Source organism: Anaerosalibacter massiliensis (genome assembly GCF_024623155.1).
Classification (GTDB): Bacteria; Bacillota; Clostridia; order Tissierellales; family Sporanaerobacteraceae; genus Anaerosalibacter; species Anaerosalibacter massiliensis.
This window is the reverse complement of sequence record NZ_JANJZL010000002.1, coordinates 401,579-447,204: the sequence shown is the minus strand read 5'-3', so window position 1 is coordinate 447,204 and position 45,626 is coordinate 401,579. Positions and strand designations below refer to the sequence as shown.

Here is a 45,626-nt window from a genome sequence, read left to right as displayed (position 1 = left end):
TTCAAAGAGAAGAGATTGAAAGAGGTCAAGTATTAGCAGCTCCAGGAAGTATAACACCACATACAAAATTTGAATCTGAAGTATATGTATTGACAAAAGAAGAAGGTGGAAGACATACACCATTCTTTAATGGATATAGACCACAATTTTATTTCAGAACAACAGATGTAACAGGGAATATAGAATTAGAAGAAGGAACAGAAATGGTAATGCCTGGAGACAACGCTAAATTCACAATTGAACTAATAACACCAATAGCTATAGAAGAAGGATTAAGATTTTCAATTCGTGAAGGTGGAAGAACAGTAGGTTCTGGAGTTGTTACTAATATTATTGCATAAGATGAAAATATTAAAGGAAGGGCAAGTACCCTTCCTTTAATGTCTAATAGATAAAAAAATTAAAAAATGCAAAAAAATACTTGAGTTTTTTGTTAATATACTATAAAATATAGGAGTGTGTAATTTTTGACATTGCGATGAGGTGAAAGGTTGCTGTTATCAGGAAATTTTCACTGAGAATGTCCGGTTGCAAACTGGGCGACTTGAATTGTCAGACTTAACCTTATAAAAAAATCACAACACACCTGGTTAAGTGGATAGGCAATTCTGGTCGCATGTAAATAACATGCGATAGAAGGAGGGAATTACATGTCAAACAAAGGAAATGGAAAGCAAAAAATAAGAATTAGATTAAAAGCTTATGATCATGAACTTTTAGACGTTTCAGCTCAGAAAATTGTAGAAACTGCAAAGAGAACAGGAGCTACTGTTTCAGGTCCAGTGCCATTACCAACTGAAAAGGAAGTTGTTACAATACTTAGGGCAGTTCATAAATATAAGGATTCAAGGGAACAATTTGAACAAAGAACACATAAACGTCTAATTGATATATTGAATCCAAATCAAAAAACTGTTGACTCTTTAATGAAACTTAATTTACCAGCAGGCGTAGATATTGAAATAAAGCTATAATATCTTAGTACGATTACAATATGTAATCCGCTGTAAGACTTAGGAGGTGCAAAAAGGATGAAAAGAATTTTAGGTAGAAAAATAGGGATGACTCAAATATTCGATGAACATGGTGTGGTTATTCCGGTTACAGTAGTTGAAGCGGGACCAGTAGAAGTTGTTCAAAAGAAGACTTTAGAAACAGATGGATATAATTCTATTCAAGTAGGTTATGGCTCTGTTAAAGAAAATAGAATGAACAAACCTTCAAAAGGTCATTTTGATAAAGCGCAAGTAGAATATAAAAAATATTTAAGAGAATTTAAAGTTGAAAACTCAGATGAATATGAAATAGGTCAAGAACTTAAAGCAGATATGTTTGAATCAGGAGATAGAGTAGATATTAGTGGAGTGTCAAAGGGGAAAGGAACCCAAGGACCAATAAAGAGACATGGTTATGGTAGAGGACCAGAAACTCACGGTTCTAAATATCACAGAGCACCTGGTGCTATGGCAGCAGCTGCCGATCCAGGAAGGGTGCTTAAAGGTAAGAAGTTAGCTGGTCATATGGGAAATGTAAAAGTAACAATTCAAAACTTAGAAGTAGTAAAAGTAGATGCTGAAAAGAATTTGTTATTAATAAAAGGAGCAATACCAGGCCCTAAAGGTGGACTACTTACAATAAAGGAAAGTGTCAAAGTATCTAAATAAGTTTTGCTAGAAAGGAGGAAACCCTATGCCAAAAGTTAAAGTGTACAATATATTGGGAGAACAGGTTGAAGAGATAGATTTAAAAGATGATATATTTAATGTAGAGATAAATGAAACTGCTGTACATGAAATGGTTAAAAATCATCTTGCAAACAAAAGACAAGGAACTCAATCAGTTAAAACTAGAACAGAAGTAAGAGGTGGAGGAAGGAAGCCTTGGAGACAAAAAGGTACTGGTAGAGCTAGACAAGGTAGTATAAGGGCCCCTCATTGGAAAGGTGGCGGTGTTACATTTGCACCAAAGCCAAGAGATTATAGCTATAGAGTACCTAAGAAAGTGAGAAAACTTGCTATGAAAAGTGCTCTTACTTCAAAAGTATTGAATGATGAGATTATAGTATTAGATGAATTGAATATAGAAGAACCTAAAACTAAAGAAATTGTTAATTTATTAAATAATATTAAAGCCAGCAAAAAAGCTTTAATTGTTATGAGTGAATCAAATGAAAATATAATCAAATCAGCTAGAAATATTCCTAATGTTGAAACTACAATAGCGAATACTTTAAATGTATATGATATTTTAAAATATGATTCCTTCATCATAACAAAAGATGCTGTAAGAAAAGTGGAGGAGGTGTATGCATAGTGCGTATTCCACACGATATAATTGTTAAGCCTATAATAACAGAGGAAAGTATGGACGCTATGGCGGATGGAAAATATACTTTTGTAGTGGATAAAAAGGCAAATAAAAATCAAATTAAGAGTGCTATAGAAGAAATATTTGATGTAAAGGTAGATAAGGTAAATACTATAAATATGATGGGCAAAGAAAAGAGAATGGGAGTCCATGTAGGTAGAAGACCTAGCTGGAAAAAGGCAATTATTACACTTACTGAAGATAGCAAAGGAATTGAATTCTTTGAAGGAATGGAATAGAAAATAATAGTAGAAGGAGGGAATAATAATGAGTATTAAAAAATACAAACCTACTTCACCAGCTATTAGACATATGGCAGTTACAAGTTTTAAAGATATAAACAAGAAGAAACCTGAAAAGTCATTAGTTGCTAAGTCAAATAGAAAAGCTGGAAGAAATACTCATGGGAAAATAACTGTTCGCCATAGAGGCGGCGGCGCTAAAAGAAAATACAGAATCATAGATTTTAAAAGAAATAAAGATGGTATACCAGGAAAAGTTGCTGCAATTGAATATGATCCAAATAGAACTGCAAATATAGCACTTATTTACTATGCTGACGGAGAAAAGAGATATATTATTGCTCCTAATGGATTAAAAGTAGGAGATGAAATAGAATCAGGTCAAGATGCAGATATTAAGACTGGTAATGCATTGCAATTAAGATATATACCTGTAGGAACTACTATCCATAATATAGAGTTAAAGCCTGGTAAAGGCGCACAACTTGTCAGAACTGCAGGAGCAGAAGCACAACTTATGGGTAAAGAAGGTTCATATGGAATGGTAAAGCTTCCTTCAGGAGAAACTAGGCTTATTAGATTGGATTGTAAAGCAACTATTGGTCAAGTAGGAAATGTTGAACATGAAAATATAACTATAGGAAAAGCAGGAAAGAGTAGACATTTAGGAATTAGGCCAACAGTTAGAGGTAGTGCTATGAATCCAAATGATCACCCTCACGGAGGTGGAGAAGGTAGAACACCTATTGGTATGCCTAGTCCAGTAACACCATGGGGTAAACCAACTCTTGGTTATAAAACTAGAAAGAAGAATAAAAAGTCTAATGAACATATTATTAGAAGAAGGTCTAGATAGTTTGAATATAGCATAAGGAGAGGAGGAATATTCATGGGTAGATCTTTAAAAAAAGGGCCATTTTGCGATGACCATTTATTGAAGAAAATTGAAGTGTTAAATGATAAAAATGAAAAGAAAGTAATAAAAACTTGGTCACGTCGTTCAACAATTTTTCCTCAAATGGTAGGTCATACTATAGCAGTTCATGATGGTAGAAAACATGTGCCTATATATATAACTGAAGATATGGTCGGCCACAAATTAGGAGAATTTGTTCCAACTAGAGTATTTAAAGGGCATGGAGAGAGGACTGAACAATCAACTACATTAAAATAAAGTTAAAGGAGGGAGTTTAGGGTGGAAGCTAGAGCTATAGCAAAATATATACGAATATCACCTTTAAAGGTAAACTACATTGCTAAAGAAATAAGAGGCAAAGATGTAGAAGATGCTCTTGCAATATTAGAGTTCACACCTAAAAAAGGTGCGAAAGAACTTCAAAAAGTTTTAAATTCTGCTATTGCAAATGCGGAAAATAATTTTGGTTTAGATAGAGATGATCTATATGTAGCGGAAGCTTATGCCAACGATGGACCAACTATGAAAAGATGGAGACCTAGAGCTCAAGGAAGAGCTTATCCTATACTCAAAAGATCGAGTCATATAGGCATCGTAGTTAAGGAAAGAGAATAGAAAAGGAGGGATAGTCAATGGGTCAAAAAGTAAATCCACATGGGCAAAGAGTTGGTATCATTAAGGACTGGGATTCTAAATGGTACGCAGATAAAAATAATTTTAGCGATTTGCTAATAGAAGATTATGAAATTCGTAAATATATAAAAGATAAAATGTTCATTGCAGGAATTTCAAATATTGAAATAGAAAGGGCTGCAAATAGAATTAAAATTTCTGTCTATACAGCTAAACCAGGAATGGTTATAGGTAAAGGCGGTAAAGGTGTAGAATCTTTAAGAAAAGAATTAGAAAAAATGACAGGAAAAAATATAATAGTAAATGTCGAAGAAGTTAAAATACCAGAATTAGATGCTCAACTTGTAGCGGAAAATATTGCTTCTCAACTTGAAAGAAGAATTGCTTTTAGAAGGGCTATGAAACAAGCTATTCAAAGATCAAGAAGAGCAGGAGCAAAGGGTATTAAAACATTAGTATCTGGAAGACTTGGTGGAGCAGATATGGCAAGAACTGAAGGATATAATGAAGGAACTATACCTCTACAAACATTAAGGGCAGATATTGATTATGGATTTGCAGAAGCTGATACAACCTATGGTAAAATAGGGGTTAAAGTATGGTTATATAAAGGAGAGGTTCTTCCTACTAAGAAGGGCGATAAAGAAGAGAAAGAATCTAATGTAGATAATAAAAGGAATATAAGAAATAACCAAAGAAATAAATAGTTTAAATAGATTTGTAGGAAGGAGGAAGGTAAAATGTTAATGCCTAAAAGGGTTAAGTACCGTAGAGTTCATAGAGGAAGAATGAAAGGTAAAGCTAATCGTGGTAATAAAATAACTTATGGAGAATATGGTTTACAAGCACTTGAACCAGCATGGATTACTTCAAATCAAATAGAAGCTGCCAGAAGAGCTATGACTAGATATGTAAAAAGAGGCGGAAATGTTTGGATAAAAATATTTCCAGATAAACCAGTAACTCAGAAACCAGCTGAAACTCGTATGGGTTCAGGTAAAGGAGCACCAGAATATTGGGTTGCAGTTGTAAAACCAGGAAGAATACTATTTGAAATGGGTGGAGTTTCTGAAGATGTAGCAAGAGAGGCTATGAGACTGGCATCATATAAATTACCTATAAAGACGAAGTTTGTCACTCGTGAAGATGGAGAGGAAAAGGGTGGTGAAGCTAATGAAGGCTAATGAAATTCGCGAACTAACAGATAAAGAATTAGATAGTAGATTATTAGAATTGAAAAGCGAATTATTCAATTTGAGATTTCAATTAGCTACAGGCCAGCTTGATAATCCAAAGAGAATAAAAGCTGTAAGAAAAGATATTGCTCGTGTAAAAACTATAGCAAGAGAAAGAGAACTAGGGATAGGAAAGGAGGTTTAGTTCCAAATGGAGAGAGGAAATAGAAAACAAAGAGTAGGTCGTGTTGTAAGTGATAAAATGGATAAGACAGTAGTGGTAGCAGTAGAAACATTTGTTACACATCCTATATACAAGAAACAAATTAAAAGAACTACAAGATTTAAAGCTCATGACGAAAACAACGAATGCAAAGTTGGAGATGTAGTTAAGATTATGGAAACTAGACCATTGAGCAAAGATAAAAACTGGAGACTTGTAAGTATAATTGAAAAGGCAAAATAGTCCCTAGGTGTGAAAGGAGGTAATCTCATGATTCAAACAGAAAGTCATCTTAAGGTGGCTGATAACTCAGGAGCAAGAGAACTTCTAGTTATTAAAGTACTAGGAGGATCTAATAGAAGGTATGCCAATATTGGAGATACGGTAGTTTGTTCTGTTAAAAGTGCAACACCTGGAGGTGTTGTTAAAAAAGGTGAGATAGTAAAAGCGGTTATAGTTAGAACCAGAAAAGGTGTTAGAAGAAATGATGGAAGCTATATTAAATTCGATGAAAATGCAGCTGTTATAATAAAAGATGATAAGCAACCAGTAGGGACTCGTATATTTGGTCCTGTAACTAGAGAGTTAAGAAGTGGAAACTATATGAAGATTATATCATTAGCACCTGAAGTATTATAAGAGGAGGTGTATGCTATGAAAATTAAAAGTGGAGATACAGTAATAGTTATATCTGGAAAAGACATAGGGAAAAAAGGAAAGGTTTTAACTGTTCTTCCTAAGAAAAATAGAGTAATAGTTGAAGGTGTAAATATGCTTACAAAGCATCAAAAATCTACAGGTCCAATGCAAGAAGGCGGTATAATTAACCAAGAGGGACCTTTAGATGTTTCAAATGTTATGTACTATTGTGATAGAGATAAAAAAGGCGTAAGAATTGGATATAAATTTTTAGAAAATGGAAAAAAGGTTAGAGTTTGTAAAGAATGTGGAGAAGAATTAGACTAATAATGGACAATTGAAAGGAGGTAGCAGATATGACTTCCAGATTAAAAGAAAAATACTTAAATGAAGTTGTTCCAGCTTTAATGGAAAAGTTCCAATATAGTAGTGTGATGGAAGTACCTAAAGTGGATAAAATAGTAATAAATATGGGAGTTGGAGAAGCAAAAGAAAATCCTAAACTATTGGAGAGTGCAGTAGAAGAATTAGGTTTAATTTCTGGACAAAAACCTGTTGTTACAAAAGCTAAAAAATCAATAGCAAACTTTAAAGTTCGTCAAGGAATGCCTGTTGGTACTAAGGTCACTTTAAGAGGAGAAAGAGCTTATGACTTTTTAGATAAATTAATGAATATATCACTACCAAGAGTTAGAGACTTTAGAGGAGTTAGCCCTATAGCATTTGATGGTAGAGGTAACTATGCTCTTGGAATAAAGGAACAATTGATCTTCCCTGAAATCGAATATGACAATGTAGAAGCTATAAGAGGCCTTGATATAGTGATTGTAACTACTGCTGAAACTGATGAAGAGGCAAAAGCGTTTTTAGAAGCTATGGGTATGCCTTTTAAAAAGTAAAGTAAGGAGGGAGATATTTTGGCTAAGAAATCAAAAGTAGCTAAGCAAAAGAGAAAACAAAAGTTTAGTACTAGAGAATATAATAGGTGTAAAATTTGTGGAAGACCTCATGCGTATTTAAGAAAATATGGTATTTGCCGTATTTGTTTTAGAGAATTAGCATATAAGGGACAAATTCCTGGTGTTAAAAAAGCTAGCTGGTAGTAAGTAATGTGTTGAAAGGAGGTAGCTTATTATGATGACTGACCCAATTGCAGATATGCTTACAAGAATTAGAAATGGCAACAATGCAAGACATGAAACTGTAGATATTCCAGCATCAAATATTAAAAAGGATATAGCTCAAATACTATTGAATGAAGGTTTTATAAAGAATTTTGATGTAATAGATGATGAAAAGCAAGGGCTTATAAGAGTTCAGTTAAAATATGGAAACAATAGTGAGAAGGTTATTAGCGGAATAAAGAGAATATCTAAACCTGGTTTGAGAGTATATGTTAAAAACAATGAAATTCCTAGAGTTCTAGGAGGGCTTGGTATAGCGATACTTTCAACTTCAAAAGGTATTATGGCAGACAAAGAAGCTAGAAAAGAAAAAGTAGGCGGAGAGGTTCTTTGTTACGTTTGGTAATATATCATATGTAATTTGAAAGGACAGGAGGTGCACTTATGTCAAGAATAGGATTTAACCCAATAGCTATTCCAAATGGAGTAGAAGTTAAAATAGATGATAATAACTTTATTGAAGTAAAAGGGCCTAAGGGCAAAATTGAACAACAATTGAACAAAGAAATGGACATAAAAATAGAAGAAGATAAAATAATAGTAAGTCGTCCAAGTGAAAACAAAAAACATAAATCTTTACATGGATTAACTAGAAGTCTTATATCAAATATGATTGACGGAGCTGTAGGAGAGTTTTCCAAGACATTGGAAATTCAAGGAACTGGATATCGTGCACAAAAGCAAGGTAAAAAACTTGTACTAAATTTAGGATATTCCCATCCTATAGAAATGGAAGATCCAGAAGGGATTACGGTAGAAGTACCAGAACAAAGTAAGATAATAGTTAAAGGAATAGACAAACAAAAAGTAGGAAACTATGCAGCTGTAATTAGATCATTAAGAGAACCTGAGCCATATAAAGGTAAAGGTATAAGATATGAAGGCGAAATGGTTAGACGTAAAGTTGGTAAAACTGGTAAATAGAAGGGAGTGATATAGTTGCTTAAGCAAAGAAATAAGAACGAAGAAAGAAAAAAGAGGCATATGAGAACTAGACAAAAATTAACTGGTACTCCTGAAAGACCAAGATTAAATGTCTATAGAAGTTTAGAGCATATTTATGCTCAAGTCATAGATGATACTGTAGGCAATACAATTGTTTCAGCTTCAACATTAGACAAAGAAATAAAGGAAAAAGTAGACAATACAAGCAATAAGGAAGCAGCAAAACTTGTAGGTGAACTAGTAGCTAAGAGAGCCCAAGAAAAAGGGATTAGCCAGGTAATATTTGATAGAGGCGGCCATATTTATCATGGAAGAATAAAAGAACTTGCAGATAGTGCAAGAGAAGCTGGATTGAAATTTTAGAAAGGAGGGGAATAAATGCAACGTTCATATATTGAACCAAGTGAATTAGATTTAAAAGAGAGAGTCGTAAGTATAAATCGTGTAGCTAAGGTAGTTAAGGGTGGTAGAAACTTTAGATTTAGTGCATTAGTAGTTGTTGGAGACGAAAACGGTCATGTAGGAGTCGGAATGGCAAAAGCTCTAGAAGTACCAGAAGCTATAAGAAAAGCTATACAAGATGCACGTAAACATATAATAAGAGTTCCTCTCGTAGGAACTACAATACCACATGAAATATTAGGTGAATTTGGTGCAGGGAAAGTACTTCTTAAGCCATCAAGAGAAGGTACTGGAGTTATTGCTGGTGGTGCTGTACGTGCTGTGTGTGAGTTGGCAGGTATTAGAGACATAAGAACTAAATCACTAGGTACTAGTAACCCTAGAAACATAGTAAATGCAACTATGGAAGGGCTAAAAGAACTTAAAGAAGCGGAAGATGTAGCGAAATTAAGAGGAAAATCAATAGATGAAATAACAGGTTAGGGGGTATTAAATATGGCTAAAATTAAAATTAAATTGGTTAGAAGCAATATTGGAAAAATTGAAAGCCAAAAAAGGACAGTAGAAGCCCTTGGACTAAAAAAGATTGGTCAAATTGTAGAAAAAGAAGATACTCCTCAAATAAGAGGTATGATTGAAAAAGTAAAACATATGGTTGAGGTAGTAGAATAGAATTGGAAGATAATAAAAGAGGAGGTGTACCTATGAAACTACATGATCTAAAGCCTAGTGAAGGTGCGAAAAAAAGAGCAACAAAGAGAGTAGGAAGAGGAATTGGTTCAGGCCTAGGTAAAACTTCTGGAAAAGGACATAAAGGCCAAAATGCTCGTTCAGGTGGTGGAGTTAGACCAGGTTTTGAAGGAGGCCAAATGCCTTTATTTAGAAGACTTCCAAAGAGAGGATTTACAAATGTATTTGCAAAAGAATATTCAATTGTAAACATTAGAGATTTAGATAGATTTGATGAAAATACCGTTGTAACACCAGAGTTATTATTAAACGAAGGATTAGTTAAGAAATTAAATGATGGGGTTAAGATATTAGGGGATGGAGATTTAGAGAAGAAACTTACCGTAAAAGCTCATAAATTTAGCAAATCTGCTGCTGAAAAAATAGAGGCTGCAGGGGGAAAGGTAGAGGTGATTTAGATGCTTTCAACGCTAAAAAATGCATGGAGAATTCCGGATATTAGAAAGAAAATGATATTTACCTTGTTTATGCTTTTAGTATTTAGGCTGGGTTCTAGTATCCCTGTACCTGGAATGGATAAAGCAGTAATAAAAGACATATTTGAAAGATCTCAAGGTGGAGTATTAGATTTTTTAGATATGATGGCTGGAGGAACTTTTAGTAACTTTAGTATATTTGCATTAAATATTTATCCATATGTAACTGCCTCAATTATTATACAACTTTTGACTATAGCTATTCCTAGATTAGAAGAAATGGCTAAAGAAGGAGAAGAAGGCAGAAAGAAAATAGCACAAATGACTCGTTATGGTACAGTAATACTAGCCTTAATTCAAGCAATAGGCATAACTATTGGTTTCTTCAATAATGCTCTAATATCAAAGAGTTTTTTACCTGTTGCAATAGTAATTATTACTTTAACAGCAGGTACTGCATTTTTAATGTGGCTTGGAGAGCAAATTACTGACAAAGGAATAGGAAATGGAATTTCCTTAATTATATTTGTAGGTATTATTTCAAGAATACCCAGTGAAGTAAAGAAAATGATAGGTTTATATAAAGCTGGATCAGCAAGCATTATTGGGCTAATACTATTTGTAGTATTTGCTATAGTGATTATAGGGGTAGTTATAGTGTTGCAAGAAGGAGAAAGAAGAATCCCAGTTCAATATGCAAAGAGAGTTGTTGGAAGGAAAATGTATGGAGGACAAAGTACACATATTCCTATTAAGGTTTCAATGGCAGGAGTAATACCAGTTATTTTTGCTACATCCCTTTTGGCATTCCCTCAAACATTAGCATTATTTTTTAAGGGAGCACCATCAGATTGGATAACTAAGTATCTAACACCTGGTGGAAGAGTAGGAGCATGGGTATATTCCATATTGAATATTCTTCTTATAATATTCTTTACTTATTTCTACACTGCAATACAATTTAATACAGTAGAATATGCACAGAATTTACAGCAATATGGTGGATTCATTCCAGGAATAAGGCCTGGAAGACCAACATCCGAATACTTGAACAAAGTTGTTTCAAGACTTACATTTGTTGGAGCTATATCTTTAGCGGCAATAGCATCTTTGCCAATAATTCTGTCTTCTATATTTAAATTAAATGTAAACTTTGGTGGAACAGCTTTAATTATAGTTGTAGGAGTTGCGTTAGAAACCGTAAAACAAATAGAAGCACAAATGCTTATGAGACATTATGAAGGATTCTTAAAATAATATTAGGAGATGATTTTCTTGAGGTTGGTTTTGTTAGGGCCACCTGGAGCAGGAAAAGGAACTCAGGCTTCAGCTATTATTGAAAAATATAATATTCCCCATATATCTACGGGAGATATTTTAAGATCTAATATAAAAGAAGGTACGGACCTTGGAAAAAAAGCAAAGGCGTACATGGATAAGGGACAATTAGTTCCAGATGAACTTGTTGTTTCTATTGTAAAAGACAGGTTATTAGAAGATGATTGTAAAAATGGTTTTCTTCTAGATGGTTTTCCAAGAACAGTAAATCAAGCGGAAGCATTAGACGAAGAGCTTGCAAATATGAAATTAAAATTAGACCATGTAATCAATATAGAAGTAGAAAGTAGCGAACTAATAAAAAGAGCAATAGGAAGACGAATCTGTAAAGAATGTGGTGCCACTTATCATATAGAGTTTAACCCTCCAAAAAAAGAAGGTAAATGTGATATATGTGATGGCGAACTTTATCAAAGAGATGATGATACAGAAGAAACAGTTTCTAGACGTATAGAAGTTTATTTAAAAGAAACTAGCCCATTAATAGATTATTATACTAAAAAAGGTATAATATTTAGTGTAGATGGAAAGCAAAGTATTGGAGGAGTATTTAAAGATATTGTTAAATCTTTAGGATAATTATATATGAGAAAGGCTTTGCCTTTCTCCAACCGGTAGATAGTTTACAAAACACCATAAAGAGGTGAAGTGAATGGATTCAACTAGCGACATAACCATAGGTCAAGTGGTTAAGTCAAGAGCTGGTCGAGATAAAGGTAATATATTTTTAGTTTTGGATATAATTGATGATGAGTATGTATATATTGTAGATGGAGATATTAGGAAATTAGATAATCCTAAAAAGAAAAAAGTTAAACATTTAATTATTTATAATACAATAATGCCAGAACTAAAAGAAAAGGTTAAAAATAGAACCAAAATAAACAACGCCTATATAAGGAAATTATTAGAACCTTTCAATATGAAATTATAAATTTTGGTTTGTTGAATAGGAGGTTCGATAACCGAATGACTAAAAAGGATATTATAGAGGTAGAGGGGACGGTAATAGATGCTCTACCAAATGCTATTTTTAAAGTAGAATTAGAAAATGGGCATGAAATACTTGCACATATATCTGGTAAATTAAGAATGAATTTTATAAGAATACTCCCGGGCGATAAAGTTACTGTTGAGTTGTCACCATATGATTTGACAAGAGGAAGGATTACATGGCGAAAAAAGTAGCATAGGAGGGATTGGAATGAAGGTAAGACCATCAGTTAAGAAGATGTGTGAAAAATGCAAAGTAATAAGAAGAAAAGGGAAAGTAATGGTTATTTGCCAAAATCCAAAGCATAAGCAAAGACAAGGATAGTTTAAAACATATTGTAAAACTTTGATATATATTTATAAGAGCATATTAGGAGGTGTAAAGATCAATGGCTAGAATTGCTGGTGTTGACCTACCAAGAGATAAAAGAATAGAAATTGGTTTAACTTATATATTTGGTATAGGCAGATCAAGATCCAATGAAATATTGGAAAAAGCAGGTGTAGATAGAAATACTAGAGTTAAAGATTTAACTGAATCAGAAATAGCTAAATTAAGAAGTACTGTAGATGAGTATGCTGTCGAAGGTGATTTGAGAAGAGAAACAGCAATGAATATTAAGAGATTAAAAGAAATTAATTGTTATAGAGGTGTTAGACATAAAAGAGGATTGCCAGTAAGAGGGCAAAGAACAAAAACTAATGCAAGGACTAGAAAGGGTCCAAACAAATCTACAATTAAAAAGAGTAGATAGGAAAAGGAGGGATTTTAAATGGCAACTAAAAAAGGCGCTAAAACTCGTATAAGAAGAAAAAAAGAACGTAAGAATATAGAGAGAGGCCAAGCTCATATTCAATCTACTTTTAATAATACAGTAGTAACACTTACAGACACTCAAGGAAATGTTCTATCTTGGGCAAGTGCTGGACAATTAGGGTTTAGAGGTTCAAAAAAATCTACTCCTTTTGCAGCACAACAAGCAGCTGAAGAAGCAGCAAAGAAAGCTATGGAACATGGTCTTAAAACTGTAGAAGTATATGTTAAAGGGCCAGGTGCTGGAAGAGAAGCAGCTATTCGTTCTCTTCAAGCAACAGGATTAGAAGTTAATCTAATCAAGGATGTAACACCTATTCCACATAATGGTTGTAGACCACCAAAACGTAGAAGAGTTTAATTAATAGGAGGTGCTAAATAATGGCAAGATATACAGGTCCTGTTTGTAGATTATGTCGTAGAGAAGGACAAAAACTTTATCTTAAAGGAGATAAATGTTATACAGATAAATGTCCAGTAGCAAAAAGAAATTATGCTCCTGGTCAACATGGGCAATCAAGGAAAAAAATAACTGAGTATGGATTACAATTAAGAGAAAAACAAAAAGTTCGTAGATATTATGGTATACAAGAATCACAAATGCTGAAATACTTTAATATGGCAGATAAGATGAAGGGAATTACAGGTGAGAATCTGCTTAAAATATTGGAATCAAGACTTGATAATGTAGTATATAGAATGGGCTATGCTGCTTCTAGAGCAGAGGCGAGACAACTTGTTACTCATGGACATTTCACTGTAAATGGCAAAAAAGTAGATATACCATCCTATTTAGTAAAAGTAGGGGATGAAATAGAAGTAAAAGGAAGAAGTAAGAGTAGTTCTAGATTTAAAGAAATGATAGAAGAACACAGAGGTACTACAGTGAAATGGATTCAAGTAAGTCCTGAAGAGTTAAAGGGTAGAATAGTATCTGAACCATCAAGGGAAGAAGTAGACCTACCAATCGAAGAACACTTAATAGTTGAGTTGTATTCCAAATAATGACTTATTATTTAGAATCAGTTGCCCTCGGAATCTTGAAATATTTAAATATGGGGAGGGTTATTGTTAATGATTGAAATTGAAAAGCCAAAAATAGAAATTATTGAATTAAGTGATGACGAAAGCTATGGAAAGTTTACCTTAGAGCCATTGGAGAGAGGTTATGGAACCACATTAGGCAATTGCCTAAGAAGGGTTCTTCTTTCCTCACTACCTGGTGCAGCTGTATCGTCAATTAAGATTCAAGGAGTTCTCCACGAATTTAGTACTATTCCAGGAGTATTGGAAGATGTTCCAGAAATAATATTAAATATTAAAGATCTTGCAGCTAAAATATATTCTGATGAACCAGTAACATTGAGAATAGAAGCTGAAGGCCCAATGGAAATAACTGCTGGGGATATAATAACTGGTCCAGATGTAGAAATACTTAACGAAGATCTTCATATAGCTACTATAAATGAAGATGGAGAACTTTATATGGAATTAGAAATGGTAAAAGGTAGAGGCTATGTAACAGCAGAGAGAAATAAAAAAGAAGGCCAGCCAATAGGAATGATTCCAGTAGATTCGCTATTTACTCCAGTAAAAAAAGTTAATTTTACTGTAGAAGACACAAGAGTTGGACAGATAACAGACTACGATAAACTTATACTAGAAGTTTGGACTAATGGAACAATGAAGGCAGATGAAGCTACATCTCTTGGTGCAAAAATACTTACTGAACATCTAAATCTATTCATAGATCTAACCGAACATGTAAATGATGTAGAAATAATGGTTGAAAAAGAAGAAGATAAAAAAGAAAAAGTACTTGAAATGACTGTTGAAGAACTTGATCTTTCAGTAAGAAGTTATAATTGTCTAAAGAGAGCAGGAATAAATACAGTAGATGAATTAACTCAAAGAACTGAAGAAGATATGATGAAAGTAAGAAATCTGGGTAAGAAATCCCTTGAAGAAGTTAAAAATAAATTAGCTGAATTAGAATTAAGTCTAAGAAAAAGCGATGAATAACTAGGAGTGAAGGAGGGATAAGAGAATGGCTCAATTAAGAAAACTTAGTCGCCCTACAGATCACAGAAAAGCGATGCTAAGAAATCAAGTGACTAAATTATTTAAATATGGTAGAATTGAAACAACACATGCTAGAGCAAAAGAGACGCAAAGAATGGCAGAAAAAATGATCACTCTTGGAAAAAGAGGAGATTTACATGCGAGAAGGCAAGTTTTAGCATATATATATGATGAAGATGTAGTAACAAAGTTGTTTGATGAAATTGCACCGAAATACTCTGAACGAAAAGGTGGATACACAAGAGTTTTAAAGATGGGTCCACGAAGAGGAGACGGTGCAGAAATGGCGATAATAGAATTGTTGTAGATAGTGGGGGATTAAGTTTTATAACTTAGTCCCTTTTAACTATTTAAGTTTCCTAAATTCATTGATTCCTAAAAATTCTTATGTTATTATTAATAGTGGAAATACATTGAAAATGAGGGGTAAAAATGTCGAATACAATGATAAATATAGAAAATCTTACTTATAAATATTCAACCATAGATGAAAAAAGTTTCACAGCTCTTAAAAATGTAAATTTAACAGTAGATAGCGGAGAATTTTTAGTTATACTAGGTCATAATGGCTCAGGAAAATCTACATTAGCTAAGCTAATGAATGCTCTTCTATTGCCTACTAGTGGAAATGTATTTGTAAATGGAATGGATACTAAAGATGAAGAAAAGCTTTGGGATATAAGACAAACTGCAGGAATGGTATTCCAAAATCCAGACAATCAACTAGTAGCTACTATTGTAGAAGAAGATGTAGCTTTTGGACCTGAAAATCAAGGAGTAGACCCTAGAGAAATAAGAAAAAGAGTTGATAAATCCTTAGAAATTGTAGAAATGAGTGAATATAAAAATCATGCACCACATTTGCTTTCAGGTGGTCAGAAACAGCGTATAGCTATAGCTGGAGTTCTTGCTATGAATCCAAAATGCATTATATTAGATGAACCTACTGCAATGTTGGATCCAATAGGAAGAAAAGAAGTTATGAAAACTATTAAAAAATTGAATAAAGAAGAAAATAAGACTATAGTACATATAACCCACTATATGGAAGAAGCAGTAGAAGCTGATAGGATTGTAGTTATGGAAAAGGGAGAAATTGTTATGCAAGGTACTCCAAAAGAAGTTTTTAGCAAAGTAAAAGAAATGAAAGAAATTGGGTTAGATGTACCTCAAGTAACAGAACTTGCTTATGAATTAAGAAAAGAAGGTATAGATTTACCTACTGATATATTAACAGTTGAAGAATTGGTGATGGCATTATGATGATTAAGATTGAAAATTTAAGCTATGTATATAATCCGGAAAGTCCTTTTGAAACTAAGGCTTTAGATAATATAAATTTAGAAGTAGAAAAGGGAGACTTTGTAGGCTTAATAGGCCATACTGGCTCTGGCAAATCTACTCTTGTTCAACATTTAAATGGTTTAATTAGGCCAACAGAGGGAAGAATCATAATTGATGGGATAGATATAACTAAAAAAGAAACTAAACTAAGAGCAATTAGGCAAGAGGTAGGGCTAGTATTTCAATATCCAGAATATCAACTTTTTGAAGAAACGGTATATAAAGATATAGCATTTGGACCTAAAAATTTAGGATTAAATGAAACTGAAGTAGATAGTAGAGTTAAAAAAGCTATGGAACTTGTAGGATTAGACTTTGAAAAAATAAAGGATAGATCTCCATTTGAACTAAGTGGAGGACAGAAAAGGAGAGTAGCTATAGCAGGAGTAGTAGCAATGAATCCAAAAGTTTTAATATTAGATGAGCCTACTGCAGGACTTGATCCTAAAGGTAGAGATGAAATACTAGGTGAAATTCAAAATTTATATGAAAAAGAAAATATGACTATAATATTAGTTTCTCATAGTATGGAGGATATTGCTAAACTAGTAAATAAAATTGTAGTAATGCATAAAGGTAAAATTGCTATGGAAGGAGCCCCTAGAGAAATATTTAAGAATCAGGAAAGATTAGAGGATTTAGGACTTGGTATTCCCCAAGTAACTTATTTCATGAAAAAGTATAAATCAGAAGGTCATTCAGTGTCAGATGATATTTTGACTATAGATGAAGCCAAAGAGGAATTATTAAATTATTTAAGGAGAAGAGACAATGCTTAAAGATATAACCATAGGACAATATTTTCCAGGAGATACAATTGTCCATAAATTAGATCCAAGAGTGAAAATATTAATTACATTTGTTTTTATAATTTCTTTATTCTTTATAAATAAATTTTATCCATATTTATTAGTCCTTGGATTTATATTAACTGTCATAAAACTTTCAAAAGTGCCATTTAAATATGTATTTAAAGGATTAAAACCATTAAGATTTATTATCATAATCACTTTTTTTATAAATGCATTTATGACTAAAGGAGTAGAACTATTTAGCATAGGGCCCCTTACAGTGTCAGAAGAAGGCTTATATCAAGCTATATTCATGGCTCTTAGACTAATATTTTTGATAATGGGTACTTCATTACTTACATTGACTACATCTCCTATATCATTGACAGATGGCATTGAGAAGTTATTAAATCCTCTAAAAATAATAGGACTACCTGCACATGAATTGGCTATGATGATGACTATAGCACTACGTTTTATTCCTACCCTATTAGAAGAAACAGATAAAATCATGAAAGCTCAAATGGCTCGAGGAGCAGATTTTGAAAGTGGAAACATATTAAATAGGGCAAAAAATTTAGTTCCCTTGTTAGTACCGTTGTTTGTAAATTCTTTTAGAAGGGCTGATGAACTTGCTATGGCTATGGAGGCTAGATGCTATAGGGGTGGGGAACATAGAACAAGACTTAATGAAATAAAGATGGATAAGATAGATTTTATTGTCATAACTATTATGACTATATTTTTTGGAATTTTAATTTCCACTAGATATATATAAGAGGGATAATATGAGAAATATTAAATTAACAATTGAATATGATGGGACTAATTATTCTGGTTGGCAAAAACAAGCTAATACTAATAATACAATTCAGGAAGAAATAGAAAATGCTATTGAAAAGGTAGTAGATGAAAAAGTCACAATAATAGGTGCCGGAAGAACAGATAAGGGAGTACATGGAAGAGGACAGGTAGCAAATTTTAATACAAATTCTAGAATTCCAGAAGAAAAATTTAAATATGCTATAAATAGATATCTTCCAGAAGATATTGCTATAGTTGAATCAATAGAGGTAGAAGAATTTTTCCATTCAAGATATGATGCATTAGGAAAAAAGTATAAGTATCTAATATACAATGCTCCTGTTAAAAGTCCTATTTTTAGAAATTATAGCTATTATATACCATATAAGCTTAATATTCAAAGCATGGACAAAGCTAAGGACTATTTTATTGGCAAACATGATTTTGCAGCTTTCATGGCTTCAGGCAGCAGCATTAAAGATACAATTAGGAATATATATTATATATCTTTAACTAATTGTAACAATATTATAGAATTTGAAATATATGGTGATGGCTTTTTATATAATATGGTAAGGATTATAGTAGGGACATTGATAGATATTGGAAGAGGAAAAATTGAGTCAGATAGTATTCCTAATATATTAAAATCTAAGGATAGAAAAAATGCAGGACATACTGCAGCAGCGGAAGGATTATATTTAGAAAAAGTTTGTTACTAATATGGCTATAGTTCTTGACACGCTGGGCACCTTGTATTAAAATATATAAGTGTGTTTGAATTTAAAATCCACTAGCCCCGGATTTTATCATATAAATATTATACACTCTGTAGTAAGGAGGGAAATTGATGAAAAGTTACATGGCAAAACCAAATGAAATTGAAAGAAAATGGTATGTAATAGACGCTGAAGGAAAAGTATTAGGAAGACTTGCATCTGAAGTAAGTAAAATACTTAGTGGAAAAAATAAACCTATATATACACCTCATGTTGATACTGGAGATCATGTTATTGTAATAAATGCAGACAAGATTGTTTTAACTGGAAAGAAATTAGAACAAAAAAAATATAGATATCATACTGGATATCCAGGAGGATTGAAGGAAATATCTTATGATAGAATGGTAAAAGAAAAACCTGAAAAGGTTATTGAATTAGCAGTTAAAGGCATGCTTCCAAAAAATAGTTTAGGCAGACAAATGTTTAGAAAATTGAAAGTATATAGTGGATCTGAACATAATCATGAAGCTCAAAAACCTGAAGTTTATGAATTTTAGTTTTTGAGGAAAGGAGGATTGTAAGTGGCTAAAGTACAATATCTTGGAACAGGTAGAAGAAAAAATGCTATTGCTAGAGTTAGATTAATTCCTGGCTCTGGAAAAATAGTTATTAATAAAAGAGATTTAGATGAATATTTTGATTATGATACATTGAAGGTTATTGTTAGAGAACCCCTTACTGTTACTGAAACATTAGATAAATATGATGTACTTGTAAATGTGCATGGTGGCGGATATACTGGTCAAGCGGGTGCTATAAGACATGGTATAGCTAGAGCATTAGTTAATGCAGATGAAGAAATGAGACCAGTATTAAAGAAGGAAGGCTTCTTAACAAGAGATCAAAGAATGAAAGAAAGAAAGAAATATGGTCTTAAGAAAGCAAGAAAGTCTCCACAATTTTCAAAAAGATAATATCTGTGAGTATAATAAAACACTGGAAATTCCAGTGTTTTTTATTTTCTGTAATATGGACAAGTATATAATAATATATTTAAAAATATAGGAGGAAGAAACTATTTATGAAAATAATATATATTAAAAGAAAATATATTTATATTTTACTGTCCATATTAATATGTATAATAGTATTAAATACTATTAAAAACAAACTAGCTATCACAACATATTTGCCCATAGGAAATAAAATAATAGGGATAGACCCAGGACATGGAGGAGTAGATCTGGGGGCTTCAGGGAAGGGAGGAGCTAGTGAAAATGAAATAAATTTAGCCATTAGTTTGAAATTAAAAAGACTAATAGAACAAAGTGGAGGAATTGTGGTTATAACTAGGGATAATAAAGATGGTCTCTATACAGAAAAATCCAAAACAATTAGAGAAAAGAAAACCGAGGATTTACAAAATAGAAAAGAATTAATAAATAACAGCAATTGTGATATTTTTTTAACAATACATTTAAATAGTTTCCCTCAATCTAAATATTATGGAGCCCAAACATTTTATAAGGAAAATTGTGAAAAAAGCAAAAAATTAGCGTATATGGTCCAAAAAGAACTTAGAAATATTTTAGATGAAGACAATAAAAGAGTTCCTCAATCAAGGGATGATGTCTATTTAATAAGGGAGGTGGAAGCCCCTTCCATTTTAGTAGAATGTGGTTTTCTTTCAAATCCAACAGAAGAGAAATTACTCCAAGATGAAAAATATCAAGAAAAAATTGCTTGGTCAATATATTCAGGAATAATTAAATATTTTAATGAAATTGAAAGTGGTCATAATTTTGATTAAAGCTAAAATACAATTTATTAAAAAATTTTAAGGAAAAAAGATAATTAATTCTTGATAAAAAAATAACATAATATATACTTATATATATATTATTAAATTATAAATTTCTCTATAAGATATAAAAGAGTTTTATCAAGTATAAATTATTGGACAAGTTTACACATTTAATATTTATGGGATGAAAAGTAGTAATAAAAAACAGTAAAGGGGATGAAACTAATAAAATGAGAAAATTTGAAAGTGATGTTCATCTTATTAAGTATGAAGTATTGAGAGAGGTAGCGAGATTAGCTATGGAGGGAACTTTAAAAGAAAAAATAGATATAATTCCTTATATTGTAGATCCTGGTCCAGAGCCACGTACTAGATGTTGTATATATAAAGAAAGAGAAATTACTAAAGACAGAGTTAAATTAGCAATGGGTGGAAATAGAGAAAATAAAAGCATAATTGAAGTAATAGATGTAGCTTGTGACGAATGTCCAATAAATAGATTTTTTATAACAGAGGCTTGCAGAGGCTGCCTTGCCCATAGATGTTCAGAGGCTTGTCCAAGGGGAGCTATATACCATGTAGGAGGCAGAGCTTATATAAATCAAGAAAAATGCATTGAATGTGGAAGATGTAAAGAAGCTTGTCCTTACAATGCTATTGCAGATGTTATGAGACCATGTAGAAGGGCTTGTAGTGCAGGAGCTATATCTTTTGATGACAGAAGAAAAGCAGTTATAGATGATGAAAAATGTATACAGTGTGGAGCATGTATCACCCAATGTCCTTTTGGAGCCATAATGGATAAATCTTATATTACAGATGTAGTATCTATTTTAAAGGAATCAAAAGAAAATAAAGATATTCATGTATATGCAGCTATAGCACCAGCTATAGCAAACCAATTTACTTATGCAAGTATTGAACAAGTAATATGTGGGGTAAAAAAACTAGGATTTTATGATGTAGTAGAAGTAGCTCTTGGAGCAGATATGGTTGCACTCCATGAGGCAAAAGAAGTTGCAGATACAATAGGAGAAAAGAAGCTTGTTACTACATCATGTTGTCCAGCTTTTGTATCCTATGTAAAGAAAAACTATCCAAAGTTAGAAGACAAAATATCAAATACAGTTTCTCCTATGATTGCCATATCAAGACTTATAAAAGCTAGAGATCCAAAAGCCAAGGTAGTATTTATAGGACCTTGTGTAGCTAAAAAGGCTGAGGCATTAGAAGAAGAATTGAAAGATGATATAGATTATGTACTAACTTTTGAAGAATTGGCAGCTATGTTAGATGCACTAGAAGTAGATTTAGAAAATTGCAATATTGGAGAATTGAACAATGCTTCTTATTATGGAAGAATATTTGCCAGAAGTGGCGGAGTTACAGAAGCAGTTGAGCATGTAGTTGAAGCAGAAAAAATAGACATTGATTTAAAACCAGTGAAATGTAATGGTATTAAAGAATGTGATAGAGCTTTAAAGATGGCAAATGTAAATAGGTTGAATGGAAACTTTATTGAAGGAATGGCATGTGAAGGGGGGTGTATTGCAGGACCAGCCAGTCTTAATCATGGACCAAAGGATAAAAAAGAAGTAGATAAATATGGAGAATTAGCTTTTGAAGAGGATATAGAAGGTTCTTTAAAGAAGATTGAACTAAAGGATATAAATTTAGACAGAAAATAAATAATAGGAAGCTAGTCCTAGCTTCCTATTATTTAAAAATTGTTTAATTAAAGTTTTAAAGGGTATATCTATAAAAAAGTATGTATTAAGAAAGGAGTTGGAATATATGGAGTTAAAAAAGACCCCATTATATGATGAGCATGTAAAGCTAGGGGGAAAAGTAGTAGATTATGCAGGCTGGGCCTTACCAGTCCAATATGAGGGCATTATGAAAGAGCATAAGGCAGTTAGAACAGCGGCAGGCATATTTGATGTTACTCATATGGGAGAAATAATAGTAAAGGGTAAAGATGCATTAGAATATCTACAATATATTTTTACCAACGACCTATCAAAACTTACTAAGAATCGAATAATATATACATTTCTATGCTATCCAGATGGAGGAGTAGTTGATGATCTTTTAGTTTACAAAATAGATGAAGATGAATATATGTTGGTACCAAATGCAGCAAACACAGATAAAGATTTTAAATGGATGATTGACAATAAAAAGAATTTTAACATAATAATTGAAAACGTTTCTGATCAAATTGGAGAAGTTGCTTTGCAAGGACCATTGTCAGAAAAAATACTAAATGAATTAACAGAAGAAGATTTATCAGAAATAAAACCTTTTTCTTTTAAAAAAGATATAATAATAGCAGATGTAAAAGCTTTAGTTTCCAGAACAGGATATACTGGAGAAGATGGATTTGAAATATATACATCTAGTGAAGACATAAAAAAAGTTTGGAATAGTATACTAGAAGTGGGAGAAAAATATGGTATCGCACCTACAGGATTAGGATGCAGAGATACATTGAGATTTGAAGCGGGTCTTCCGCTATATGGACATGAAATATCAGAAAATATTTCTCCATTAGAAGGAGATTTAAAGTTCTTTGTCAAATTAAATAAAGAGGACTTTATAGGGAAAGAAGTATTGGAAAAGCAAGATAAAAATTTGAGTAGAAAAGTAGTAGGATTTGAACTTAAAGGCAGAGGTGTACCTAGAGAAAACTATGAAATTCATAAAAATGGAAATAAAATAGGCCATGTAACTACTGGATATTTTTCACCAACTTTAAAGAAAAATATTGGAATGGCTCTAATAGATATAGCTGAAACTGAAATTGGAAATGAAATTGATATCATTATAAGGAATAAGCCTGTCAAGGCTGAAATAATAAATAAAAGGTTTTATAAAAGATAAGGGAGGTATATAAAATGAAGATTTTAGAAGATTTACTTTATACAAATGATCATGAATGGCTAAAGGTAGAAGAAGATAAGGCATATATAGGAATTACAGATTATGCCCAAGATGCATTAGGAGATATAGTTTATGTAGAATTGCCAGAAGTAGATGATGAATTTGAAATGGAAGAGGCATTTGCAGTTGTGGAATCTGTTAAAGCTGCAGCAGATATTTATATTCCTGTGGATGGAAGAGTATTGGAAATCAATGAAGATTTGGAGGATGATCCAAGTCTTGTAAATGAAGACCCTTATGAAAGTTGGATGATTGCAGTGGAATTGGAGGATAAATCTCAGCTAGATGAATTAATGAATAGCGGAGAGTATGAAAAGTTCTTAGAAGAGGAGGAATAATGTATGTATCCATACATTCCTAACACTAGTGATGATGAAAAGAAAATGCTAGAGTCTATAGGGGTTGACTCTATAGAAGAGCTATTTAGTGATATTCCAAAGGAAGTGCAACTGGGTAGAGAGTTAAATTTAAAGGAATCTATGTCAGAACTAGAAGTTGAAAAATACATTACAAAACTTTCCTCAAAAAACAAATCTATAAATGATCTTACATGTTTCTTAGGAGCAGGAGCTTATGACCACTATATACCTTCCATAGTGGATCATATAATATCCAGAAGCGAATTTTATACTTCCTATACACCATATCAAGCAGAAATAAGTCAAGGAACTTTACAATATATATTTGAGTATCAAACTTTAATATCTAGGCTGACTGGCATGGATGTATCAAATGCATCCTTATATGATGGAGGTTCAGCAATAGGTGAAGCATCTATCATGGCAGTAAATATAAGCAGAAAAGAAGAGATAATAGTTTCAAAGACTGTACATCCTGAGTCAAGAAAAGTATTAAAAACTTATGCTCATACACAAGGTTTTAAAGTGATTGAAATAGATGAATCAGATGGAGTTACAAATTTAGAACAATTAAAAGAAAATATAAATAAAAATACCGCGGCAGTAATAGTTCAAAGTCCAAATTTCTTTGGAATAATTGAAGATATAAAATCTATTGAAGAAATGGTCCATAAAGTAAAGAAAACTATGTTTATAGTAAGTACTGATCCTATATCTTTAGGAATTTTAAAATCTCCTGGAGAATTAGGTGCTGATATAGTTGTAGGAGAAGGTCAATCATTAGGTATTCCATTAAGCTATGGGGGACCTTATTTAGGATTCATAGCCACAAAGAAAAAACATATGAGAAAGTTACCTGGAAGAATTGTAGGAGAGTCTACAGATGTAGACGGCAAGAGAGCTTTTGTACTTACACTTCAAGCTAGAGAACAACATATAAGAAGAGATAAAGCTACGTCAAATATATGTACAAATCAAGGATTAAATGTACTAGCAAGTGTAGTATATATGGTTACATTAGGTAAGAAGGGCCTTAAGGAAGTAGCTACCCAAAGTATAGCTAAAGCTCATTATGCCTATGATAAAATGATAGCTACAGGAAAATATAAGCCGTTATTTAATAAGCCTTTCTTCAAAGAATTTGCAATAACTAGCAATATGCCAGGAGAAAAAATAAATGATGAACTATTAAAAGAAAATGTTTTAGGTGGTTTTATATTAGACGAGAATTATCCCCAATATGAAAACGGAATTTTATATTGCGTAACAGAAAAGAGGAGTAAAGAAGAGATTGATAAATTGGTAAGTGTATTGGAGGGGATAATATGAGAGAATATAATAAATTGATATTTGAACTTTCAAAAGAAGGAAGAACAGCTTATAAACTTCCAAAAATGGATGTAGAAGAAGTAGACTTGAAAGAATTTGTTCCTGAAGAATATTTAAGGGATGAAGAATTAGACTTTCCAGAAGTAAGTGAAGTAGAAGTAATAAGACATTATACAAATTTATCAAATAAAAATTATGGAGTAGATACAGGTTTCTATCCGTTAGGTTCTTGTACTATGAAATATAATCCAAAGATTAATGAAAATATGGCAAGACTAGATGGATTTGCAAATATCCATCCTTATCAACCAGAAGAAACAGTGCAAGGAGCATTAAAGCTTATGCATGAGCTAGACGAAGCACTTTGTGAATTAACTGGGATGGATAAAATGACCTTACAACCAGCTGCGGGAGCTCATGGGGAACTTACAGGTTTAATGCTTATAAAAGCTTATCATGAAAAACGAGGAGATACTAAAAGAACTAAAATAATAGTACCTGATTCAGCTCATGGTACCAATCCAGCTAGTGCGGCTATGGCAGGATTTGATACATTAGAGGTGAAATCTACTGAAGAAGGAACTGTAGATATTGAAAGCTTAAAGAATGTATTAAGTGATGAAATTGCAGGACTTATGCTTACAAATCCAAATACATTAGGATTGTTTGAGAAAGATATAAAAGAAATTGCAGATTTAGTTCATAGCTGTGGTGGCCTTTTATATTATGATGGAGCCAATGCAAATGCTATTATGGGTATAACTAGACCTGGAGATATGGGATTTGATGTAGTACATTTAAATTTGCACAAAACTTTATCAACACCTCATGGTGGTGGAGGACCAGGTAGTGGACCTGTAGGAGTTAAGAAAAGTCTTATTGAATATCTACCAGTGCCAGTTGTTGAAAAAGATGAAAATAGATATTTCTTAAATTATGATTATCCAAACACTATAGGAAAGGTTAAAGATTTTTATGGACATTTTGGTGTATTAGTTAAAACTTACAGTTATATTTTAACTATGGGTAAAGATGGTCTAAAGAAAGCTAGTGAAATAGCAGTATTGAACTCTAATTATGTAATGTCATTGTTAAGAGATGATTATTATCTTCCAATAGATACTATATATAAACATGAATTTGTACTAGGTGGATTGAAAGAAGAAAATTTAGAAGTTAAAACATTAGATATAGCTAAAAGACTTCTAGATTTTGGATTTCATCCTCCAACAGTTTACTTCCCACTTATTATAAATGAAGCACTAATGATTGAACCAACAGAAACAGAAAGTAAAGAAACATTAGATAAATTTGCAAATGTTTTGAAGCAAATTGCAAAGGAAGCTATAGAGAATCCAGAAATAGTAAAAGAAGCACCTCACAATACTCCAGTAAGGAGAATAGATGAAACAAAAGCAGCAAGGAAGCCAGTATTAAAGTACGAAGGGTAGGTGTTTTTATTTGGAAAAAAATATAGCAATAATAGGTGCTGGCCCTGCAGGTTATGTAGCAGCTATTAGAGGAGCACAATTGGAGGCAAATATATATTTAATTGAAGATAGAGATTTAGGGGGAACATGCCTCAATAGAGGCTGTATCCCTACTAAAACTTATTTTAGAAATGCAGAAATAATGACAGATTTAAAAAATAGTGAAGAATTTGGTATAACAGTAGCTAATTATAGCTTAGATGGAAAAAGACTTCAAGAAAGAAAAAATGAAGTTGTAAATCAATTAGTAAAAGGTATAGAGAAACTTATATCTTCCTATAAAAATATTGAATATATTGATGGAAGAGCAAGTCTCAAGGATAAAAATACAGTTTCAGTTAAATTAAAAAATAATGATGAAAGAGAGATAATTGTAGACAATATCATTATTGCTACTGGTTCTAAGCCTACTATGACTGAAACAAAAGGTGTAGATTTAGATGGGGTCATAACTAGTGATGATTTACTTGAAATGGAAGAAGTCCCAGAAACACTAATTGTAGTAGGTGCAGGGGTTATAGGTGTAGAATTTGCAAGTATATATAATGGATTAGGTTCTAATGTTATTCTTTTAGCTTCAAGAATGCTTAAAAATGCAGATAAAGAAATTTCAAGAAGAATAACTCCCCTTTTGAAAAAACAAGGTATAGATGTTTACATGGATATTAGAGCTAAGGAGATTGTTAAAGAAGGGGATAAGCTAAGAGTAGTAGCAAAGTATAAAAAGAAAGATGAAGAAATAGAAGTAGTAGGAGATAAAGTATTAATAGCTTCTGGAAGAGGTCCATTAGTTGAAGGATTGGGCTTGGATAAGTTAGGGATTAAATATAGTGAAAAAGGTATTGTTGTAGATGAAAACTTTGAAACAAATATAGAAGGAATATATGCAGCAGGAGATGTAAATGATGTAGGAATCCAACTAGCTCATGTAGCTTCTAGCCAAGCTATATATATAATAGAAAAGATAATGGGCATTGAATCTGAGATCAATTTAGACATATATCCAAACTGCGTATTTTCAATACCAGAAGTAGCTGATGTAGGTCTTACAGAAGAAGAGGCAAAAGAAAAAAATATTGATTATAAAGTTAGTAAATTCCTATTTGGAGCCAATGGAAAAGCTTTGACTTTAGGACAAGGAGAAGGACTGATTAAAGTATTGGCAGATGAAAAAAATAAAATAATTGGAGTCCATATCATAGGTCCTCACGCCAATGATCTAATCCACGAAGGAGCATTAGCCATCTCTAATGATTTAAGTGTTGAGGACATAGGAAAAACTATTCATGCTCACCCAACTTTAAGTGAGGCATTTTATGAAGCAACATTAGGTTTAGAAGGGCAAGCTATTCATATGGCACCACCAAGAAAGAAGAAAAAAAGAAAGAGAAAAAAATAAAAAATTTGATTTATTAAGGCAAGTGATTTATAATATAAAAATCCTTGCCTTTTATATTATAAAAAATTTGTAATAGAATAAAATAAAACTTGTAATAGAATAAAATAAACATTGGAGGAATAGATATGAAAAAGAATACGCTAGAGATTATAGCAATGAGTCTTATTTTCATAGTTTTTTTTAGTATTGCAGTACTTGTGAAAGATAGTCAAGGTGGAATATTGTTTGATGAAAAAATAATGGAAAGAGTTCATGAAAATCCTAGTGAAACAATGACTAATATTATGAAGGTAATTACCTTCTTGGGTTCTTCTAAATTCTTTTTTGGTATAGGATTAGTACTTTTGTTTTTCTTCTATAAGAATAAATACTATGAAGGAATGTTTCCACTTTTTTCATCAATTATAGGAACTTATTTAGTAAATGCCATATTAAAAAATATATTTGTTAGAACAAGACCTTTAAAATATTTCTTAATTGAACAGACAGGATATAGTTTTCCTAGTGGACATTCTATGGTATCTATGGCCTTTTATACTACTATGACTTATCTTTTTTTAGAAAATAAAAAGGGTAAAAATACATTTATTTGGGTATTAAATTTTTTACTTATAGGTCTTATAGGATTTAGCAGAATTTACTTAGGAGTACACTGGCCTACAGATGTAATAGCAGGGTATGTAATGGGATTTTTAGTCCATATAATTATAAAAGATATACATAAAAGACAAGTAAATTAATCCGTATTTCAGGAAATACTCCCAGAATAGGGACTAACTTTTAATTGTTAAAGAATACTTAAAGGTTTAAAGATAAGAATAAATACATTCCTAAAAAGCGGAAAATAGTTTAAACATGCCATGGTAAATAGATATTTTATCATGGCATGTTTATTGCAAATATATAATACAAAAAAAGCAAGGAGTGATATTTATGAAGGAAGATCTTATTAAATTATGCAAAGATATTCCAGGAGATATTGGTTTCTATTATAAAGATATAAAAAGTAAAAAAGTTATATCTTTTAACGAGAATCAACTATTTATAGCAGCAAGTGTAATAAAGATTCCAGTATTAGTTGAAACATTAAAGCAAGTAGAGAATGGAAATATAAATAAAGATCATAAAGTAAAGGTTTTGAAGAAATATAAAGTTCCATCCTGTGGTGCATTAACCTATATGCATGATGATTTAGAAGTAACTATTGAAGATTTATATACTTTAATGATAATACATAGTGACAATACTGCTACAAATATGCTTGTTGATATGTTAGGAATGGAGAATATAAATAATACATTAAAAGATTTAGGCTGTAATAATTCTAAAATAAATAGACTTTTATTTGATGCAAAGGCACAAAATGAAGGAATAGAAAACTATATAACTCCCTATGAAATAGGCTATTTACTTGAAAAAATTTATGATGGAGAAATTATTTCAAAAAGTATTAGTAAAGAAATAGAAAGGATATTAAAGCTTCAAAGATTAAATCATAAGATGCCATATTTACTCCCCCAAAATATAGAAATTGGACATAAAACAGGAGAAGATTGTGGTATTACTCATGATGTAGGAATTGTATACAGTAAAAAACCATTTATTTTCTGTTTTGCTTCAAACAATATAGATGTAATAAAGGCAGAAGATTTACTAAGAAAAATGGCATTTATTTGCTACGAAGAATCTATAAAATAGTCTAATATGGAAAGGGGTAGAACTAAAAATGAATAAGAAAAATTTTTTAATACTTATAGTGGTATTTTCAATACTTATTTCATTACCTGCATTTGCAAAAGAGAATATTCAACAAGTTGAACATTTTGGATGGTTTTCATTACTACCTTCCATAGTTGCTATAGTACTTGCCTTTCTTACAAAACAGGTATTATTATCTTTATTTTTAGGTGTATTTATAGGAGCTACTATAGTTAATGGATGGAATCCTTTTTATGGATTTTTAAGAACTCTTGATGAATACATAGTAGGCTCTTTAGGAGATCCAGGAAATGCCGCAATAATTATATTTCCAATAGCGATAGGTGGAATGATAGGAGTAATTAATAAAATGGGCGGAACTATAGCCATTGCTGAATATTTATCTAAAAAAGTTAAAACAGCAGTAGGGGCACAATTAGCCACTTGGATTTTAGCAGTACTCATGTTTTTTGATGACTATGCAAATGTACTAATAGCAGGTTCTACAATGAGACCATTATCAGACAGAATGAAAGTATCAAAGGAGAAATTTTCTTTCGTATTAGATGCATCTTCAGCTCCAGTAGTAGGAATTGCTCTTATATCTACTTGGGTAGGATATGAGGTAGGATTAATTAAAAATGTGTTTGAAAGTATAGGAATTCAAGAAAATTATTATAGTGTATTTCTAAGAATGATTCCATATAGTTTTTATAATTTATTTACATTGTTTTTATGTCTTATGGTCATTTTTCAATCTAGGGATTTTGGACCAATGTATGAAGCAGAAATAAGAGCTAGAACAACAGGAAAACTTTTATCTGATACAGCTAAACCTATGGCTAGTGGAGAATTAGAAAATATGGAAATAAGAAAGGATATAGAACTTAAAGTTCTAAATGCAGTAGTTCCAATAGTTATATTAATATTGGTTGCTTTTATTGGACTTTGGTATAATGGGTACTTAAATTTAGATGTAGATGTAAATCCTTTTAGTTTAGCAGGACTTAGACATTGTTTTGGAGCTGCAGATTCTAGTGCTGCACTTCTTTGGGCAAGTATCACTGCAAGCATAGTAGCAATATTCATGGGAGTATCACAAAAAATACTTAGTTTAAATGAAGCCTTTGATGCTTGGGTTGAAGGTGGAAAGTCTATGCTTATGGCTTGTATGATACTTATACTTGCTTGGTCATTAGGAGATGTAATAAAGTCAGTGGGAACTGCAAAGTTTCTAGTTGGTATAGTGCCAGAAAAACTTCCATTTGCAATATTACCAGTCATAGTATTTATGATTTCTGGATTAATATCTTTTGCTACAGGTACCGCTTATGGAACTATGGCTATAATGATTCCACTAGCTGTGCCTTTAGCTAATAGCTTTGTATTAAAGGGTGGACATCCTGATATGCTTATTGTTACATTGAGTACTGTACTATCAGGAGCTATATTTGGAGATCATTGTTCACCAATTTCAGATACAACTATTATGGCTTCTACATTGTCTGGAGGAGATCATTTAGATCATGTAAAAACTCAGATGCCTTATGCTTTAACATCGGCTATTGTAGGTTCAATTTGCTATCTTATTGTAGGATTTACAGGTATAGGAGCATTAGGTGGACTTTTAATAGGATTTGCTATTATATATGGAATAGTTAGATTTATAGGGAAGCCAGTGCCAAGAAAATATATTGGAGATATTAAAGAGAAAATATAAAATAAATTAACCAATCCCTCCTCTTTAACATATTAAGATAGTATAGCTAACTAATAATTTTAGAGGAGGGAACACTTATGTTGGTAGAATTAAATTTACTACATTGGATATATTTATTATTTATTTTTGCAATATTAGGATTTATGATAGCTAAAAGAGATACTAGCCTTGTATGTATTTTAGGTATATTTGTATTAGGCTTTGTTTCCACTCACTCCTTATCAGAATCGGTAATGGGTATATTCAATAGTTTTATATATGCTATAGTAGAACTTATTGGAACCATCCTAATAATATCTGTTATAGTAGGAATGAGCAATATATTAACTAAAACAGGAATTAATCAAATAATGATATTACCTTTTACTAAACTTATTAAAACTCCTAGTTTAGCTTATTGGATAATAGGAATACTTATGATGATAATTTCTTGGTTTTTTTGGCCTTCACCAGCAGTGGCGCTAATTGGTATAGTATTATTGCCAGTTGCTATTGAAGTAGGTCTTCCTGCTATAGGAGTAGCTGTGGCTATGAATTTATTTGGACATGGGATAGCTCTTTCTAGTGACTTTGTTATACAAGGTGCTCCTAAATTAACATCTGATGCAGCAAGTCTTCCTATTTCGGAAGTTATATCAGCAAGCATTCCACTGATTTTAATAATGGGAATAGTAACTACAGTTCTAGCTTTTATATTTTTAAAGAGAGATTTAAAAAGGGGAATTATTAAAGTTGGAGATGAAAAGAGGGAAAAAGTTATTAAAGATAATGAGGACTATGTAGACATAATATCTTTGAAATCTAAAAAAGTATTTGCCATACTAATTCCCATAATATTTTTAATGGATATAATTATTATGATCAGAGCTAATCTTCAAGGAGAAGATGCTACAGCTTTAATTGGAGGAACAGCAATATTTATATTAATTATAGTATCTATAAAAGCTCACAAGAATAAAGCTATAGAAAAGATTACTCTATATTTAGTAGATGGGCTTCAATTTGGTTTTAAGGTGTTTGGACCAGTTATACCAGTAGCAGCTTTTTTCTATCTAGGTTCTGATGGATTTATAGAAGTATTTGGCGATTTTCTACCTTCCAATTCTCAAGGTTTAGTAAATGATTTGGGTATTGCTTTAGCAAATTCAGTACCTTTAAGTCCAGCAGTTGGATCTATAACTTTGATCGTAGTAGGAGGGATAACAGGATTAGATGGATCGGGATTTTCTGGAATATCCCTAGCTGGTTCAGTAGCAAGATTATTTGGTACTGCCATAGGAAAAGGAACTGCAGTACTAACGGCTTTAGGTCAAATATCAGCTATATGGGTAGGTGGAGGAACGCTAGTACCTTGGGCATTAATTCCTGTAGCAGCCATATGTGATGTAGATCCTTTTGAACTAGCAAGAAGAAATTTTGTTCCTGTAATTGTTGGACTCATGGTTACAACAATAGTGGGAATATTTATGATATAAATTTTAATTATTTGCATTGTTAAGAAGTAAATGCTTCTTTTTGAGAATTAAGCAAATAAAATCAAAAAGAAGCATTTAGTTTTAATTTATTTATAGAAAAGATGTATAGATGAGTCTTTAAATACTAAATTAGAAAGGGTTCATGATAAGATATCCTTATTTTTAAGTTGACAATTATAAGCTATTTGACAGATTTAAGATTTTTATTTCCAAGATCTTTAGATAAGCTCTCTTTCTCACTTAAAACTTTATTTATAGTTGAATCGTCTATAACCAATGGTATATCAAACATTTTAGAATATTTGGCACCCCATTCAAATATGGAGTAAAGTATAGGTAAAAAAGTTTTACCATAGTCTGTTAGACTATACTCTACCCTAAGAGGCTTTTCATAATAAACCCTTTTATTAATAAGATCTAGTTCATTTAAGTATTTTAATTCCTCACTTAATACTTTTTCACTTATTCCCTGTAAAGCTCTTTTTAACTCTCCAAAGCGAAGGCTTTTTTTTCTTAGATACCAAAGTATCATCATTCTCCACTTACCACCTAGTATATCAGTAGTAAGTTCAACTCCGCACACATAAATATCTTTTGTTGGCTTTGTCACAAAAATCTCCTCCTATAAAGTAAGATTATTCAACATAGATAAGATTCTAACTTAATCTATGCATTAGACAAAAAATCCAGATATGTATATTTTCTTGATATGATTTTAAATAGAGTGGTTACATTTAAGTAAGTAGATAACAAAAAAGTGGGTACTTGTTAAAATTAAAACTATCTATTATCATTATAGTACAAAAGAAAAATATAATCAAAAAATACTATAATTCTACAAAAAATATATACGTAAATAGAGCTAAAATTTCAGCTAATAGTTATGAGAAAATTCATAATACTTACCTATAAGTAAGGAGATAACAAAAAAGTAAGTACTTGTTAAAATAAATACAATAGAGTAATATAAGAATACAAGATAAAATATTAACAAAAACAATAAAGACATGGAATTAATAACTATATAATTAAGGAATTATAACACTTTTTTTAGCTAAGTTTATAAAATAAAAAATATTATATAGGGGGAATTATGATGAAAAATATTATTTTAAAAGAGGATAAGGGTATAGCAGAAATAACTATTAACAGGCCCAAATCGCTTAATGCTCTAAATAGTGAGACTCTCAAGGAGCTAGGTACGGTAATAGAAGATATATCCCAAAGAAAAGATATTCAAGCTGTAATAATAACTGGTTCAGGGGATAAAGCATTTGTCGCAGGTGCAGATATAGTTGAAATGCAGAATTTAAATGCAGTACAGGGACGAGAACTGGCAATGCTTGCTCAAAAGGTATTTTCAGATATTGAACATATGCCTCAAGTAGTAATAGCAGCTGTTAATGGATATGCATTAGGTGGAGGATGCGAGTTATCCATGGCATGCGATATAAGGCTTGCTTCTAAAAATGCAAAATTTGGACAACCAGAAGTAGGACTAGGAATAACCCCTGGATTTGCAGGAACCCAAAGACTTCCAAGATTAGTTGGAAAGGGAACAGCTAAAGAATTAATATTTACTACAGATATGATAGATGCTGAAGAGGCTCATCGTATACAACTTGCAAACAAAGTTTATGAACAAGAAGAATTAATGGATAAAGCAAGAGAGATGGCTAAGAAAATAATGAGTAAAGGAATATATGCAGTTAGTTTAGCAAAATCTGCAATAAATAATGGCATGAATATGGACACAGAGTCAGCATATAGTTATGAGGCAGATATATTTGGATTATGTTTTTCAACAGAAGATCAAAAAGAAGGAATGAAAGCCTTTATAGAAAAAAGGAAACCTAATTTTAAAGGATGTTAAAAATCATATTTATAATAAAAAATATGAGGAGATGATTATATGGGGTGAAGTGTTTAAAAGCTCATGAAGCTGCAGAATTAGTTAATGATGGGGACTTGATTGTAACAGGAGGATTCGTTGGTAGCTGTTGTCCTGAAGCTCTTACAATAGCGTTAGAAAAACGCTTTCTGAAAACAGGGCACCCAAAAAAATTAACTTTGATGTATGCAGCAGCTCAAGGTGATGGAAAAGCAAAAGGGGCAGATCATTTTGCACATGAAGGTATGACAAAAAGGGTTATAGGAGGTCATTGGAATTTATCGCCAGCTCTTGGAAAGATGGCAATAGACAACAAGATAGAGGCGTATAATTTACCTCAAGGAACTCTATCTCAATTGTTTAGAGATATTGCAGGAAAGAGAATAGGAACTATAACTCATGTAGGATTAAATACATTTATAGATCCAAGAATACAAGGTGGAAAATTAAATGATGTAACTAAAGAAGATATTGTAGAAGTTATAAATATAAAAGGTGAAGAAAGATTATTATACAATTCATTTCCAATAGATATATGTTTTATAAGAGGATCTTTTGCAGATGAAAAAGGAAATATCACTTTGGAAAGGGAAGTAGCAAGTCTTGAATGTACATCAATAGCCCAAGCAACTAAAAATAGTGGTGGAATAGTTATAGTACAGGTAGAGAAAATAGTAGAATCTGGTAGCCTTGATCCACGCCTTGTTAAAATTCCAGGAATATATGTAGATGGAATTGTAGTGGCTGAACCTGAAGAACATGAACAATGTTTTGATTGTGGATTTGAATCAGCTAGAACAGGAGAAACAAGAATTTCTGTAAATAGTGTTGAAAAAGCCCCACTAAATCAAAGAAAAGTAATAGCAAGAAGAGCAGCTATGGAACTTGAACCTGACACTGCTGTAAATTTAGGAATAGGAATACCAGAAGTTATAGCTGTAGTAGCAAATGAGGAAGGCATTGGAGAATATATGACATTAACCGTTGAAGCAGGGCCAATAGGTGGAATACCAGAAGGAGGTTTAGCTTTTGGAGCTTCTATAAATCCAGAATCAATACTAGATCAGGCTTATCAGTTTGATTTTTATGATGGTGGTGGACTAGATTTAGCATTTTTAGGACTTGCTCAAACAGATAAAGAAGGAAATATTAATGTAAGTAAATTTGGACCACGTATAGCAGGATGTGGAGGATTTATAAATATAACTCAAAATGCTAAAAAAGTATTCTTCTGTGGAACTTTTACAGCTGGTGGGTTAAAAGTAGACATAAAAGATGGAAAATTACAAATATTGCAAGAAGGTAAAGCTAAAAAGTTCATAGATAAAGTTGAACAGATAACTTTTAGTGGAGAATATGCAAGAAAAATAAAACAACCTGTTATGTATATAACTGAAAGAGCAGTGTTTGAATTAAGAGAAGATGGAGTATATTTAATAGAAATAGCTCCAGGAGTTGATCTAAAGAAGGATATATTAGATTTGATGGACTTTGAACCTAAGATGGATGGACAACCTAAGATAATGGATGAGCGTATTTTCCGTGATGAATCCATGGGTTTGAAATAATAAATAAAATATTATCAACTAAGAATAAAAGGAGGAAATATATATGGATTTTGAATTAACAAAAGAACAAGAAATGATAAAAAATAGTGTAAGAGAGTTTGCAGAAAAGGAGCTTAAACCTATAGCAATAGAAAATGACGAAAATAGAGAATTCCCTATAGAGGCATATAAAAAATTAGGAGAAATGGGGATAATAGGTCTACCATATCCAGAAGAATATGGTGGCACTAATGGAGGATATTTACCATATGTTTTGGCTGTAGAAGAGATTTCAAAAATACATGCATCTCTTGGTATTGGTTACTCAGTAAACACTTCTCTTTGTGGAGGAGCAATATATAATAATGCGTCTGAAGAGTTAAAGAAAAAATATCTTCCAGATCTATTATCAGGAAAGAAAATTGGTGCATTTAACTTAACAGAACCAGAAGCAGGCTCAGATGCAGGAAATGGTTCTACTATTGCAGTTAAAGAAGGAGACCATTATATAATAAATGGATTAAAATGTTTTTCCACTAATGCTCCATTAGCAGATACTTTTGTAGTATTTGCTATAACAGATAAGAGTAAGGGCAGTAGGGGAATGTCAGCCTTCATAGTTGAAAAAGATTTTCCAGGAGTATCAATAGGCAAAATTGAAAATAAATCAGGTATAAATGCGGCACAAGTATCAGAAGTTATATATGACAATTGCAAAGTACCAGCTGAAAACTTAATTGGAGAAGAAGGAAAAGGCTTAGGTATAGGACTAAGTACACTTGATGGAGGAAGAATAGGTGTTGCAGCTCAAGCTCTTGGAATAGCAGAAGGAGCTTTTGAAATAGCAAGAGATTATATGAAACAAAGAGTTCAGTTTGGAAAACCAATATATAAGAATCAATATTTAGGATTCAAGATGGCTGAACTAGCTCTTGAAATTGAACAAGCTAAATATATGGTATATAAAGCAGCTCTTGATAAAGATGCAGGAAGACCTTATTCAGTTTCCGCAGCAAAGGCAAAGCTTGCTTGTTCAGATGCAGCTATGCATGTAACTGTTGAAGCTGTTCAAATGCTTGGTGGAAATGGATATATGAGAGATTATCATGTTGAAAGAATGATGAGAGATGCTAAGATAACACAAATCTATGAAGGAACTAATGAAATACAAAAAATGATAATAAGTGGTAGTATTTTCAGATAATATAGAATATTGCATTCTGTACAGTTAAAACTGTACAGAATGCAATAAAAATTAGGAAAAATTATATTGAAAATTCCTAATATTTTGAATTATAATATAGCGAATACTAAAAGCTTGGAGGGATTTTTATGCTTGATATATGGGTTCTTATAATAGCTTTAGTATTGTTTACAATACTTGCATTTAAAAGAGTTAGTGCTCTAATTTTAGGTCCTCTTGTATCAATATTTGTGATAGTATGTGAAAGATTGCCATTATTCGATTCATTACTTGGACCATATATGGGAGCAGCAGCAAATTATGTGGAAAAATTTTTCTTAGTATTTTTTGTAGGAGCGGTATTTGGCTCTATAATGCAAGAAACAGGCGCAGCCGAATCAATTGCTCAAGGTCTTATTAAGGTAACTAAGGGAAAATATGTAGCACCATTAATAATGATGATTACAGGATTATTAACTTATGGTGGAATAAGCGGATTTGTAGTTTTCTTTGCTATGTATCCTATAGCAGTTGAATTGTTCAAAAGTACAGATATATCAAGAAGGCTTATACCGGCAGCTATATCTGCTGGAGCATGGACCTGGTCTATGACTGGACCTGGAAGTCCATCTATTCAAAATATAGTTGCCATGAGATATTTAGAAACTAGCTCTACGGCAGCCTTTCTACCAGCTACAGCCTCAGCAATAGCTCAATTAGTTTTAATATTTGTTTGGCTAGAATATAGATCAAGAGCCTTAACAAAAAAAGGATGCACATTTTATGAAGATCCTACAATTGAACCATATGTAGATGAAAACGATTTAGATATAGCAGTAACCAAAGACGAAGTAAAACTTCCAAATCCATTGGTTTCTGCAACTCCTGCAATATTAATATTAATATGTTTTAATATTATAAAAATGCCTGTAGAAGGTGCTGTTACAGTAGGTATAATTTCTGCAATGATATTATTATGGAAACATTTAGAAGGATCAAAACAATGGATAAATACCTTAAATAAAGGAGCTTTAAATTCAGCTACAGCTATTTTAAATACAGCCATAGTAGTAGGATTTGCTGGAGTTGTAAAGGAAACTCCAGGTTTTGATAAAATAATTGCTAACTTAAAAAACATCAATATGTCACCTATGCTGTTTGTTGCAATAACTGTCGCTATATCAGCAGGAGCAGCAGGTTCTGCATCTGGTGGTTTAGGAATTGCTTTTGAAGCATTGAAAGATACATTTATAGCTATGGGAATAAACTTAGAATATGTCCATAGAATAGCTGTAATTGCATCTGGTACATTCGATACATTACCACATCAAGGAGCACAAATAACTCTTCTTGGTATATGTGGACTTACCCATAGAGAGGGCTATTTTGATATAGCAATAACCCAAATAATAATCCCAATAATAGTACTACTACTTATAACCATACCTATGTGTTCATTAGGACTATAAATTAAGAGGTAGAAATCTGGCAATAGAAATTTTTTTCTATTGCCAGATACTATTTTTTTTGATAATTATCAGAAATAATAAGTTCAATATTATTTTCTAAAAAGAAATCTGTATACTTTTTGCTAACATTTCCATCTGTAATAAAGGTGTCTATATCCTCTAAATTACAATAAGTCATTAATGAAACTTTTTCTAATTTCGAATTGTCAGCAAGTAATATAACTTTATTGCTTTGGCTGGTTACGAATCTTTTTATTTCAAATTCAAAGGAAGAAGAATTAGTAATTCCCTTTTCTATAGATACTCCAGTAGAGGCCATGAAACATTTAGATATATTATAACTTTTAAGAAAGTTAATAGCTTCTATTCCAATAAAAGAATTAGTTTTTCTATATAGAGACCCACCAGTTGCTAATACATTTAGATTTTCATATGGAAAAGAATTTACTATAACATTTACATTATTAGTTATTATAGTTAGGTTTTTTTTATTTGATAGAAATGGAATTATATGCATAGTAGTAGTTCCAGAATCTATAAAAATTATGTCACCATCTTGTATTAGTTTACTTGCTTCCCTAGCAATAATTTGCTTAGCCCCTTTATTTTTTATCTCCCTTTCTTGAAAAGGGATAGTATCCATTTTTTTATTTAAAGTTATGCCACCGTAAACCTTTTTTATCAAGCCTTTTTTTTCTAGTTCTGCAATATCTCTTCTTATAGTGTTTTTTGACACATTAAATAGAGAACATAACTTGTCTATAGATACATTTTCATTTTTCATAACATAATTTTCAATTTCTTTAATTCTATGTTCTTTTAACATCTGATCCTCCATTCATTAATTCAATATTAAACAATAATTGACAATGATATACCATATAATTATATCTTATTAATATAAATATTACAAGCATATGAAATGAATATAATCAGAACTTACTCAAAAAAAGACAAAAAACAAGAAAAATCTTGACATACTATTAACATAATGGTAATATATAATCAAAAGATGACAGGATATACTCATAAACACACCATAAAATACTATGTGTTGTCATTATTAATATGGAGGGATATTGATGGCTTATAAAATTACTATGCCAAATAATATTATATATGGAAAAGATGCTTTAAAAGAATCAAGAAAAATTATAAAACAAATGGGAAAAAAAGCTTTAATTGTATCAGGTAAGGTAATGGTCAAAATAGGAAATGTTTCAAAGGTAACTGAATTACTTGAGTCTAACAACATTCAATATGATATATATGATGAAATAACTGCAGAGCCTACTGATGTGATGATAGATAAAGGAGTTCAAGCATATAAAGATGGAAAATGTGACTTTCTAATTGGAATAGGAGGAGGAGGTTCTATAGATGCAGCAAAAGCTATAGGAGCTATGATAACGAATTCAGGGAATATAAATGATTATATGGGAAAGGTAATAAAGAGTTCTCCGCCTAATATTGTAGCTATTCCAACAACAGCAGGAGCAGGTTCAGAGGCAACTCAATTTACAATTATATCTAATACAAAAGACAATATAAAAATGTTATTAACAGGAGCAGATTTAATACCTAAATTAGCAATAATTGATCCATCTTTAGCTATAACAGCACCACAGAAGCTTACAGCAGCTACAGGAATAGATGCATTAACTCATTCTATTGAAGCTTATACTTCAAGACGTGCAAATCCACTTTCAGATACATTTGCAATTTCAGCAATAAAACGTATTTTTAATAATTTAAGAAAAGCATATAGAAGTGGTGATGATATTGAAGCTAGAAATGAAATGGCTTTAGGGGCATTAGAAGCAGGAATTGCTTTTAATAATTCCTCAGTAACTATAATTCACGGAATGAGTAGACCTATTGGAGCATTATTTAATGTACCCCATGGACTTTCAAATGCAATGCTTTTTGCTAAATGTTTAGAGTTTGCTATTGTAGGAGAAAAGAAAAGGTTTGCTGATATAGCAAAGGAAATAGGAGCATGTAGTATTGAGGACTCAGATAAAGATGCAGCAGATAAACTTGTAAAAGAAGTAGAATCTTTATGTCAAGATATCAATATACCTACTTTAGAAGAATTTGGCATAAACAAAGATGAATTCTTTGAAAACATAGACAAAATGGCAGAAGATGCATTAGACAGTGGAAGTCCTTCTAATACTAGGAGACAACCTTCCAAGGAAGATATTATTAATATATATAAAAGCTTATGGGATTAGAGCTTAATAAGAAGAAGGAGTAAATATTATGACTATAGTAAATATGAAGAGATTATTAAAAGATGCAGAAGAAAATAAATACTGTATAGGTGCATTTAGTATAGCAAATATGGAAATGGTTATGGGAGCTATAAAAGTAGCAGAAGAATTAAAATCTCCTATTATACTTCAAATTGCAGAAGTACGTTTAAAACATTCGCCTCTTTATTTAATAGGACCAACTATGATTGCAGCAGCTAAAAAAGCTTCCATTCCTGTAGCTGTGCATTTAGACCATGGTGAAAGTATAAAAACTATAAAAGAAGCATTAGACTTAGGTTTTACTTCTGTTATGTATGATGGTTCAAATTTTCCATTAGAAGAAAATATTAAAAAGACAAAAGAGATAATTTCTATAGCTAAAGAATATGGGGCAGCAGTAGAAGGGGAAATAGGAGTTCTTGGTAAAAAGGAAGATGGTTCAGGTATTGATGAAATGTTAATAACAAGTGTTAAGGAAGCAGAAATTTTTTATGGAGAAACAGGTGTAGATGCATTAGCTATAGCTATAGGGAATGCACATGGAGTATATAAGAGTAAACCTAATTTAAATATTCAAAGACTTAAAGAAATTAGAGATAAAGTGGAAGTACCTTTAGTTCTTCATGGAGGCTCTGGAATTACAGAAAAAGGATTTAAGGAATGTATTGAAAATGGAATAAGAAAAATAAATGTGGCTACAGCAACTTTTAATAATACGGTAAAAAGAGTTGATAAATTGTTTAGTAAATCAAATGAAATTAATTATTTTACTTATCATGACATCCTTGTTGAGGCAGCATATGAAAGTGTGAAAAATCATATAAAAATATTTGGTAGTTTAGATAAAGCATAGATTTTAAGGAGGAATTTCTAGTGAATAATATTGAGTTTGATCCAAATAGAACTTTTGATGTAGTTCCAATTGGTAGGGTAACGATAGATTTAAATCCTAATGAAATTCATAGACCTTTAGAAGAGAGTAGAACATTTACTAAATATTTAGGAGGTTCTCCAGGAAATATAGCAGTGGGACTAGCTAGATTAGAGAAAAAAGTAGGATTTATTGGAAAAGTATCAGACGATCAGTTTGGAAATTTCATAATAAATTATCTTCATAATGAAGGAATAGATACTTCTCAAATGAAGAGAGCTAAAAATGGAGAGAAGTTAGGACTTACATTTACAGAAATCCTAAGTCCTACTGAAAGTAGTATATTGATGTATAGAGATGGAATAGCAGATTTAGAATTATTTCCAGATGAGATATCAGAAGATTATATAAGGAATACAAAGGCTATATTGTTATCTGGCACTGCATTGGCAGCAAGTCCATCAAGGGAAGCAGCTTTTATAGCTTTAGAATATGCAAAAAAACATAATACTAAAATAATATTTGATATAGACTATAGGGAATATACTTGGAAATCTAAAAAAGAAACAGCTGTATACTATGCATTAGCAGGACGAATGAGTGATATCATAATAGGATCTAGAGAAGAATTTAATCTAATGGAATCAATTATATGTTTTAAAGAGAGTAATGATAAAGAAACAGCAGATAGATGGCTAGGATATGGAAATAAAATTGTAGTTATAAAGCATGGAAAAGATGGATCAACAGCATATACAGATGATGGGAATAACTATAATATAAAGCCATTTCCAGTAGATCTACTTAAATCATTTGGCGGGGGAGATGCATATGCTTCAGCTTTCATATATGGCCTTATGGAAGGTTGGGAAGTTATAGAGGCATTAGAATTTGGAAGTGCTTCAGCGGCTATGCTTGTAGCAAGTCATAGTTGTTCAGAAGCTATGCCAAAGGTTGAGGAAATTAAAGAATTTATTAAAAAGAAGAAAGAAGAATATGGAGAAATGGTAGCACGAGGTTAAACATAATACCTAAGGAGGGAATTCAATGATTGAAAATATTGAAGAACTTAAAAATGGATATAATGTGTTAACGGAAATAGATGGAAAACATAATGAAATGATGATGGATATAGGTATATATAAAATTAAAAAAGATGAAGTAGAAATTTGTATAGATAGTGAAAAAGAAACGGCTTTTTTGTTACTTTCAGGAAAGATATTAATTAAATGGGATGATAATGAAAAGGAGATAGAAAGATATTCACTATTTAATGAAGATCCTTGGTGTCTCCATGTGTCTAGAAATGTGAAAGTTGAAGTTAAAGCACTAGATGATGTAGAAGTACTAGTTCAAAAAACAGAAAATAAAAAAGAATTTGAAAGTAAATTATACTCTCCAGAAGAATGTAGAAGTGATGTATTTGGACAGGGAGTTTGGAATGATACAGCTAGAAGGGTAGTAAGAACAGTTTTTGATTATTCAAATGCTCCTTATTCAAATATGGTAATTGGAGAAGTAATAACTTATCCAGGAAAATGGTCAAGTTATCCACCACATCATCATCCACAACCAGAAGTATACTACTATAGATTTAATAAACCTCAAGGATTTGGATGTTCAATAATAGGAGATGAAGTTTATAAAATTACAGATAATTCTATAGCAACTATTCCAGGAGGGCTGGTACACCCTCAAACATCTGCGCCAGGATATGCAATGTACTACTGTTGGATGATAAGACATTTAGAAAACAACACTTGGACAGACAGAATTGTTGAAGAAAACCATAAATGGTTATTAGAGCCTAATGTTAAAATCTGGCCTGAAAATGAATAAGAAGGGAGGAAATACAAATTGGAAACTATTAGAATAACAACTGCTCAAGCTCTTATAAAATTCCTAAACCAACAGTATATAGAATTTGATGGTAAAGAGCAAAAATTTGTAAAAGGAATTTTTACAATATTTGGGCATGGAAATGTTTTAGGGCTGGGACAAGCCTTAGAAGAGGATTCAGGAGATTTAGAAGTTTATCAGGGACATAATGAACAAGGAATGGCTCATGCAGCAATAGCTTTTGCAAAACAAAAGCATAGAAAACAAATATGTGCATGTACTTCTTCCATTGGGCCAGGTGCTGCCAATATGATAACAGCAGCAGCTACTGCTACTGCTAATAATATACCAGTATTGTTATTTCCAGGAGATACTTTTGCAACTAGACAACCAGATCCAGTACTTCAACAAGTAGAGTTTCCTCATAATTTATCCATTACAACAAATGATGCTTTTAAGGCGGTAAGTAAATATTGGGATAGAATATCTAGACCAGAACAGCTTATGACATCTATGGTAAATGCTATAAGAGTATTAACAGATCCTGTAAATACAGGAGCTGTAACTATAGCACTTCCTCAAGATGTACAAGGAGAAGCCTATGATTTTCCAAAATACTTCTTTGAAAAACGTATTCATAGAATAGAAAGGAGGCCAGCTTCAAAAGAGTCTATAAAAGATGCAGTTAAACTCATAAAGCAAAAGAAAAAACCTCTAATAATATGTGGTGGTGGTGTTAGATATTCTGAAGCAGGAGATTCTCTTAAGAAGTTTGCAGAAAAATTTAATATACCCTTTGGAGAAACTCAAGCTGGGAAAAGTACAATTGAATGGAATCATGATTTAAATTTAGGTGGTATAGGTGTAACTGGAAATTTTGCAGCTAATATTATAGCTAAAGAAGCAGATTTAATAATAGGAGTAGGGACAAGATTTACTGATTTTACAACTTGTTCAAAATATTTATTTCAAAATAAGGATGTCGATTTTCTAACTATAAATGTATCTGATTTTCACGCAAGTAAATTAGATGCTACGAAGGTTATTGCAGATGCAAAACTAGGATTAGAGTCAATATATAATGAGTTAAAAAAGGAAGGATATAAGTCTTCTTATTATGATGAAATAGCGAAAGCTAAAGAAGATTGGAAAAAAGAATTAAATAGACTATTCAATATAGAATATACAGGAAAAGATTTTGTACCTGAAATATCAGGTCATTGTGATGAAGTATTAGAAGAATTTTATAATAGATTTGATTCTTGCTTAACACAAACTAAGGTATTAGGAGAATTAAACAATCTTTTAGATGAGGATTCTATTATAGTAGGGGCATCAGGAAGTTTGCCAGGAGATTTACAAAGAGTATGGTGCCCTAAAAAACCGAATACCTATCATGTGGAATATGGATATTCTTGTATGGGATATGAAGTATCAGGTGCACTAGGAGTTAAACTTGCAGAGGAAGATAAAGAAGTTTATTCCATGGTAGGAGATGGCTCTTATTTAATGCTTCATTCTGAACTTATAACGAGTATACAAGAAGGAAAGAAGATAAATGTATTATTATT

The 45,626-nt window shown here is 31.8% G+C and carries 60 protein-coding genes (1 of these 60 cut by a window edge); 58 read left to right on the top strand and 2 right to left on the bottom strand.

The window, feature by feature from the left end:
• From NSA23_RS05300 to NSA23_RS05060, 49 genes are all read left to right on the top strand, one after another.
• Positions 1 to 341: EF-Tu C-terminal domain-related protein (locus tag NSA23_RS05300; protein WP_476726958.1), on the top strand; the 341-nt coding region annotated here is incomplete at its 5' end.
• Positions 342 to 650: 309 nt separating this feature from the next.
• Positions 651 to 974 carry a 30S ribosomal protein S10 gene (rpsJ, locus tag NSA23_RS05295; protein ID WP_042679565.1) on the top strand — a complete coding sequence of 108 codons (324 nt, stop codon included), beginning with the start codon at positions 651 to 653 and terminating at the stop codon, positions 972 to 974.
• A gap of 57 nt (positions 975 to 1,031) precedes the next feature.
• Positions 1,032 to 1,664: a 50S ribosomal protein L3 gene (rplC, locus tag NSA23_RS05290; protein WP_042679563.1), complete on the top strand. Its 633-nt coding sequence runs from the start codon at positions 1,032 to 1,034 to the stop codon at positions 1,662 to 1,664.
• 25 nt (positions 1,665 to 1,689) lie between these two features.
• Complete coding sequence (gene rplD / locus NSA23_RS05285; RefSeq protein ID WP_042679561.1) at positions 1,690 to 2,313, top strand: 50S ribosomal protein L4; 624 nt, start codon at positions 1,690 to 1,692, stop codon at positions 2,311 to 2,313.
• Positions 2,313 to 2,606: a 50S ribosomal protein L23 gene (gene rplW / locus NSA23_RS05280; RefSeq protein WP_075052103.1), complete on the top strand. Its 294-nt coding sequence runs from the start codon at positions 2,313 to 2,315 to the stop codon at positions 2,604 to 2,606. Before rplD ends, rplW begins: the two co-directional genes overlap by 1 nt.
• A gap of 28 nt (positions 2,607 to 2,634) precedes the next feature.
• Positions 2,635 to 3,465 (top strand): 50S ribosomal protein L2, encoded by an 831-nt coding sequence (gene rplB / locus NSA23_RS05275; RefSeq protein WP_042679558.1) that lies wholly within the window; start codon positions 2,635 to 2,637, stop codon positions 3,463 to 3,465.
• Between the two features lie 33 nt (positions 3,466 to 3,498).
• Positions 3,499 to 3,783: a 30S ribosomal protein S19 gene (rpsS, locus tag NSA23_RS05270; protein WP_042679556.1), complete on the top strand. Its 285-nt coding sequence runs from the start codon at positions 3,499 to 3,501 to the stop codon at positions 3,781 to 3,783.
• Between the two features lie 21 nt (positions 3,784 to 3,804).
• Complete coding sequence (gene rplV, locus NSA23_RS05265; RefSeq protein ID WP_042679554.1) at positions 3,805 to 4,140, top strand: 50S ribosomal protein L22; 336 nt, start codon at positions 3,805 to 3,807, stop codon at positions 4,138 to 4,140.
• 17 nt (positions 4,141 to 4,157) lie between these two features.
• Complete coding sequence (gene rpsC, locus NSA23_RS05260) at positions 4,158 to 4,865, top strand: 30S ribosomal protein S3 (protein ID WP_042679552.1); 708 nt, start codon at positions 4,158 to 4,160, stop codon at positions 4,863 to 4,865.
• A 33-nt stretch (positions 4,866 to 4,898) separates the two neighbouring features.
• Positions 4,899 to 5,342, top strand: a complete 444-nt coding sequence (gene rplP, locus NSA23_RS05255; RefSeq protein ID WP_042679550.1) for a 50S ribosomal protein L16 — start codon at positions 4,899 to 4,901, stop codon at positions 5,340 to 5,342.
• The gene (rpmC, locus tag NSA23_RS05250) at positions 5,332 to 5,538 is read left to right on the top strand and encodes a 50S ribosomal protein L29 (RefSeq protein WP_042679548.1); all 207 of its coding nucleotides are present in this window, start codon (positions 5,332 to 5,334) and stop codon (positions 5,536 to 5,538) included. Before rplP ends, rpmC begins: the two co-directional genes overlap by 11 nt.
• A 6-nt stretch (positions 5,539 to 5,544) precedes the next feature.
• Complete coding sequence (gene rpsQ, locus NSA23_RS05245) at positions 5,545 to 5,799, top strand: 30S ribosomal protein S17 (RefSeq protein WP_042679546.1); 255 nt, start codon at positions 5,545 to 5,547, stop codon at positions 5,797 to 5,799.
• 27 nt (positions 5,800 to 5,826) lie between these two features.
• Complete coding sequence (rplN, locus tag NSA23_RS05240) at positions 5,827 to 6,195, top strand: 50S ribosomal protein L14 (protein ID WP_042679544.1); 369 nt, start codon at positions 5,827 to 5,829, stop codon at positions 6,193 to 6,195.
• A gap of 15 nt (positions 6,196 to 6,210) precedes the next feature.
• Positions 6,211 to 6,522: a 50S ribosomal protein L24 gene (rplX, locus tag NSA23_RS05235; RefSeq protein ID WP_042679542.1), complete on the top strand. Its 312-nt coding sequence runs from the start codon at positions 6,211 to 6,213 to the stop codon at positions 6,520 to 6,522.
• A gap of 29 nt (positions 6,523 to 6,551) precedes the next feature.
• Complete coding sequence (gene rplE, locus NSA23_RS05230) at positions 6,552 to 7,094, top strand: 50S ribosomal protein L5 (RefSeq protein WP_042679540.1); 543 nt, start codon at positions 6,552 to 6,554, stop codon at positions 7,092 to 7,094.
• Positions 7,095 to 7,112: 18 nt separating this feature from the next.
• A complete protein-coding gene (locus NSA23_RS05225) occupies positions 7,113 to 7,298 on the top strand; it encodes a type Z 30S ribosomal protein S14 (RefSeq protein WP_042679539.1) in 186 nt (61 codons plus the stop codon).
• A gap of 31 nt (positions 7,299 to 7,329) precedes the next feature.
• On the top strand, positions 7,330 to 7,725 hold the full coding sequence (gene rpsH / locus NSA23_RS05220) for a 30S ribosomal protein S8 (RefSeq protein ID WP_075052102.1): 396 nt from the start codon (positions 7,330 to 7,332) through the stop codon (positions 7,723 to 7,725).
• Between the two features lie 38 nt (positions 7,726 to 7,763).
• Positions 7,764 to 8,303, top strand: a complete 540-nt coding sequence (gene rplF, locus NSA23_RS05215; RefSeq protein ID WP_042679536.1) for a 50S ribosomal protein L6 — start codon at positions 7,764 to 7,766, stop codon at positions 8,301 to 8,303.
• Between the two features lie 15 nt (positions 8,304 to 8,318).
• Positions 8,319 to 8,687 carry a 50S ribosomal protein L18 gene (gene rplR, locus NSA23_RS05210; RefSeq protein ID WP_042679535.1) on the top strand — a complete coding sequence of 123 codons (369 nt, stop codon included), beginning with the start codon at positions 8,319 to 8,321 and terminating at the stop codon, positions 8,685 to 8,687.
• Between the two features lie 15 nt (positions 8,688 to 8,702).
• Positions 8,703 to 9,209, top strand: a complete 507-nt coding sequence (gene rpsE / locus NSA23_RS05205; protein ID WP_042679534.1) for a 30S ribosomal protein S5 — start codon at positions 8,703 to 8,705, stop codon at positions 9,207 to 9,209.
• Between the two features lie 12 nt (positions 9,210 to 9,221).
• Entirely contained in the window at positions 9,222 to 9,398 is a 177-nt protein-coding gene (gene rpmD / locus NSA23_RS05200; RefSeq protein WP_042679532.1) for a 50S ribosomal protein L30, read from the top strand.
• A gap of 32 nt (positions 9,399 to 9,430) precedes the next feature.
• Complete coding sequence (gene rplO / locus NSA23_RS05195) at positions 9,431 to 9,874, top strand: 50S ribosomal protein L15 (protein ID WP_042679531.1); 444 nt, start codon at positions 9,431 to 9,433, stop codon at positions 9,872 to 9,874.
• Positions 9,875 to 11,149 (top strand): preprotein translocase subunit SecY, encoded by a 1,275-nt coding sequence (gene secY / locus NSA23_RS05190; protein WP_042679528.1) that lies wholly within the window; start codon positions 9,875 to 9,877, stop codon positions 11,147 to 11,149.
• Positions 11,150 to 11,167: 18 nt separating this feature from the next.
• A complete protein-coding gene (locus NSA23_RS05185; RefSeq protein ID WP_042679526.1) occupies positions 11,168 to 11,809 on the top strand; it encodes an adenylate kinase in 642 nt (213 codons plus the stop codon).
• A 73-nt stretch (positions 11,810 to 11,882) separates the two neighbouring features.
• Positions 11,883 to 12,164, top strand: a complete 282-nt coding sequence (locus tag NSA23_RS05180; protein WP_042679525.1) for a KOW domain-containing RNA-binding protein — start codon at positions 11,883 to 11,885, stop codon at positions 12,162 to 12,164.
• A 35-nt stretch (positions 12,165 to 12,199) separates the two neighbouring features.
• A complete protein-coding gene (gene infA, locus NSA23_RS05175; RefSeq protein WP_042679523.1) occupies positions 12,200 to 12,418 on the top strand; it encodes a translation initiation factor IF-1 in 219 nt (72 codons plus the stop codon).
• Between the two features lie 16 nt (positions 12,419 to 12,434).
• Positions 12,435 to 12,548, top strand: a complete 114-nt coding sequence (gene rpmJ / locus NSA23_RS05170) for a 50S ribosomal protein L36 (protein WP_042679521.1) — start codon at positions 12,435 to 12,437, stop codon at positions 12,546 to 12,548.
• A gap of 64 nt (positions 12,549 to 12,612) precedes the next feature.
• The gene (gene rpsM / locus NSA23_RS05165) at positions 12,613 to 12,978 is read left to right on the top strand and encodes a 30S ribosomal protein S13 (RefSeq protein ID WP_042679518.1); all 366 of its coding nucleotides are present in this window, start codon (positions 12,613 to 12,615) and stop codon (positions 12,976 to 12,978) included.
• Positions 12,979 to 12,996: 18 nt separating this feature from the next.
• Positions 12,997 to 13,398: a 30S ribosomal protein S11 gene (rpsK, locus tag NSA23_RS05160; RefSeq protein WP_042679516.1), complete on the top strand. Its 402-nt coding sequence runs from the start codon at positions 12,997 to 12,999 to the stop codon at positions 13,396 to 13,398.
• 20 nt (positions 13,399 to 13,418) lie between these two features.
• Entirely contained in the window at positions 13,419 to 14,042 is a 624-nt protein-coding gene (gene rpsD / locus NSA23_RS05155; protein WP_042679514.1) for a 30S ribosomal protein S4, read from the top strand.
• 69 nt (positions 14,043 to 14,111) lie between these two features.
• Positions 14,112 to 15,059, top strand: a complete 948-nt coding sequence (locus tag NSA23_RS05150) for a DNA-directed RNA polymerase subunit alpha (RefSeq protein ID WP_042679512.1) — start codon at positions 14,112 to 14,114, stop codon at positions 15,057 to 15,059.
• A 25-nt stretch (positions 15,060 to 15,084) separates the two neighbouring features.
• Positions 15,085 to 15,426 carry a 50S ribosomal protein L17 gene (rplQ, locus tag NSA23_RS05145; RefSeq protein ID WP_042679510.1) on the top strand — a complete coding sequence of 114 codons (342 nt, stop codon included), beginning with the start codon at positions 15,085 to 15,087 and terminating at the stop codon, positions 15,424 to 15,426.
• A 125-nt stretch (positions 15,427 to 15,551) separates the two neighbouring features.
• Positions 15,552 to 16,382 (top strand): energy-coupling factor transporter ATPase, encoded by an 831-nt coding sequence (locus tag NSA23_RS05140; RefSeq protein WP_042679508.1) that lies wholly within the window; start codon positions 15,552 to 15,554, stop codon positions 16,380 to 16,382.
• A complete protein-coding gene (locus tag NSA23_RS05135; RefSeq protein ID WP_042679506.1) occupies positions 16,379 to 17,242 on the top strand; it encodes an energy-coupling factor transporter ATPase in 864 nt (287 codons plus the stop codon). The genes NSA23_RS05140 and NSA23_RS05135 overlap by 4 nt, the downstream gene beginning before the upstream one ends.
• Positions 17,235 to 18,032, top strand: coding sequence for an energy-coupling factor transporter transmembrane component T family protein (locus NSA23_RS05130; RefSeq protein ID WP_042679504.1), 798 nt, complete (start codon positions 17,235 to 17,237; stop codon positions 18,030 to 18,032). Before NSA23_RS05135 ends, NSA23_RS05130 begins: the two co-directional genes overlap by 8 nt.
• Before the next feature lie 10 nt (positions 18,033 to 18,042).
• Positions 18,043 to 18,780, top strand: coding sequence for a tRNA pseudouridine(38-40) synthase TruA (gene truA / locus NSA23_RS05125; protein WP_042679503.1), 738 nt, complete (start codon positions 18,043 to 18,045; stop codon positions 18,778 to 18,780).
• A 128-nt stretch (positions 18,781 to 18,908) separates the two neighbouring features.
• Positions 18,909 to 19,337 (top strand): 50S ribosomal protein L13, encoded by a 429-nt coding sequence (rplM, locus tag NSA23_RS05120; protein ID WP_042679501.1) that lies wholly within the window; start codon positions 18,909 to 18,911, stop codon positions 19,335 to 19,337.
• Between the two features lie 24 nt (positions 19,338 to 19,361).
• Positions 19,362 to 19,754, top strand: a complete 393-nt coding sequence (gene rpsI, locus NSA23_RS05115; RefSeq protein ID WP_042679499.1) for a 30S ribosomal protein S9 — start codon at positions 19,362 to 19,364, stop codon at positions 19,752 to 19,754.
• Between the two features lie 107 nt (positions 19,755 to 19,861).
• On the top strand, positions 19,862 to 20,590 hold the full coding sequence (gene cwlD, locus NSA23_RS05110) for an N-acetylmuramoyl-L-alanine amidase CwlD (protein WP_042679497.1): 729 nt from the start codon (positions 19,862 to 19,864) through the stop codon (positions 20,588 to 20,590).
• A 224-nt stretch (positions 20,591 to 20,814) separates the two neighbouring features.
• The gene (locus NSA23_RS05105) at positions 20,815 to 22,272 is read left to right on the top strand and encodes a 4Fe-4S dicluster domain-containing protein (protein ID WP_042679495.1); all 1,458 of its coding nucleotides are present in this window, start codon (positions 20,815 to 20,817) and stop codon (positions 22,270 to 22,272) included.
• A gap of 106 nt (positions 22,273 to 22,378) precedes the next feature.
• The gene (gcvT, locus tag NSA23_RS05100) at positions 22,379 to 23,467 is read left to right on the top strand and encodes a glycine cleavage system aminomethyltransferase GcvT (RefSeq protein ID WP_257490291.1); all 1,089 of its coding nucleotides are present in this window, start codon (positions 22,379 to 22,381) and stop codon (positions 23,465 to 23,467) included.
• A gap of 14 nt (positions 23,468 to 23,481) precedes the next feature.
• On the top strand, positions 23,482 to 23,865 hold the full coding sequence (gene gcvH / locus NSA23_RS05095) for a glycine cleavage system protein GcvH (protein ID WP_042679490.1): 384 nt from the start codon (positions 23,482 to 23,484) through the stop codon (positions 23,863 to 23,865).
• Between the two features lie 3 nt (positions 23,866 to 23,868).
• Complete coding sequence (gene gcvPA / locus NSA23_RS05090) at positions 23,869 to 25,215, top strand: aminomethyl-transferring glycine dehydrogenase subunit GcvPA (protein WP_042679489.1); 1,347 nt, start codon at positions 23,869 to 23,871, stop codon at positions 25,213 to 25,215.
• Entirely contained in the window at positions 25,212 to 26,666 is a 1,455-nt protein-coding gene (gcvPB, locus tag NSA23_RS05085; protein ID WP_042679485.1) for an aminomethyl-transferring glycine dehydrogenase subunit GcvPB, read from the top strand. The genes gcvPA and gcvPB overlap by 4 nt, the downstream gene beginning before the upstream one ends.
• 10 nt (positions 26,667 to 26,676) lie before the next feature.
• On the top strand, positions 26,677 to 28,104 hold the full coding sequence (gene lpdA, locus NSA23_RS05080) for a dihydrolipoyl dehydrogenase (RefSeq protein WP_042679483.1): 1,428 nt from the start codon (positions 26,677 to 26,679) through the stop codon (positions 28,102 to 28,104).
• Between the two features lie 125 nt (positions 28,105 to 28,229).
• On the top strand, positions 28,230 to 28,844 hold the full coding sequence (locus NSA23_RS05075; RefSeq protein ID WP_042679481.1) for a phosphatase PAP2 family protein: 615 nt from the start codon (positions 28,230 to 28,232) through the stop codon (positions 28,842 to 28,844).
• 193 nt (positions 28,845 to 29,037) lie between these two features.
• Positions 29,038 to 29,802, top strand: a complete 765-nt coding sequence (locus NSA23_RS05070) for a serine hydrolase (RefSeq protein WP_042679479.1) — start codon at positions 29,038 to 29,040, stop codon at positions 29,800 to 29,802.
• 28 nt (positions 29,803 to 29,830) lie between these two features.
• Complete coding sequence (locus tag NSA23_RS05065; protein ID WP_042679477.1) at positions 29,831 to 31,522, top strand: Na+/H+ antiporter NhaC family protein; 1,692 nt, start codon at positions 29,831 to 29,833, stop codon at positions 31,520 to 31,522.
• Between the two features lie 77 nt (positions 31,523 to 31,599).
• The gene (locus tag NSA23_RS05060; protein ID WP_042679475.1) at positions 31,600 to 32,997 is read left to right on the top strand and encodes a membrane protein; all 1,398 of its coding nucleotides are present in this window, start codon (positions 31,600 to 31,602) and stop codon (positions 32,995 to 32,997) included.
• Positions 32,998 to 33,178: 181 nt separating this feature from the next.
• On the opposite strand, the gene NSA23_RS05055 is transcribed toward NSA23_RS05060, so the two are convergent.
• Positions 33,179 to 33,607, bottom strand: coding sequence for a winged helix-turn-helix transcriptional regulator (locus NSA23_RS05055; RefSeq protein WP_042679473.1), 429 nt, complete (start codon positions 33,605 to 33,607; stop codon positions 33,179 to 33,181).
• A gap of 486 nt (positions 33,608 to 34,093) precedes the next feature.
• Here NSA23_RS05055 and NSA23_RS05050 point away from each other — a divergent pair, with 486 nt between their 5' ends.
• The 4 genes from NSA23_RS05050 to NSA23_RS05035 all read left to right on the top strand — a co-directional run bounded on the left by NSA23_RS05050 (position 34,094) and on the right by NSA23_RS05035 (position 39,087).
• Positions 34,094 to 34,870, top strand: a complete 777-nt coding sequence (locus NSA23_RS05050; RefSeq protein ID WP_042679470.1) for a short-chain-enoyl-CoA hydratase — start codon at positions 34,094 to 34,096, stop codon at positions 34,868 to 34,870.
• Positions 34,871 to 34,914: 44 nt separating this feature from the next.
• Positions 34,915 to 36,456 (top strand): acyl CoA:acetate/3-ketoacid CoA transferase, encoded by a 1,542-nt coding sequence (locus NSA23_RS05045; protein WP_042679469.1) that lies wholly within the window; start codon positions 34,915 to 34,917, stop codon positions 36,454 to 36,456.
• A gap of 43 nt (positions 36,457 to 36,499) precedes the next feature.
• Positions 36,500 to 37,639 carry an acyl-CoA dehydrogenase family protein gene (locus NSA23_RS05040; RefSeq protein WP_042679467.1) on the top strand — a complete coding sequence of 380 codons (1,140 nt, stop codon included), beginning with the start codon at positions 36,500 to 36,502 and terminating at the stop codon, positions 37,637 to 37,639.
• Between the two features lie 128 nt (positions 37,640 to 37,767).
• Complete coding sequence (locus NSA23_RS05035; RefSeq protein ID WP_042679465.1) at positions 37,768 to 39,087, top strand: GntP family permease; 1,320 nt, start codon at positions 37,768 to 37,770, stop codon at positions 39,085 to 39,087.
• A gap of 49 nt (positions 39,088 to 39,136) precedes the next feature.
• Here the strand turns inward: NSA23_RS05035 and NSA23_RS05030 are convergent, their stop codons facing one another.
• Positions 39,137 to 39,913 carry a DeoR/GlpR family DNA-binding transcription regulator gene (locus tag NSA23_RS05030; protein WP_042679463.1) on the bottom strand — a complete coding sequence of 259 codons (777 nt, stop codon included), beginning with the start codon at positions 39,911 to 39,913 and terminating at the stop codon, positions 39,137 to 39,139.
• Positions 39,914 to 40,169: 256 nt separating this feature from the next.
• Between NSA23_RS05030 and NSA23_RS05025 the strand changes: the two genes are divergently transcribed.
• The 5 genes in view from NSA23_RS05025 to iolD are tightly spaced (at most 28 nt apart) and all read left to right on the top strand, a layout consistent with a single transcriptional unit that may run on beyond the window.
• Positions 40,170 to 41,324, top strand: coding sequence for an iron-containing alcohol dehydrogenase (locus tag NSA23_RS05025; protein WP_042679461.1), 1,155 nt, complete (start codon positions 40,170 to 40,172; stop codon positions 41,322 to 41,324).
• Between the two features lie 28 nt (positions 41,325 to 41,352).
• Positions 41,353 to 42,198 carry a class II fructose-bisphosphate aldolase gene (locus tag NSA23_RS05020; protein ID WP_042679459.1) on the top strand — a complete coding sequence of 282 codons (846 nt, stop codon included), beginning with the start codon at positions 41,353 to 41,355 and terminating at the stop codon, positions 42,196 to 42,198.
• A 20-nt stretch (positions 42,199 to 42,218) separates the two neighbouring features.
• On the top strand, positions 42,219 to 43,238 hold the full coding sequence (gene iolC / locus NSA23_RS05015; RefSeq protein ID WP_042679457.1) for a 5-dehydro-2-deoxygluconokinase: 1,020 nt from the start codon (positions 42,219 to 42,221) through the stop codon (positions 43,236 to 43,238).
• 25 nt (positions 43,239 to 43,263) lie between these two features.
• A complete protein-coding gene (locus NSA23_RS05010; RefSeq protein ID WP_042679455.1) occupies positions 43,264 to 44,055 on the top strand; it encodes a 5-deoxy-glucuronate isomerase in 792 nt (263 codons plus the stop codon).
• 18 nt (positions 44,056 to 44,073) lie between these two features.
• A protein-coding gene (iolD, locus tag NSA23_RS05005; protein WP_042679453.1) for a 3D-(3,5/4)-trihydroxycyclohexane-1,2-dione acylhydrolase (decyclizing) crosses the window boundary here: on the top strand, positions 44,074 to 45,626 show its 5' portion. 382 nt of this gene lie beyond the right edge of the window; only the first 1,553 of its 1,935 coding nucleotides appear in the window; the start codon lies at positions 44,074 to 44,076; its stop codon lies off the right edge, out of view.

Excerpts from the sequence above, each read along its gene's own strand:
- rpmD (WP_042679532.1), top strand. The coding sequence starts at position 9,222 with ATGGCTAAAATTAAAATTAAATTGGTTAGAAGCAATATTGGAAAAATT.
- rpsD (WP_042679514.1), top strand. The coding sequence starts at position 13,419 with ATGGCAAGATATACAGGTCCTGTTTGTAGATTATGTCGTAGAGAAGGA.
- rplX (WP_042679542.1), top strand. The coding sequence starts at position 6,211 with ATGAAAATTAAAAGTGGAGATACAGTAATAGTTATATCTGGAAAAGAC.
- rplC (WP_042679563.1), top strand. The coding sequence starts at position 1,032 with ATGAAAAGAATTTTAGGTAGAAAAATAGGGATGACTCAAATATTCGAT.
- NSA23_RS05010 (WP_042679455.1), top strand. The coding sequence starts at position 43,264 with ATGATTGAAAATATTGAAGAACTTAAAAATGGATATAATGTGTTAACG.
- infA (WP_042679523.1), top strand. The coding sequence starts at position 12,200 with ATGACTAAAAAGGATATTATAGAGGTAGAGGGGACGGTAATAGATGCT.
- rpmJ (WP_042679521.1), top strand. The coding sequence starts at position 12,435 with ATGAAGGTAAGACCATCAGTTAAGAAGATGTGTGAAAAATGCAAAGTA.
- rplD (WP_042679561.1), top strand. The coding sequence starts at position 1,690 with ATGCCAAAAGTTAAAGTGTACAATATATTGGGAGAACAGGTTGAAGAG.
- NSA23_RS05065 (WP_042679477.1), top strand. The coding sequence starts at position 29,831 with ATGAATAAGAAAAATTTTTTAATACTTATAGTGGTATTTTCAATACTT.
- NSA23_RS05180 (WP_042679525.1), top strand. The coding sequence starts at position 11,883 with ATGGATTCAACTAGCGACATAACCATAGGTCAAGTGGTTAAGTCAAGA.
- NSA23_RS05050 (WP_042679470.1), top strand. The coding sequence starts at position 34,094 with ATGAAAAATATTATTTTAAAAGAGGATAAGGGTATAGCAGAAATAACT.
- rplN (WP_042679544.1), top strand. The coding sequence starts at position 5,827 with ATGATTCAAACAGAAAGTCATCTTAAGGTGGCTGATAACTCAGGAGCA.
- NSA23_RS05070 (WP_042679479.1), top strand. The coding sequence starts at position 29,038 with ATGAAGGAAGATCTTATTAAATTATGCAAAGATATTCCAGGAGATATT.
- NSA23_RS05020 (WP_042679459.1), top strand. The coding sequence starts at position 41,353 with ATGACTATAGTAAATATGAAGAGATTATTAAAAGATGCAGAAGAAAAT.
- rpsM (WP_042679518.1), top strand. The coding sequence starts at position 12,613 with ATGGCTAGAATTGCTGGTGTTGACCTACCAAGAGATAAAAGAATAGAA.
- NSA23_RS05150 (WP_042679512.1), top strand. The coding sequence starts at position 14,112 with ATGATTGAAATTGAAAAGCCAAAAATAGAAATTATTGAATTAAGTGAT.
- rplP (WP_042679550.1), top strand. The coding sequence starts at position 4,899 with ATGTTAATGCCTAAAAGGGTTAAGTACCGTAGAGTTCATAGAGGAAGA.
- rpmC (WP_042679548.1), top strand. The coding sequence starts at position 5,332 with ATGAAGGCTAATGAAATTCGCGAACTAACAGATAAAGAATTAGATAGT.
- rpsJ (WP_042679565.1), top strand. The coding sequence starts at position 651 with ATGTCAAACAAAGGAAATGGAAAGCAAAAAATAAGAATTAGATTAAAA.
- rpsS (WP_042679556.1), top strand. The coding sequence starts at position 3,499 with ATGGGTAGATCTTTAAAAAAAGGGCCATTTTGCGATGACCATTTATTG.
- rpsQ (WP_042679546.1), top strand. The coding sequence starts at position 5,545 with ATGGAGAGAGGAAATAGAAAACAAAGAGTAGGTCGTGTTGTAAGTGAT.
- NSA23_RS05075 (WP_042679481.1), top strand. The coding sequence starts at position 28,230 with ATGAAAAAGAATACGCTAGAGATTATAGCAATGAGTCTTATTTTCATA.
- NSA23_RS05130 (WP_042679504.1), top strand. The coding sequence starts at position 17,235 with ATGCTTAAAGATATAACCATAGGACAATATTTTCCAGGAGATACAATT.
- NSA23_RS05140 (WP_042679508.1), top strand. The coding sequence starts at position 15,552 with ATGTCGAATACAATGATAAATATAGAAAATCTTACTTATAAATATTCA.
- truA (WP_042679503.1), top strand. The coding sequence starts at position 18,043 with ATGAGAAATATTAAATTAACAATTGAATATGATGGGACTAATTATTCT.
- NSA23_RS05030 (WP_042679463.1), bottom strand. The coding sequence starts at position 39,913 with ATGTTAAAAGAACATAGAATTAAAGAAATTGAAAATTATGTTATGAAA.
- NSA23_RS05025 (WP_042679461.1), top strand. The coding sequence starts at position 40,170 with ATGGCTTATAAAATTACTATGCCAAATAATATTATATATGGAAAAGAT.
- rpsK (WP_042679516.1), top strand. The coding sequence starts at position 12,997 with ATGGCAACTAAAAAAGGCGCTAAAACTCGTATAAGAAGAAAAAAAGAA.
- rplE (WP_042679540.1), top strand. The coding sequence starts at position 6,552 with ATGACTTCCAGATTAAAAGAAAAATACTTAAATGAAGTTGTTCCAGCT.
- rpsE (WP_042679534.1), top strand. The coding sequence starts at position 8,703 with ATGCAACGTTCATATATTGAACCAAGTGAATTAGATTTAAAAGAGAGA.
- rpsH (WP_075052102.1), top strand. The coding sequence starts at position 7,330 with ATGATGACTGACCCAATTGCAGATATGCTTACAAGAATTAGAAATGGC.
- rplF (WP_042679536.1), top strand. The coding sequence starts at position 7,764 with ATGTCAAGAATAGGATTTAACCCAATAGCTATTCCAAATGGAGTAGAA.
- gcvH (WP_042679490.1), top strand. The coding sequence starts at position 23,482 with ATGAAGATTTTAGAAGATTTACTTTATACAAATGATCATGAATGGCTA.
- gcvPB (WP_042679485.1), top strand. The coding sequence starts at position 25,212 with ATGAGAGAATATAATAAATTGATATTTGAACTTTCAAAAGAAGGAAGA.
- NSA23_RS05105 (WP_042679495.1), top strand. The coding sequence starts at position 20,815 with ATGAGAAAATTTGAAAGTGATGTTCATCTTATTAAGTATGAAGTATTG.
- rplO (WP_042679531.1), top strand. The coding sequence starts at position 9,431 with ATGAAACTACATGATCTAAAGCCTAGTGAAGGTGCGAAAAAAAGAGCA.
- rpsC (WP_042679552.1), top strand. The coding sequence starts at position 4,158 with ATGGGTCAAAAAGTAAATCCACATGGGCAAAGAGTTGGTATCATTAAG.
- NSA23_RS05040 (WP_042679467.1), top strand. The coding sequence starts at position 36,500 with ATGGATTTTGAATTAACAAAAGAACAAGAAATGATAAAAAATAGTGTA.
- NSA23_RS05135 (WP_042679506.1), top strand. The coding sequence starts at position 16,379 with ATGATGATTAAGATTGAAAATTTAAGCTATGTATATAATCCGGAAAGT.
- cwlD (WP_042679497.1), top strand. The coding sequence starts at position 19,862 with ATGAAAATAATATATATTAAAAGAAAATATATTTATATTTTACTGTCC.
- gcvT (WP_257490291.1), top strand. The coding sequence starts at position 22,379 with ATGGAGTTAAAAAAGACCCCATTATATGATGAGCATGTAAAGCTAGGG.
- gcvPA (WP_042679489.1), top strand. The coding sequence starts at position 23,869 with ATGTATCCATACATTCCTAACACTAGTGATGATGAAAAGAAAATGCTA.
- rplM (WP_042679501.1), top strand. The coding sequence starts at position 18,909 with ATGAAAAGTTACATGGCAAAACCAAATGAAATTGAAAGAAAATGGTAT.
- rplB (WP_042679558.1), top strand. The coding sequence starts at position 2,635 with ATGAGTATTAAAAAATACAAACCTACTTCACCAGCTATTAGACATATG.
- NSA23_RS05060 (WP_042679475.1), top strand. The coding sequence starts at position 31,600 with ATGTTGGTAGAATTAAATTTACTACATTGGATATATTTATTATTTATT.
- NSA23_RS05035 (WP_042679465.1), top strand. The coding sequence starts at position 37,768 with ATGCTTGATATATGGGTTCTTATAATAGCTTTAGTATTGTTTACAATA.
- rplQ (WP_042679510.1), top strand. The coding sequence starts at position 15,085 with ATGGCTCAATTAAGAAAACTTAGTCGCCCTACAGATCACAGAAAAGCG.
- secY (WP_042679528.1), top strand. The coding sequence starts at position 9,875 with ATGCTTTCAACGCTAAAAAATGCATGGAGAATTCCGGATATTAGAAAG.